Origin of the sequence: Actinotalea sp. C106, assembly GCF_023630195.1 — a bacterium.
Classification (GTDB): Bacteria; Actinomycetota; Actinomycetes; order Actinomycetales; family Cellulomonadaceae; genus Actinotalea.
Genome location: NZ_JALPKN010000002.1, coordinates 1 through 40,633, shown reverse-complemented (window position 1 = coordinate 40,633; position 40,633 = coordinate 1). Strand labels below are relative to the sequence as shown.

General features: G+C 71.8%; 41 protein-coding genes and 1 tRNA gene. 20 read left to right on the top strand and 22 right to left on the bottom strand.

All coding sequences use genetic code 11. The features are described 5' to 3' along the window. On the top strand, positions 1-830 hold an 830-nt coding region (locus tag L0B03_RS00375; protein WP_250442626.1), incomplete at its 5' end, for an FGGY-family carbohydrate kinase. Between the two features lie 71 nt (positions 831-901). On the opposite strand, the gene L0B03_RS00370 is transcribed toward L0B03_RS00375, so the two are convergent. Further along, a complete protein-coding gene (locus tag L0B03_RS00370) occupies positions 902-1,897 on the bottom strand; it encodes a pirin family protein (RefSeq protein WP_250442624.1) in 996 nt (331 codons plus the stop codon). A gap of 158 nt (positions 1,898-2,055) precedes the next feature. Here L0B03_RS00370 and L0B03_RS00365 point away from each other — a divergent pair, with 158 nt between their 5' ends. Next, the gene (locus L0B03_RS00365) at positions 2,056-2,949 is read left to right on the top strand and encodes an aldo/keto reductase (RefSeq protein WP_250442622.1); all 894 of its coding nucleotides are present in this window, start codon (positions 2,056-2,058) and stop codon (positions 2,947-2,949) included. Positions 2,950-3,083: 134 nt separating this feature from the next. Here L0B03_RS00365 and L0B03_RS00360 read toward each other — a convergent pair whose 3' ends face one another. Both L0B03_RS00360 and L0B03_RS00355 read right to left on the bottom strand, forming a co-directional pair. Then, positions 3,084-3,329 (bottom strand): PspC domain-containing protein, encoded by a 246-nt coding sequence (locus L0B03_RS00360; RefSeq protein ID WP_250442620.1) that lies wholly within the window; start codon positions 3,327-3,329, stop codon positions 3,084-3,086. Positions 3,330-3,550: 221 nt separating this feature from the next. Beyond that, positions 3,551-3,982 carry a transferase gene (locus tag L0B03_RS00355; protein ID WP_250442618.1) on the bottom strand — a complete coding sequence of 144 codons (432 nt, stop codon included), beginning with the start codon at positions 3,980-3,982 and terminating at the stop codon, positions 3,551-3,553. A gap of 143 nt (positions 3,983-4,125) precedes the next feature. On the opposite strand from L0B03_RS00355, the gene L0B03_RS00350 reads away from it, so the two are divergent. Further along, a complete protein-coding gene (locus L0B03_RS00350) occupies positions 4,126-5,256 on the top strand; it encodes a glycosyltransferase family 1 protein (RefSeq protein ID WP_250442615.1) in 1,131 nt (376 codons plus the stop codon). 46 nt (positions 5,257-5,302) lie between these two features. Here the strand turns inward: L0B03_RS00350 and L0B03_RS00345 are convergent, their stop codons facing one another. From L0B03_RS00345 to L0B03_RS00330, 4 genes are all read right to left on the bottom strand, one after another. Then, complete coding sequence (locus tag L0B03_RS00345) at positions 5,303-6,922, bottom strand: CYTH and CHAD domain-containing protein (RefSeq protein WP_250442613.1); 1,620 nt, start codon at positions 6,920-6,922, stop codon at positions 5,303-5,305. Positions 6,923-6,982: 60 nt separating this feature from the next. Continuing rightward, a complete protein-coding gene (locus tag L0B03_RS00340) occupies positions 6,983-8,434 on the bottom strand; it encodes a nitronate monooxygenase (protein ID WP_250442611.1) in 1,452 nt (483 codons plus the stop codon). 109 nt (positions 8,435-8,543) lie between these two features. Then, positions 8,544-9,311 carry an enoyl-ACP reductase FabI gene (gene fabI, locus L0B03_RS00335; protein ID WP_250442609.1) on the bottom strand — a complete coding sequence of 256 codons (768 nt, stop codon included), beginning with the start codon at positions 9,309-9,311 and terminating at the stop codon, positions 8,544-8,546. A 176-nt stretch (positions 9,312-9,487) separates the two neighbouring features. After that, the gene (locus tag L0B03_RS00330; protein WP_250442607.1) at positions 9,488-10,711 is read right to left on the bottom strand and encodes a Fic family protein; all 1,224 of its coding nucleotides are present in this window, start codon (positions 10,709-10,711) and stop codon (positions 9,488-9,490) included. Between the two features lie 126 nt (positions 10,712-10,837). Between L0B03_RS00330 and L0B03_RS00325 the strand changes: the two genes are divergently transcribed. Genes L0B03_RS00325 through L0B03_RS00315 form a run of 3 tightly spaced genes read left to right on the top strand, consistent with a single transcriptional unit; the run spans position 10,838 to position 13,050 of the window. After that, positions 10,838-11,725, top strand: coding sequence for a hypothetical protein (locus L0B03_RS00325; RefSeq protein ID WP_250442605.1), 888 nt, complete (start codon positions 10,838-10,840; stop codon positions 11,723-11,725). A 52-nt stretch (positions 11,726-11,777) separates the two neighbouring features. Next, positions 11,778-12,653 carry a class I SAM-dependent methyltransferase gene (locus tag L0B03_RS00320; RefSeq protein ID WP_250442602.1) on the top strand — a complete coding sequence of 292 codons (876 nt, stop codon included), beginning with the start codon at positions 11,778-11,780 and terminating at the stop codon, positions 12,651-12,653. Positions 12,654-12,693: 40 nt separating this feature from the next. Then, positions 12,694-13,050 (top strand): iron chaperone, encoded by a 357-nt coding sequence (locus L0B03_RS00315; RefSeq protein WP_250442600.1) that lies wholly within the window; start codon positions 12,694-12,696, stop codon positions 13,048-13,050. Positions 13,051-13,102: 52 nt separating this feature from the next. Here the strand turns inward: L0B03_RS00315 and L0B03_RS19460 are convergent, their stop codons facing one another. Together L0B03_RS19460 and L0B03_RS00305 are read right to left on the bottom strand one after the other, a co-directional pair. Next, on the bottom strand, positions 13,103-13,651 hold the full coding sequence (locus tag L0B03_RS19460) for an OmpA family protein (protein ID WP_250442598.1): 549 nt from the start codon (positions 13,649-13,651) through the stop codon (positions 13,103-13,105). A gap of 38 nt (positions 13,652-13,689) precedes the next feature. Next, positions 13,690-14,274: a hypothetical protein gene (locus L0B03_RS00305; protein ID WP_250442596.1), complete on the bottom strand. Its 585-nt coding sequence runs from the start codon at positions 14,272-14,274 to the stop codon at positions 13,690-13,692. 183 nt (positions 14,275-14,457) lie between these two features. On the opposite strand from L0B03_RS00305, the gene L0B03_RS00300 reads away from it, so the two are divergent. Further along, positions 14,458-15,621, top strand: a complete 1,164-nt coding sequence (locus L0B03_RS00300) for a carbohydrate-binding domain-containing protein (protein ID WP_250442594.1) — start codon at positions 14,458-14,460, stop codon at positions 15,619-15,621. Positions 15,622-15,664: 43 nt separating this feature from the next. Here L0B03_RS00300 and L0B03_RS00295 read toward each other — a convergent pair whose 3' ends face one another. Then, entirely contained in the window at positions 15,665-16,696 is a 1,032-nt protein-coding gene (locus L0B03_RS00295) for an aldo/keto reductase (RefSeq protein ID WP_250442592.1), read from the bottom strand. A gap of 272 nt (positions 16,697-16,968) precedes the next feature. Here L0B03_RS00295 and L0B03_RS00290 point away from each other — a divergent pair, with 272 nt between their 5' ends. After that, positions 16,969-18,048: an arabinan endo-1,5-alpha-L-arabinosidase gene (locus tag L0B03_RS00290; protein ID WP_250442590.1), complete on the top strand. Its 1,080-nt coding sequence runs from the start codon at positions 16,969-16,971 to the stop codon at positions 18,046-18,048. A gap of 34 nt (positions 18,049-18,082) precedes the next feature. Here the strand turns inward: L0B03_RS00290 and L0B03_RS00285 are convergent, their stop codons facing one another. The 6 genes from L0B03_RS00285 to L0B03_RS00260 all read right to left on the bottom strand — a co-directional run bounded on the left by L0B03_RS00285 (position 18,083) and on the right by L0B03_RS00260 (position 25,932). Beyond that, the gene (locus L0B03_RS00285) at positions 18,083-20,374 is read right to left on the bottom strand and encodes a glycoside hydrolase family 3 N-terminal domain-containing protein (protein ID WP_250442588.1); all 2,292 of its coding nucleotides are present in this window, start codon (positions 20,372-20,374) and stop codon (positions 18,083-18,085) included. Between the two features lie 43 nt (positions 20,375-20,417). After that, on the bottom strand, positions 20,418-21,467 hold the full coding sequence (locus L0B03_RS00280) for an ABC transporter permease (protein ID WP_374204845.1): 1,050 nt from the start codon (positions 21,465-21,467) through the stop codon (positions 20,418-20,420). 3 nt (positions 21,468-21,470) lie between these two features. Next, positions 21,471-22,559, bottom strand: coding sequence for an ABC transporter permease (locus tag L0B03_RS00275; RefSeq protein WP_250442586.1), 1,089 nt, complete (start codon positions 22,557-22,559; stop codon positions 21,471-21,473). Continuing rightward, positions 22,556-23,365, bottom strand: coding sequence for an ABC transporter ATP-binding protein (locus L0B03_RS00270; RefSeq protein ID WP_250442584.1), 810 nt, complete (start codon positions 23,363-23,365; stop codon positions 22,556-22,558). Before L0B03_RS00270 ends, L0B03_RS00275 begins: the two co-directional genes overlap by 4 nt. Continuing rightward, positions 23,362-24,186, bottom strand: coding sequence for an ABC transporter ATP-binding protein (locus L0B03_RS00265; RefSeq protein WP_250442582.1), 825 nt, complete (start codon positions 24,184-24,186; stop codon positions 23,362-23,364). Before L0B03_RS00265 ends, L0B03_RS00270 begins: the two co-directional genes overlap by 4 nt. 78 nt (positions 24,187-24,264) lie before the next feature. Further along, a complete protein-coding gene (locus L0B03_RS00260) occupies positions 24,265-25,932 on the bottom strand; it encodes an ABC transporter substrate-binding protein (RefSeq protein ID WP_250442580.1) in 1,668 nt (555 codons plus the stop codon). A gap of 248 nt (positions 25,933-26,180) precedes the next feature. On the opposite strand from L0B03_RS00260, the gene L0B03_RS00255 reads away from it, so the two are divergent. Both L0B03_RS00255 and L0B03_RS00250 read left to right on the top strand, forming a co-directional pair. Next, positions 26,181-26,846 (top strand): TetR/AcrR family transcriptional regulator, encoded by a 666-nt coding sequence (locus L0B03_RS00255; protein ID WP_250442578.1) that lies wholly within the window; start codon positions 26,181-26,183, stop codon positions 26,844-26,846. 89 nt (positions 26,847-26,935) lie between these two features. Next, positions 26,936-28,801, top strand: coding sequence for an EAL domain-containing protein (locus L0B03_RS00250; RefSeq protein WP_250442576.1), 1,866 nt, complete (start codon positions 26,936-26,938; stop codon positions 28,799-28,801). 48 nt (positions 28,802-28,849) lie between these two features. Here the strand turns inward: L0B03_RS00250 and L0B03_RS00245 are convergent, their stop codons facing one another. Beyond that, positions 28,850-29,392, bottom strand: coding sequence for a hypothetical protein (locus L0B03_RS00245; RefSeq protein ID WP_250442574.1), 543 nt, complete (start codon positions 29,390-29,392; stop codon positions 28,850-28,852). A 266-nt stretch (positions 29,393-29,658) separates the two neighbouring features. Here L0B03_RS00245 and L0B03_RS00240 point away from each other — a divergent pair, with 266 nt between their 5' ends. The 5 genes from L0B03_RS00240 (at position 29,659) to L0B03_RS00225 (ending at position 33,494) form a co-directional block, all read left to right on the top strand. Next, complete coding sequence (locus tag L0B03_RS00240; RefSeq protein ID WP_250442571.1) at positions 29,659-30,483, top strand: MEDS domain-containing protein; 825 nt, start codon at positions 29,659-29,661, stop codon at positions 30,481-30,483. Beyond that, on the top strand, positions 30,480-31,445 hold the full coding sequence (locus L0B03_RS00235) for a sensor histidine kinase (RefSeq protein ID WP_250442569.1): 966 nt from the start codon (positions 30,480-30,482) through the stop codon (positions 31,443-31,445). Before L0B03_RS00240 ends, L0B03_RS00235 begins: the two co-directional genes overlap by 4 nt. A 375-nt stretch (positions 31,446-31,820) precedes the next feature. Beyond that, positions 31,821-32,303 carry a hypothetical protein gene (locus L0B03_RS00230; RefSeq protein WP_250442567.1) on the top strand — a complete coding sequence of 161 codons (483 nt, stop codon included), beginning with the start codon at positions 31,821-31,823 and terminating at the stop codon, positions 32,301-32,303. A gap of 31 nt (positions 32,304-32,334) precedes the next feature. Then, positions 32,335-32,622, top strand: coding sequence for a transposase (locus L0B03_RS19660; RefSeq protein WP_374204844.1), 288 nt, complete (start codon positions 32,335-32,337; stop codon positions 32,620-32,622). Then, positions 32,619-33,494 (top strand): IS3 family transposase, encoded by an 876-nt coding sequence (locus tag L0B03_RS00225; protein WP_374204843.1) that lies wholly within the window; start codon positions 32,619-32,621, stop codon positions 33,492-33,494. Before L0B03_RS19660 ends, L0B03_RS00225 begins: the two co-directional genes overlap by 4 nt. A 150-nt stretch (positions 33,495-33,644) precedes the next feature. On the opposite strand, the gene L0B03_RS00220 is transcribed toward L0B03_RS00225, so the two are convergent. Continuing rightward, a tRNA-Arg gene (locus tag L0B03_RS00220) sits at positions 33,645-33,717 on the bottom strand. A 127-nt stretch (positions 33,718-33,844) separates the two neighbouring features. Beyond that, positions 33,845-34,303 (bottom strand): GatB/YqeY domain-containing protein, encoded by a 459-nt coding sequence (locus L0B03_RS00215; protein WP_250442564.1) that lies wholly within the window; start codon positions 34,301-34,303, stop codon positions 33,845-33,847. Positions 34,304-34,479: 176 nt separating this feature from the next. On the opposite strand from L0B03_RS00215, the gene L0B03_RS00210 reads away from it, so the two are divergent. Next, on the top strand, positions 34,480-35,238 hold the full coding sequence (locus L0B03_RS00210; RefSeq protein WP_250442562.1) for a hypothetical protein: 759 nt from the start codon (positions 34,480-34,482) through the stop codon (positions 35,236-35,238). 120 nt (positions 35,239-35,358) lie between these two features. Beyond that, positions 35,359-37,191, top strand: coding sequence for an ABC transporter ATP-binding protein (locus L0B03_RS00205; protein ID WP_250442560.1), 1,833 nt, complete (start codon positions 35,359-35,361; stop codon positions 37,189-37,191). A 22-nt stretch (positions 37,192-37,213) separates the two neighbouring features. Here the strand turns inward: L0B03_RS00205 and L0B03_RS00200 are convergent, their stop codons facing one another. Continuing rightward, on the bottom strand, positions 37,214-37,525 hold the full coding sequence (locus L0B03_RS00200; RefSeq protein ID WP_250442558.1) for a helix-turn-helix domain-containing protein: 312 nt from the start codon (positions 37,523-37,525) through the stop codon (positions 37,214-37,216). A gap of 67 nt (positions 37,526-37,592) precedes the next feature. Here L0B03_RS00200 and map point away from each other — a divergent pair, with 67 nt between their 5' ends. Together map and L0B03_RS00190 are read left to right on the top strand one after the other, a co-directional pair. Next, entirely contained in the window at positions 37,593-38,369 is a 777-nt protein-coding gene (gene map / locus L0B03_RS00195) for a type I methionyl aminopeptidase (protein ID WP_250442555.1), read from the top strand. Then, the gene (locus L0B03_RS00190) at positions 38,366-38,614 is read left to right on the top strand and encodes a hypothetical protein (protein ID WP_250442553.1); all 249 of its coding nucleotides are present in this window, start codon (positions 38,366-38,368) and stop codon (positions 38,612-38,614) included. Before map ends, L0B03_RS00190 begins: the two co-directional genes overlap by 4 nt. Before the next feature lie 76 nt (positions 38,615-38,690). Here L0B03_RS00190 and L0B03_RS00185 read toward each other — a convergent pair whose 3' ends face one another. Together L0B03_RS00185 and L0B03_RS00180 are read right to left on the bottom strand one after the other, a co-directional pair. Then, positions 38,691-39,125, bottom strand: coding sequence for a hypothetical protein (locus L0B03_RS00185; protein ID WP_250442551.1), 435 nt, complete (start codon positions 39,123-39,125; stop codon positions 38,691-38,693). A 42-nt stretch (positions 39,126-39,167) separates the two neighbouring features. Continuing rightward, positions 39,168-39,941, bottom strand: a complete 774-nt coding sequence (locus L0B03_RS00180) for an LLM class F420-dependent oxidoreductase (RefSeq protein ID WP_250442549.1) — start codon at positions 39,939-39,941, stop codon at positions 39,168-39,170. A 60-nt stretch (positions 39,942-40,001) separates the two neighbouring features. Here L0B03_RS00180 and L0B03_RS00175 point away from each other — a divergent pair. Continuing rightward, the coding region (locus L0B03_RS00175) for a CynX/NimT family MFS transporter (protein ID WP_250442548.1) at positions 40,002-40,633 on the top strand (632 nt) is incomplete at its 3' end.

Sequence of the window (40,633 nt, the reverse complement as noted above, 5' to 3'; positions counted from 1 at the left end):
CCGGCTTGTCGCCGCCCCCCGACCTGGCGGACACGGTGGGGCCGACGACGGCGCCGCGGAGGCCGGCCCTGGCCGAGGCCCGCTGGTTCCCGGTCATCACCGACGGGTTCGCGAGCAACGTCGGTGCCGGCGCGACCGACCCGACCACCATGGCTGCGGCCACCGCGACCAGCGGCGCGCTCCGGGTGCTGCTCCCCCGCGCCGCCGAGCCGCTGCCTCTGGGCCTGTGGAACTACCGGGTCGACGGCGACCGCACCCTCCTGGGCGGGGCGCTGAACGACGTCGGGAGGGCCTTCGCCTGGGCGACCAGCACCTTCCGGCTCGAGGAGGACATCGACCCGCTGCTGACCGCACCGCCGTCGGCCGCGACGCCGCTGGTGCTGCCGTACCTGACGGGCGAACGGGCACCCCACTGGGCCGGTGACGCCCAGGCCACGATCACCGGCATCACCGCCGCGACGGACAGCGCCGCCCTGCTCCGCGGCACGGTCGAGGGCATCGCGATCACCTACGCCCGGGTGGTCGCCGAGCTCGGTCCCGCGGCGCCCGAGGCGGTGCGGATGACGGCGTCGGGCAGGGTCAGCAACGACCACCCGGGCTGGCTGCAGATCCTCGCCGACGTGCTGGGCCGTCCCGTCACCCACGTGACCCTCAAGCGGTCCACCTTGCGCGGCACCGCCCTCCTGGCCCTGGACGTGCTCGCGCCGGACGTCCCCCGGGCCCCGCGGCCGACCGGCACCACCTACGAGCCCGAGAGCAACCGTGCCGAGCACTACGCGGACCGCCAGCACCGCTTCGACGAGATGTACGACGCCGTCGTCGGCCGCTGAACCCGCCGGGGGCGGCCCGACCTCGTCTCAGCGGCGGCCGGACTGCCCGGACGGGGCCGACGGCGTCCCCGCTACAGCCGACCGCGTGACTTGAGGCGCACGTGCGGCAGGGCCGGGGCGGGTAGCGGGTCGCCCTCGTACCCGAGCACCTGCCCGAACCGTGCGATGCCCTCCTCCTCCCCGCGGACGGCGGCCTGCCACTGCTCGCGGGCCTCGACGACCTCCTCGTGCTCGCGCCCGACGAAGTTCCACCACATGAGGATGTCCTCCTCGAAGGGCGCGCCGCCCATGAGGACGAGCCGCGCGCCCGCGTCACCCGCGACGAGCTCGATCTCCTCGCGGCCGGGGGGCAGGTAGGCCAGGGCCGACGGGGCCAGCGGGTGGCCGGCCACGTGCAGCTGCCCCGTGTCGAGCATGACGCCGTGCTCGAACCCCGGCTCGACCGGCAGCCGGACCCGAGCACCGGCCGGCAGGTCGACCTGCGCGGCGACGAGCGGGGTGTCGGCCCGCGCCGGGGAGGTCGCACCGCCGAGGGCCCCCATGAAGACCTGCACCCGCGCGCCGTCGATGGTGACCGTGGGGACCTCCTCGACGTGCTCGAAGGCCCGCTCACCGTGCCGCGTCGACTCCGGCAGGGCGGTCCACAACTGGATGCCGTGCAGGCTGCTCTGGTCGGGGAAGCGCCGGACGGTACCCTCCTCCGAGTGGCAGACCCCACGACCCGCCGTCATGAGGTTGAGCTGCCCGGGCCGGATCTCCTGCACCGAGCCCAGGGCGTCCTGGTGCAGCACCCGGCCCTCGAAGAGCCACGTGACGGTCTGCAGACCGGTGTGCGGGTGCGGGGCCACATCCATGCCGCCCGTCGCCTCGACGGCGTCCGGGCCGTAGTGGTCGGCGAAGCAGAACGCCCCGATGAGGGAGCGCTGGCGCGACGGCAGGGTCCGGCGCACCGTCATCGCCCGGGGGCCACCGAGGGGCACCTCGCGCGACTCGATGATCTCGACCCCCTGGTCGAGCGTGGCGACCGTCAGGTCGTGGTCCTGCGGGCGCCGCTCGGAGTTCGTCACACCACGAGGGTAGGACGCCCCCGGGACCTGGGAGACGCTCGACCGGCGCCGGACCTCACGTCGGGGGCCACGACCTGCCGCTCGCCCGCGGGGGTGCGATGCTGGGACGGACCGGCCCGTGGCCCGCGCCGGACCGTCCCGACCCGGAGGTTCCTCCCGTGCAGCAGCGCAAGCTCGGCCCGTACACCGTCTCCGCGATCGGCCTGGGCGCGATGCCGCTGTCGATGAACCAGAAGAAGGAGTACCCGGAGCCGGCGGACGCGATCGCCACCATCCACGCAGCGCTGGACGCGGGCGTCACCCTGATCGACACCGCGGACATCTACGCTCCGGCCTGGGACCAGGTCGGGCACAACGAGCGCCTGGTCGGTGAGGCGGTCCGGACCTGGCACGGCGACACCTCCGACGTCCTGGTCACCACCAAGGGCGGCATCACCCGCGGCGACGGCGAGACGTGGGGCCGCGACGGCTCGCTGGCCCACCTGCGCGCCGCGGTGGAGAGCTCGTTGCGCGCCCTGCAGGTCGAGGCGATCGACCTGTACCAGTACCACCGCCCCGACCGGACGATGGTCTACGCCGACGTCATGGAGAACCTGGCCGAGCTCAAGCGGTCAGGCAAGATCCGCGAGATCGGCATCTCCAACGCGAGCGTCGAGGAGATCGAGATCGCGCGCGAGGTGCTGGGCGAGGGAGCCCTGGTGAGCGTGCAGAACGAGTTCTCCCCGCGCCACCCGGGCAGCTACGACGAGCTCCGGTACTGCGAGGAGCACGGGATCGCCTTCCTGCCCTGGAGCCCCCTCGGCGGCACGGGCGGCGGGGCGCAGCAGGTCGGCGAGCGGTTCGCGGTGTTCGCCGAGATCGGCCAGCACCACGGGGTCAGCCCCCAGCAGGTGGTGCTGGCCTGGGAGCTGGCCCTCAGCGAGGCGCTCATCGCCATCCCCGGCTCCCGACGCGCGACCTCGATCACCGACTCCGCCGCCGCCGCGGACCTCACCCTGGACGCCGACGAGGTGGACCGCTGCTCGCAGGCCGTGTGCCTGCCGGTGGGCTGAGCTGCCCCGCCCACCTGCCCTACCCCCCGCTCAGGTCGCACATCTGCACCGAGAACGCACGATCACAGGTGCGACCTCGGTGCAGATGTGCGACCTCGGCGGGGGCTGGCGCGGGCAGCAGGGGCCGGCGCGGGCTACGGGTTCGGGGTCGGCGGCGCAGGCGCCCACACGCTGCGCTCGTCGGGCATGAAGATCCACAGGATCGGGTAGATGAGGATCGGGGAGCCCGGCACCACGAAGAGGATGAGGATGAAGAGCCACCGCACGCTCCACGGGGTCATCCCCCAGCGGCGGCCGAGCCCGGCGCACACGCCCCCGAGGATCCTGTCCTGGTGGGGCCGGTAGTAGCCCTCGGCGTACAAGCTGTCCTGGATGCCCACGTGACGTTCCCTTCTGACCCGCTGCTGGCGGGGGATGTCCGCTCGAGGTGGGGAGCGGCGCCCGCGTCCTGCGGGCATGACACCAGCGTGGTCCTCGCGGGGGTCTGACACATCGGGGAGGCACCTGAGGCGTCCCTGATCCCTGGTCGTCGGGGGCGGCGTGCGCCTCAGGGGCCGCTCAGGGGTCACCGTCGGGCGCCCCGGGCCATCTCGAGGCTGACCTACGCGGCGCGGCCCCGTCTGACCTTGGCGGGCACGGACGGGGTGGTCGGTGCCACGACCACGTCCTGGTCCTCGGGGACTCTGGTGTCCGGCTCGAGGGCGACCCCCGCCGCGAGATGGGCACGCGCGCCGATGTGGGTCCGGTCGCCGACCCACGCCCCGGCGCCGACGACGGCATCACGGCCGACGTGGACGTCGCGCCCGAGCCGGGCCTGCTCGCCCACGACGGCTCCCGCCTCGACCCAGCCGTGCGACCCGATGCGCGCACCGGCCACGACGCGCGCCCCAGGGTCGACCCACGTCTCGCGACCGAGCGTCGCGTCCTGCGCGACCTCGGCTCCGACGGCGACCACGCCCCCGGTGTCGCGGCGCCGGTACCGGACCCGGCGGCCGGCCGGGTCCTCGAACTCCTCGTATCGATTCAGTCTCATCGTGTCTTGTTCAACGAGTCCGGCAGCCGGGATGTTCCAGCGTGCGCGCCGACGTCGTCGTCCCGCCCAGGGTTCACGCGGACGTCCCCTGCCCGCCTCCGGCGGCACACCTGCGGTGAAGATCACCTTGGTGGGATTCGAGCGTGAAGATCGCCGTCGTGTCCGAGACGTTCCTTCCCTCGATCAACGGGGTCACCGGGTCCGTGCAGCAGGTGCTGCGCCACCTGAGCCGGACGAGCCACGACGCGCGGGTCTTCGCGCTGGGTGACCCGCCCCCGGAGTGCGAGGGCTTCGACGTGGTGAACCTGCCGTCCGTGGGCCTGCCCGGCCACCGCCACGTGCGCGTCCCGGTGCCGGTGCCCGCGGTGGCCTCGGGGTCGTTGCACCGCAGGCTCGCGGAGTTCCGCCCCGACGTCCTGCACCTCGCGTCCCCGTTCACCCTCGGCGGCCCCGTGATGCGCGTGGCCGGGTCGCTCGGCATCCCCGTCGTCGCCATCTACCAGACCGACGTCGCAGGGTTCTTCCGCCGGTACGGGCTCACCGCGGCCTCGACCTCGGCGTGGCGGCACATCCGGTCCGTCCACGGGCGGGCCCAGCTCACCCTCGCGCCGTCGCCGACCTCCGCCCAGGAGCTCCTCGACCACGACATCCCTCGCGTGGAGGTGTGGCCGCGCGGGGTCGACACCGCGGCCTTCTCCCCCACCCACCGCGACGCCGGCCTCCGGGCGCGGTTCACCCCGGGCGGTGACGTCGTCGTCGGCTTCGTCGGCAGGCTCGCCGCCGAGAAGCAGGTCGAGGACCTCGCCGTGCTGGCGGACCTGCCCGGGGTGCAGCTGGTCGTCATCGGCGACGGGCCGGAGCGCGAGCGGCTCGCGCGGCGCCTGCCCGGGGCGCACTTCACCGGGTCGCTGTCGGGCCTGGCCCTCTCGCGGGCCGTCGCGAGCCTCGACGTCATGGTGCACACCGGCCCCTACGAGACGTTCTGCCAGGCCGCCCAGGAGGCGATGGCGAGCGGCGTGCCCGTGGTGGCCGTCGGCGCGGGGGGCCTGCGCGACCTCGTCGACCACAGCCGGACCGGCTGGCTCTACCCCCAGGGCGACCTCGCTGCGTTGCGCACGCGGGTGGTCGACCTCGTGGGTGACCAGGCCAAGCGCGTCGCCATGGGGGTGGCCGCCCATCAGGCCGTGCGGGCACGGACGTGGCCGGTGGTGTGCGACCGGCTGCTGCGGCACTACGAGCACGCAGCGTCCGTGGCCGCCGTGCCGGGAGCCTGAGGGCAGGCGCTCCCGTCCCGCGGCACGGCGTGGGCGCCCTGCCGGCTCAGTCCAACCAGGTGCGGAGCTTCTTCTTGCGTGCCGCAGCCCAGGCATCGCCGACGAGCTCGCCCGACTGCTCCGCTCTCGCGTCCTCGAAGGCGTGGAGACGGCCGTAGGTGAACGCGGTGCTGGGCTGATCGGTCCGGGAGGCGAGCTCACGGAGCCGGTCGCGGGTGGCCAAGGAGTCCAGGTGGTCGCCGAGCGCCTGCTGGACCCCCTCCATGGCTGCGGCGAACCTCCGTGCGTCCTTGCCGAACACCGGCGCCACCGACTCGGCCGCGTAGCGCGCCTGCTTGGCGGCCTTGCGGGCACGGTGGAGCGCTGCCTCGCGCTTGGCCTCGTCGCGCGCCGTGCGGACGGCTCGCATGGCAGCACCGACCCTCGCGTCGCTCTTCGCGACGAGTCCCGGCAGGACCTTCTGCGCCGACCGTCCGGCACGCTCGGTGAGCGGCGGGTTCTCGACAAGGGCTCGGAGCGCGTCGAGCAGGGCCCGGTACCGGTCACTGCTCAGCTGGTTCACCACGTCCTCATGCGCTGCCCGGTAGGCGTTGTCGAGCTCGTCGTCCACGCTCTCGGCGACCGCGGCATCGAGACGCGCATCGGGACGCTCCTCGTCGACGGCCGCGCCGATGCGGGCCCGCATCACCTCGGCGTCGCGGGCCTCCCCCAGGACGCGGGCCAGCCACGTGAGCTCCGTGCCCAGCGGGTCGGTGACCTTCCGGTCGAGGAGGGGCGCGAACGTGGTGAGGGCGCTGCGCAGCCTCCTGGTGGCGACGCGCATCGCGTGCACGGAGCCCTCGACATCCAGGCGCACGGGCAGGTCCTGCCCGCGGATCTTGTCGACCTGCACACCGATGTGGGCGAGCGCGACCGCCCCCGCGCGGGGCTTCTTGCCCGAGGCGGCCTTCGTGGGCGCTGCGGCCTTCTTCGCCGAGGTCTTGCGTGCCTTGCTACCCGCCGGGCTGGCCAGTGACGTGCGGCCGAGCGCCCGGGCCAGCTTCGAGGCAGTCCTGGCCGGGACCAGGCCGCTCGCCCGCAGGGCGGGGTCGAGGGAGTCCAGCAGGCTGGCGGGGCCGTCGACGAGCTCGACCTCGATCTCTCGCCACGAGGTCGCGGGCGGGCTCTCTCCCGAGTCCGACGACGGCACGGGGCGGGAGGTGACCAGGTCGTCGGCGACCTCGACGGCGACCTGCCGGGCCTCGTCGACCAGGTGCCGCACGGTGCGGTCGGTCTCGATCTTCACGACGGGGACCAGGTCGCGCCCGTCGGTGGCCGCGTAGACCATCGCGACGAGGCGCGGCGGGACGGTGGTGGCGCCACGTCCGAGGGGGAGCCGGACCTCGGACCGCGACCGGTCAGCCATCGGGACCTTGAGGTGCCAGCCCGCGTCCGAACCACCGGTGCGCCGTCGCAGGGTCAGCCCGGCCGCAGCGAGGTCGAGCTCCGCGGTGTCGAAGTAGGTGGCGCGGAGGCGCTGCCGTTCCACGCTCTCCTCTGCCCAGGACGACTCCTCCGGGCTCGACGCCCCCTCGCGCACCGACCCGAACAGCTCGACCAGGTCCGGCAGCTGGAGCTCCGCGTCCGCCTCGTACTTCGTCTCGACCTCACGATGCACCTGTGTCATCACCGCACTCTACGGCGCGGGGTGATCATCGGCGTGGGCGTAGCGGCCCGCCCTGTCGACTCAGCCGAGCAGGTACGCGAGGACGTCGGCAGCACGCCAGCCGTCCGGGTGGCGCTCGAGCAGGGCGGCGGCGCCGCTCAGGTCGGTGCCCAGGGTCAGCAGGGGCGCCTCGCGGTACCCCTCGCGCCGCGTCTGGCCGAGGCCGACGGTGGCCAGCAGGGTGTTGCACAGGCAGGTTCGCCCCGCGGTGCCCTCGACCGTGCCGCCCTTCTCGACGTAGACGTCGACGGGTTCGCCGGGGCACCGGTAGCCCACGGTCCCCGTGCTGCGTTCGAAGGGCACGCGCAGGTGGGCGACGTCGCACAGCCGTGGCCGGGCCCGGTACACCTCGGCGTCGGACTGCGTGCCGGGCATGGTCACCACCTTGAACGGGAACCCGGTGGGTGAGGCGCGTGGGTCGGTCCGCACCTCGAGGGTCCCGGCGGCCAGGTCCGCGAGCATCGAGCGGCGCAGCTCGGGCTCGATCCCGGACTCGGCGGCCAGGGCGAACAGCGAGCCCACCTGCACCCCCGAGGCCCCGGCCTCCCGCGCCCGCCTCACCTGCTCGGGCGTCCCGTGCCCGCCGCCGAGCCAGAAGGGCACCCCGACCGTGGCGACGGCGGCCAGGTCGGCCTGGTCCCGGGGCCCGAACACCGCTTGGCCGTCCTCGTCGAGGGTGAGGCGCCCCCGGGGCGGGGCGTTGTGCCCACCGGCCGGTGGTGCCTCGACGACGAAGCCGTCCGGCGTGGTCGCCGGGTCGCGGGCCAGGTGCACGGCCAGGATGTGGGCCGAGATGATCGCGAGGAGCTGCGGCCGGTGCAGGGGCGCGAGCCCGCCGCCGGTCAGCCGGTCCGGGTCGAGGTCCACGGTGTAGGCGCGGGTCGCGTCGTCGACGCGGACGTCGAGCACGACGGGCTCGTGGTGGGCCAGGCGGTTCAGCATCGCGGCGAACTGGACGGGGATCCCCGCCCCCACCAGCACGACGTCGACCCCGGCGAGCATCGCCCCGTAGGCAGCGCTCGGGCTGGCCATCTGGATCTTCTCGAGGAGGTTGATCCCCACCGGCCCGGTGTGGCCCTCCTTGGCGAGCCAGACCTCGACGAACGCCCCGACGACGCCGAGCTCGAGCCCCCCGGTCGAGGGTCGCAGGCCGAGCTTGGGCACGGGCAGGTAGGGCTGACCGGCCGCGCGGCCCTTGGCCCGGAAGTACCTGTCGAGGACGCGCTGGGCCATCGCCGGGACGGGGAAGTGCGCCAGGGCGCGGCGCAGGTGCCCGCCGGGGTCGCCGTCCTGCAGGCGTCGGGCGAGCACCACGTCGAGCGCGGTCCCGGAGACGACGCCGAGCTGGCCCGCCGCCGAGACAGCCCTCGCCAGGGGCCAGGAGGAGACGGCGACCCCCATCCCGCCCTGGATGATCGGCGGGAGCTGGGTGCGGGGCGGGGCGAGGTCGGTCGGTGCCTGGTGCAACGCCATGACGGGGACCTCCAGACGAACCTACGGGACCGTAACTTCTGCCTCCGCGAGTGTGGGCGCCCCCCTCGCCGACTCCTGGGCCCAAGGTCCCTGGAACGGCCCGGCGGTGCTACAACCCCATCGCGTGCACGCCGCCGTCCACGTGGACGATCTCGCCCGTGGTGGCCGGGAACCAGTCGGAGAGCAGGGCGAGGACGGAGCGGGCGGTGGGGTCCGGGTCACGGACGTCCCAGCCGAGGGGCGCCTTGGCGTCCCAGCCGCCCTCGATGGCCTCGAACCCGGGGATCGAGGTCGCGGCCGTGGTCTTGACCGGGCCGGCGGAGACGAGGTTGACGCGGATCCCCTGCGGGCCGAGGTCCCGGGCCAGGTAGCGTGAGGTCGACTCGAAGGCCGCCTTGGCGACGCCCATCCAGTCGTACACGGGCCAGGCGTAGCTCGCGTCGAAGGTCAGCCCGACGATCGAGCCCCCGCGGCCCATGAGCGGCAGAGCGGCCACGGCCAGGGACTTGAGCGAGAAGGCCGAGACGTGGACGGCGGTCGCGACGTCCTCCCAGGCGGCCGTGAGGAACTTGTCGCCGAGCACCGACTGCGGGGCGAACCCGATCGAGTGCACCACCCCGTCCAGCCGGTCCACGTGCTCACCGACCGCGCCGGCCAGGCCCTCCAGGTGCTCGGGCGAGGTCACGTCGAGCTCGACCACCGGTGCCGGCACGGGCAGCCGCCGGGCGATGACCTCGGTGAGCCGCATCTGCCGCCCGAAGGACGTGAGTACGACCTCGGCCCCCTGCTCCTGCGCGAGGCGGGCGACGTGGAAGGCGATCGACCCCTCCGTCAGCACCCCGGTGACCAGGATCTTCTTGCCGGCGAGCAGGGTCATGGGAACCGTCCTAGCGATGTGGGGGTGCAGGAGGTGCGCCGGACATGGGTCCATGGCGCGCCTTCGGCGACGCTAGTGGAGCCCTTCGGGTGCGCGGGGGCGGCGTCGCACTCAGGATCCGCCCGACTGGTTGTCGGGTCCCGACAACGACAGCTCCCAGCGGGCTGTCGGTCGGGTCAGGCGCGGCGCCCAGCACGGGCGGCAAACGCATCCATGGCGGTCAGGACGTGCGGCGCTTGCCAGACCTTGTGCCGTCGCGCCGAGGTCGACGGATGAAGGACGCCGGCCTTCTCGAGGACCTCGATCGCGTTGCGGGCACCACGGTCGGAGATCGCGAGCGTCGCTGCGACGTACTCCGCGTTGACGACAGGCTGGGCGAAGAGGTCGTCGGCGAGGCGCCATGCCGCCGAGTCGGATCGGGCCTTGATCTGGTCCTGCCATCCAGCGCGGAGAGCCATGACGTCGTTCGCGAGCTGGCGGCCGTTGATGATGGCGGCCACTGCCGCGTAGGCAACCTGTTCGACGATGACATCGGCATCGCCTTCGCGGTAGCTGGTGAGTGCGCGGAAGTAGCGCTCGGGATCGCGCACGAGGCCGGCGGACACGGGCACGGTCGCGTGCCGGGTCACGGCCCGGCGGCGCAAGACCTGGTGCAGCAGCACACGGCCGGTGCGCCCGTTGCCGTCGACGAACGGGTGGATGGTCTCGAACTGAGCATGAACGAGCGCTGCGTGCGTGAGTGCGGGGATGTCGTCGCGCGCAGCGAACCCGACCATGTCAAGGATCGCGGTCTGCACACGTTCATGGTGCGGGGGGATGAAGTCGGCGCCGTGCGGACTGATCGCGGAGGCGCCGACCCACGCCTGTTCGTCGCGCCACTGTCCGGCGACCTCGGGGTCTGACGCGGCGAGCAAGGCGCGGTGAACAGCAAGGATCGTGTCGGGGGTGACGTGGTCGCCGATGGCGAGGGCTTCATTCATGGCGCGCACGTTCGCAGCCACGAGCTCGGCATTCTGCTTGGCTCCGACTCCGAGGCTCGCCATGGCGAGGTTGCGGGCGTCGGTGGTCAGATGCTCGATCTGAGAGCTGGACGCCGACTCGGTGCGGAGCAGGACCGCGGGCATGGGCACAGGCATCGTCGCGACTTCGCTGTCGAACCGTGCGACGTCCGAGGTCGCGTCGTTGACGAGGACTTGCACGGTGCTGCTGATGCGCGGGGTACGGGAGGCGATCAGCGGGAGGACTGACGCCTTGTAGGGGCGGGAGATTCGCTGGCGTTCCCAGATGCTGAGGCGCCCGTCATCGAGATGCGACGTCCAGTCGCGGGGCTCGGTGGTGAGCGCGGGCCACGCTGCGTCGTCGTGCGCATCGGGCTCGACGGCCGTCCGCTGGTCGCTCACTAGGCTTCAATAAGCCGCACCTGTGTTGAAGACTGCGTGACGCTCCACGCGGTGGGTTCGGGTGGGCGCGGTGCAGGTCCAGTGAACCGAGCCGACCGAAGCCGACGCGTCACTAGCGTCGTGATCATGCTCCATCTGGACCCGTCCCCGAGCGCGCCAGCTCCCGCTGCGGCAGCCGAGGGAACGGTGGCGCGCGCACCCCGGTGGCGCCGAGTACTTGGACGGTCCGCGCTGATCAGCTCCCTCGCCGCCGCCGTGACCGGGGGCGTCGCAGCGCTGACAGCATCAGAGCGCGTGCTGGTCTTCGGATCTACCGCGCTGAGTCGGCCGGCCCTCTTCCTCACCGTCGTCCTGGCCGCGGTTGCCATGGCGGGCGGTCACCTCGTGTCGCGGGCGCCGGGGCCCCTGCGGGACGCGGAGTGGGCGGTCGTCCGTGGGCTCGTGACCTCGCTCCTGGTGGTGTCACTCCTCCTCATCCCTCTCGTCGGATTCTTCGTCCTGATCGTGGGCTACGGACTCTGGGTCTTCTTGGCCGAGCCGGTCCCGATGGTTCTGAGCGTCGTCGGTGTCGTCGTCGGCGCGGGCGTCCTGAGGCATGGACAGCCGTGGACGAGTGGGCGCGCGCCAGGCGCCGGCGGGCCGCGTCACGGGTGGACGGCACGGAGCGGCGTGCGCCGGGTCGCCTCAGCCCTGCTCACGGCGGGGGTCGTGCTGCTCGCATCGAGGGCGCTCCTCTGGGGCCTGTTCACCGCCGACGACGACGTGGTGGTCGCTACCAGCCCGGAGGGGTGCACGGCGGTCGTGCGCCAGACGCAGATCATGTTCTCCGGCGAGGCCGCGCTGTACGTCGCGCCGCCCGGCTCGGCGATCGCGACGCGGCGCGCGGCCTACCCGCTCGAGGAGACCTTCCCCTTCCCGACCGACGACGTCGTTCTCGAGACGAGTGCCGAGGACGTCCGGATCGCTGTCGACAGCGGGGGCGGCCTCGTCGAGGAGCTGGCGCCCTGCCGTTGACGGGGTGTCCGTGTCACCCATCGGCGGCAACGGCGCTGCTAGCGTCCGGCAGGTGTCCACCGACGAGTACCTCGAGCTCAACCGCACCAACTGGGACGCCCGCGCATCGGTGCATGCCCAGGGCTACGGGATCGACCGGCTGCTGGCCGACCCGGACGCTCTCTCGGCCGTCGTCGCCTTCGACCGCCCACGGCTCGGGGACGTCGCAGGCCTCGACGTCGTCCACCTGCAGTGCCACCTCGGCACCGACACCCTGAGCCTTGCCCGGCTGGGCGCGCAGGTGACGGGCGTCGACCTCTCGGGCACCTCCCTCGACGAGGCGCGGAGCCTGGCGCAGCGCGCCGGCGCGGACATCGAGTACGTCCAGTCCGACGTCTACGCGGCACCGGAGGCGCTCGACGGCCGGCGCTTCGACCTCGTCTACACCGGCATCGGCGCGATCTGCTGGCTGCCGAACATCCGTCGCTGGGCGCAGACGGTCGCCGCCCTGCTGCGCCCGGGTGGTCGGCTGTTCATCCGCGACGGCCACCCCGTGCTGAACTCGGCCCTCGCGATGACGGTCGGTGCCGACCACGTCGATCGTGAACAGCAGCCGTGGATCACCGGTCCGGGGGCGACGACGCTCGCGCTCGAGCTCCCGTACTTCGAGCAGACCGAGCCGCTCGTCTGGAACGACGAGTACAGCTACGCGGGTGCGGACAAGGTCGCCCAGCCGCGCTCGATGGAGTGGAACCACGGCCTGGGCGAGATCGTCACCGCGGTGCTGGACGCGGGCCTGGAGCTGACCTCGCTGACCGAGCACGACAGCGCCCCGTGGGAGGCCCTCCCCGAGCTGATGGTCCTCGACGAAGGCGTCGACGAGTACCGCCTGCGCGACCGGCCCGAGCGACTCCCGGCGACCTTCACGCTGACCGCCCGGCGACGCTGACCCTGATGGTCAGCGGAGCACGTGGGCGAGGATGTCGAGCATGACGACGATCGCCGATCACGACGCGTACATCGCCGCGGCGCCCGAGCAGTTCCAGCCCGCGCTGGCACATCTGCGCGCGATCCTGGCCCGCGTCCTGCCGGAGGCCGACGAGATCGTGGCGTACAACATGCCAGGGTTCAGGATCGACGGCACGGTCGTCGCCAGCTACGCGGCGTTCAGCAAGCAGTGCGGGCTGTACCTCCTTCCGGGCGCGATCTCCGCACATGCCGAGGGGATCGCGGCGGCTGGCCTCAAGGCGACCAAGACCGGGATCACCTTCTCGCTGCGCACACCGATCCCGGACGACCTCGTCGAACGACTGGCACGGGCGTCGCGAGAGGACGCCCAGGCCTGAGCGGCGGTCACGATCGCGGCGCGCCTCCGCGGCAGCCCGGTGGTGGCCCCCGTCAGCTCGTGTAGCGCAGCTCCACGCGGCGGTTGAGGGCCCTGCCCTCCGGGTCGTCCTCCCCGCTGACCGTGTTCGGTGCCACCGGAGCGCTCGAGCCGAATCCCTGCACGGTGAGGACCAGGTCCGGTCGCGCGTCGCGCACCGCGGCTGCGACCGCCTCGGCGCGTGCGGTCGAGAGCGGCAGGTTGATCGCGTCCGTGCCCATGGCATCGGTGTGACCGCCGACGAGGACCGCGACGCCCTCGGGCAGGTCGGCCACGGTCGCCGCGACAGCCTCCGCGGTCGAGTCGGCGAGCTCCGCGCTGCCGAACTCGAACAGCAGGTCGGCGGTGAGGCTGACCACGGACTCGGCGCCGTCGGCCGCCTCGACGGCGAGGCCTCGAACCGTTCCCTCGGGGTTCCAGGTGTGGACCGTCCCGCGGGGGTCCCAGACCTGGACCGAGACCGCCAGCTGCTCGGTGGTGGGTTCGCCCAGGTCCTGCCACCCCTCGTCGGGGGCAGGGGCTGCGCCGGTGACCAGCACGGCAGCTGCGAGCGCGGCAGCCACGGCTCCCACCGTGCGGGGACGCTCGCGGCGGACTCTGCTCACCGGGTCACCGGGATGTCGGTGAACTCGGGCCAGGACTCATGCAGCCGCAGGTCGACGGCGTCGACGTCGTCCTCGGGTGCCGCGAACACCGCCCAGACGATCATCGGCTCGCCGTTGATCGCCTCGTTGTACACGGCGTCCGAGGCCCAGTACTGACCGGTGTCACTGAGGGCGGAGTAGACCTTGAGGTTCTCCATGTCGACGAGCGTGGGACGGAACGCATCGGTGCCCCAGACGGCGTACTGGTTGACGCTCTCCGCGGTGCTCACGCTCGAGAAGTTCGGGGTCACCACGAGTCGCAGCACCTGGACCGAGCCCTCGACGGTCAGGGAGAGCACCCCGACGGTCGCAGTGTCGCCCTCAGAGCCCGGCACGGTGACCTCTTGGCTGACCACCACGTCGGCGGGGTCGTAGGACGCGACACCGGCGCCGGACCCGTCCACGGCGCCGCCTGGACCGGGAGCGGTCTCCGAGCTGGCGGCTGACGGGACGGCTGGGTCGGTCTCAGGGCTCGCGGTGCATCCGGTGAGGATGAGGAGCCCGGCGGCGGAGACAGCCGCGAGGCGGTGGCGCATGGACATCTGGTCCTCTCCACGGGCGCGACGTGCGCACCGACGCATGAGGGTAGCGCTGCGCGGCAGACCATCCGTGGGTCCAATGCTCCCGCCGCCACAGTCCTCGCACGGGGAGCGCACAGGGAGCGCATAGCGGCACGCGATGAAGTGGGGCTCCGCCGACACCGGACCCCGACCCAAGGACTGATCATGAGACGACTCGCCTGCACCACCACCGCCTTCCTCACCTCTGCGCTGCTGCTCACCGGCTGCGGCGCCACCGCCTCGAGCTCGGGCACCGCGACCACCGCGTCCAGCACCGAGTCGACCGCGAGCGCGTCCAGCTCGACCGCCGCGGTCGACACGAGCTCCGCGAGCGGCGACATCGACTGGAGCGCCCTGCCGACCACGGAGGTGACGCTCACCGACGACGGCCTCACCATCACCGAGGCCGGCACCTACGTCCTCAGCGGCTCGACCACCGGACAGGTCCTCGTGGCCACCGACGGGTACGTGCGGATCATCCTGGACGGCGCCACGATCGAGAGCAGCGACGGCGCCGCCATCCAGGTCGACAGCGCCGAGACGACCGTGATCGAGCTGGCGGACGGCACCACCAACGCCGTCTCCGACGCCTCCGCACGCTCCGACGAGGAGGTCGACGGCGCGATCTACTCGGCGGACGACCTGATCATCACCGGCACCGGCACGCTGGACGTCACCGCCACGTTCGCCGACGCGATCGTCGGCAAGGACGACCTGTGGATCGAGGCCGGCACGATCACCGTGACGAGCGTCGACGACGGCATCCGCGGCACAGACTCCCTGATCATCAGCGGCGGCACGATCACGGTCGACGCAGCGGGCGACGGCATCAAGTCCAGCAACGACACCGACGCCGGCGCAGGGCAGCTCGTCGTCTCCGGAGGCGACATCACCATTACCACCGGCGACGACGCCGTCAAGGCCGAGCAGCAGGTGACCATCACGGGCGGCACCGTCGACATCCTCGAGTCCGTCGAGGGGATCGAAGCGCCGGTCATCGTGATCGACGACGGTGACATCACGGTCAACGCCTCGGACGACGGCATCAACGCTGCCGCCTCGGCGATCGTGACGACCGGCCTGAGCATCACGATCAACGGCGGCGACATCACGGTCGTGATGGGCCCGGGCGACACCGACGCGATCGACAGCAACGGCGACCTCACCATCACGGGCGGCACGATCGACATCACCGCGCAGTCGGCGACCGACGTCGACGGGACGGGGACGCTGTCCGGGGGCACCCTGATCGTCAACGGCGAGCAGGTCACCGAGCTGACGACCCAGCGGATGGGCGGAGGCGGCGGCTGGGGCGGCGGCCGGCCGTAGGCCCCGGTTCAGGATCCCGCCGCTGCTCCGCCCGGCGAGGCCCCTACCGGCCCCCGGTCAAGGACCGGTGGCGCTGCTGGATCCCCGCGGGGCCGTAGGGGTAGTCGTCGGCGCGGGGGGCGCTGGCCTCGCTCAGCCGCGCGATCTCCTCGGTGGAGAGGCGCAGGTCGGCCGCGTGGAGGTTGTCGTCGAGCTGCTCGACGGTCCGCGCGCCGATGATGACCGAGGTCACCGCGGGCTGCTCCCCGAGCCACGCCAGCGCCACCTGCGAGGGGGACACCCCGTGGCCGTCGGCGATCTCCTGGACCACGGCGAGCACCTGCCAGGTTCGCTCGTCGGCGTTGCGCGCCTCCCACGCCTCCATCCCCCGCTCGGGGTTCTCCCCGAGGCGGGTGGCGCCGGTGGGGCTGACGTCGCGGCGGTACTTGCCGCTCAGCCACCCGCCGGCCAGCGGGGACCACGGCAGCAGACCCATCCCGGCGTCGAGGGCTGCGGGGACCACCTCGTGCTCGATGTCGCGGACCAGGAGGTTGTACTGCGGCTGGAGGGTCACCGGCGGCGCCCAGCCGTGCGCACGCGCGACGTGCACGGCCTTGGTGAGCTGCCAGCCGAGGTAGTTGGAGAACCCGTAGCCGGAGATCTTCCCGGCCGAGACGGCGTCGTCCAGGAAGCGCAGGGTCTCCTCGATGGGGGTGAGGGCGTCCCACGCGTGCATCTGGTAGAGGTCGACGTGGTCCACCCCGAGCCGGCGCAGCGACGCGTCCAACGCCTCGCGCAGGTGCCGGCGGGACAGGCCGACGTCGTTGGCCCCCTCCCCCATGGGGAACCGACCCTTAGTCGCCAGGACCACCCCGCGGGCGTCGGTGGGGTGCTGCGCCAGCCAGCGGCCGATGATCTCCTCAGACACCCCGGCGCTGTAGACGTCGGCGGTGTCGACGAGCGTGCCGCCCGCCTCGACGAACCGGGTCATGATCTGGCCGGACGTCTCCTCGTCGGCCTCGGCGCCGAAGGTCATCGTGCCGAGCGTCTGCGTGGAGACGACGGTGCCGCTCGCACCGAGCATGCGGTAGTGCATGGGTCCTCCTGGGTGGTCGAGGGGTCGGGCCAGCCCGACTCGCTCACCACTATGGGCGCGAGGCCTGGGCCCTCGCCACCGGCCACGAACCGTTGACGAGAGGCGGAACCGGACGTAACATTTCCTCTACATCGTTGTAGAAATTCGGGCACCTTCGATCGACACCGCTGTCGACGGGCCCGGAAGCAGGCTCGACAGACGGAAGACAGACAGCAATGGGGCTGATCCGTCCGGATGATCACCCCCTTAGACGCAGAAGAGGGGACAAGCTCATGTCGACGACGACGCATGACCACACCCGCTGGACGCCGAGAGGCGCGTTCCTGCTGGTGCTCGCACTTGCTGCCAGCATGGCCGCCGGGATCTCGGGCGCTCAGGCCTCCGTCCACACGCAGGGGCCACCCCCGTCGGGCTGCCTCGCCCTGACCGGAGACACCGGCTCCACCACGCCGGTTGACGACCCGGTGCACGACCCCGCGATCTTCAAGGACCCGTCCACGCAGACGTACTACGTCGCCTCGACGGGCGTCCTGCAGTCGCCCGAGGACCCGGGCGGCATCTACCTGCGCCGTTCCGTGGGCTCCCTGGAGGGCCCCTGGGAGTCGCTGGGCGCGCTGCCGGTGCCTGAGTGGGCGCTCGAGTACGGCTCGGAGCACCTCTGGGCGCCGGACATCGTCCGCACCGGTGACACGTTCTGGCTGTACTACGCGGTCTCCCAGCTCGGTACCCAGAACTCGGCCATCGGCGTGATGTCGACGACGACGCCCGACGACCTGGACAGCTGGCAGGACCACGGCCCGGTGTTCACGTCGGAGCCCGGGGACCCCTACAACGCGATCGACCCGCAGGTGCTCAAGGACCGGGGCACCTGGTACCTCGCTTTCGGGTCGTGGTGGGAGGGCATCCACCTCGTCGAGCTGGGGGACATGACCTCGACCACCGGTGAGCCGGTGCAGCTGGCGGAGGTGACAGGGGCTCCGTCGCTCGAGGCGCCCACGATCGTCTTCCGGAAGGGCAACTACTACCTGTTCACCTCGCGCGGCTTCATCGTCAGCGACAGCTACCACGTCCAGGTGGGACGCTCTAGGAGCCTCACGGGCCCGTACGTCGACCGCGACGGCGTGCCGCTCCTCGAGGGCGGCGGGACCGTCGTGCTCGAGACCGAGGGTGGGGCTGGCGGCCAGGACGTCATCAAGGACCGGGGCCGCTACTACATGGTCAACCACGTCTACGAGTGGGAGCCGGACCTCCAGATCCGCATGCAGATCTGCGAGCTGCAGTGGGACGAGGGCTGGCCTGAGGTCCCCGACGACGACGGGTCGACCACACCTGGGCGGAAGGGACCGCGCTGACCCGGCACAGCACCCACCCCGGACGTGGCCCGGATCAGGGCACGACGACGAACCCCGCCCGCACCTGGTCCTCCGCACGGGAGGACCGACCGACCCGTAGCTCGAAGTCCCCGGGCTCGACCACACGGGCCCCGCCAGCGTCCACCAGGCTGCACGCGCTGACCGGGAGCTCGATCCGCACCCGGCGCTCCTCCCCCGGCGCCAGCTCGACCTGCAGGAACGTCTTGAGCTCCTGATCGGCCCAGCTCACCGAGGTGACGCTGTCGCTCACGTAGACCTGGATGGTCTCGCGGGCCGGGCGGGACCCGGTGTTGGCGACCGTCACCTCGGCCTCGAGCACGTCGGCCGAGTTCAGGGTGGGCTCGAGGACGCGCAGATCCCGGTACTCCACGGTCGTGTAGGACAGGCCCTGACCGAAGGCGAAGGCCGGACGCTGGGTCAGGTCGGCGTAGCGGTCGCCGTGCTGCCCACGCACCTGGTTGTAGTAGGTCGGCTGCTGACCGACGTGCCGCGCGAAGGACAACGGCAACCGCCCCGAGGGCTCGACGAGCCCGAGGACCACCTCGGCGATCGCCCGCCCGCCGGCCATCCCGGGGTTCGCCACCCACAGCAGGGCCGAGGCCTCAAGAGCAGCCTGGGGCAGCACCAGGGGCTTGGAGGCCAGCAGCACCACGATCATGGGCGTGCCCGTGGCCGCGAGTGCCTCGAGCAGCGCGACCTGGCCGCCGAGCAGCTCGAGGGTCGCCGTCGAGCGCCCCTCCCCCACGAGCTCGATCCGGTCCCCCACGACGGCGACCACGTAGTCGGCCTCGCGGGCGGCGTCGACGGCCCGGGCGATCGCGGCGTCGTCCACCGGGGCGGAGAGCACCACGGGCGGGCGCGGCTGCCCGTCGGGGAACCGCTCGCCCTCGGGGTGGGGCTCGAGGGTGAGGATCTCCGCGCCCTGCTCGTGCGTCACGGTCCAGTCCGCTGGCACGTGGTCGCGCAGGCCGTCGAGCACGGTCGTGATCATCGAGCGTGGGTGGCCGTCGGCGATCCACCCGGCCTGGCCCGAGCTGCCCGCCCAGTCCCCCAGCTGGGTCTGCGCGTCATCGGCGAGCGGCCCGACGACGGCGACCCGCGCGGGCCGGGATCCGGCCTCCGCCACCCCGCGCCCGCCGGTCCCCGCCGTGAACCCACCCGCGAGCGGCAGCACGCCGTCGTTCTCGAGCAGCACCACGGAGCGACGCGCGACCTCGAGGTTCAGGTCGCCGTGCGTGCCGAGCACCGCGTCGATGCGCTCGGCGGAGGGCCGGCGCGGGTCCTCGAACAGCCCGAGCTCGACCTTGAGGGTCAGGATGCGCCGCACGGCCTCGTCGAAGGCGTCCTCCTCCAGCAGACCGCGCTCGACGGCCTCGAGGGCGCCCTCGAAGAAGCCCGGCGTCGTCATGATCATGTCGTTGCCGGCGCGGACCGCTGCGGCTGCGGCGTGGGCGTAGTCGGGCTGCACGCGCTGCTCCCAGACCATGCGGCCCACGTTGTCCCAGTCGGTGATGAGGGTGCCGGTGTAGCCCCATTCGCCGCGCAGCACGTCGTTGAGCAGCCAGTCGTTGACGGTGATCGGAACCCCGTCGATCGACTGGTAGCCGAGCATGAACGTGCGGCACCCCTCGCGGGCGACGCGCTCGAACGGCGGCAGGAACCAGGACCGCAGCTTGCGGCGGCTCAGGTCAGCCTCGGACGCGTCGCGCCCGCCCTGGGTCTCGGAGTACCCCGCGAAGTGCTTGGCGCTCGCGAGGATCGCCGTCGGGTCGGCGAGCCCGTCGCCCTGGTAGCCGCGCACCATGGCTGAGGCGAGCTCGCCGATCAGGTGCGGGTCCTCGCCGAAGGTCTCGTTGACGCGGCCCCAGCGCAAGTCACGGGTGATGCAGAGCACGGGCGAGAAGGTCCAGTGGATGCCGGTCGCGGCGACCTCGACGGCGGTCGCCCGCGCGACCTGCTCGAGCAGCGCGGGGTCCCAGGTCGCGGCCATGCCCAGCTGGGTGGGGAAGATCGTGGCGCCCTCGAAGAACGAGTGGCCGTGGATGCAGTCCTCCGCGATGAGCAGCGGGATGCCCAGGCGCGTCTGGGCGGTGAGGTCGTGCGCGCGCAGCACCCGCTCGGGGGATGCGTGCAGCACCGAGCCGACGTGGCGTCGCAGCACGTGGTCGTCGAGGTCGTCCCGAGCGTCGAGCTGGAGCATCTGGCCGATCTTCTCGGCCACGGTCATCCGCCCCAGCAGGTCCTCGACCCGCTCGGCGACGCCGAGGGTCGGGTCCAGGTACGGGGCGGTCGTCGTGACGGTCATCGAGGTCCTTCAGTGGTCGAGGCAAAGGTGGAGGCGCTGAGGGTCATGCTCGCTCCTCAGCGGAGGTCGCGCTGCCCGGGCTCGTCGTCGGGCGCACCGCAGTTGGACGAACCGCGGTGACCGGGTCGTTGACGTCCAGGCCCCGCTTCCTCATCGCGCGGGCACGTTCCCCGGCGGACCGCAGGCGCGGGTTGACGTACTCGTCGATGCCGAAGTTGATCAGCGACAACGCCACGCCGATCGCGGCGATGCACAGCCCTGGGGGCAGGAACCACCACCACTGGTTCTGCCGGAACGCCCCCTGCGCGCCGGCCCAGTTGAGGATCGTCCCCCAGTTGTAGGTGTTGACCGGGATCACGCCGATGTAGGACAGCGTCGTCAGGCCGAGGATCGCGGCGGTCACCGTGCCGACAAAGCTCGCCGCGATGAGGGCCATGAGGTTGGGCAGCATCTCGTTGCCGATGATGCGGTGCAGCGGCTCGCCGTTGGCGCGGGCGGCCTGGACGAAGTCGCGGTTGCGCAGGGACATGGTCTGGGCGCGCAGCACCCGGGCGCCCCACGCCCAGCCGGTCAGCCCCAGCACGGCGGCGATCACCACGAGCGGCGGGTCGTCGAACATCGAGGCCACGATGATGATGAGCGGCAGCCCGGGGATGACGAGGAACACGTTGGTCAGCGCCGAGAGGCTCTCGCTGCGCCAGCCACGCAGGTACCCCGCGATCACCCCGACGAGGACGGCGATGATCGTCGCCATGATCGCGGCGAGGAACCCGACGACGATCACCCCACGGGTGCCGTAGATGACCTGGCTGAGCACGTCCTCCCCGAGGTGGGTGGTGCCGAGCCAGTGCGCGCCCGACGGCGGCTCGAGGCGCGCAGTGCTGTCCACCTGGGTGGGCGAGAACGGCGCGATGACGTCGGCGAGGATCGCGACGAGGACGAAGAACCCGAGGATCACCAGGCCGGTGATGGACTTGCGGTTGCGGAACATCGCGAAGGCCGAGCCCAGCCGGGCGCGGCCCGTCGCCCGGGGACGTGGCGCCGGTGCCGCGTGGAGGTCGGGTGCCGGCTCGGTGCGCAGGTCGGTGGTCATGGGTCAGGCCTCCGTCTGGCGGGTGCGCGGGTCGAGGAAGGCGTAGGCGACGTCGGCCAGGATGTTGGCGACAAGCACCGACAGCGTGATCACCAGGAACACGCCCTGCATGAGGGCGTAGTCCTTGGCGTTGGTGGCGTCGAGCAGCAGCTTCCCGACGCCGGGGTAGCTGAAGACCATCTCCATGACGATCGTGCCGCCGACGATGAACCCGATCGACAGCGCGAAGCTCTGGATCTGCGGGAGCACCGCGTTGCGTGCGGCGTAGCGCCACAGCACCCGCCGGTTCGGCATGCCCTTGGCCTGGGCGACCATGACGTAGTCCTCGTCGAGCACCGTGAGCATCATGTTCCGCATGCCCAGCATCCAGCCGCCCAGGGAGGCGATCACGATGGTCGCCGCGGGCAGTGTGCCGTGCTGGATCACCTGGCCGATGAACTCCGCCGACAGCTCGGGCGTGATGCCGACGCCGTAGGCCTTGCCGATGGGGAACCACCCGAGGTTCACCGAGAACACCGCGATGGCCAGCAGCCCCAGCCAGAAGTACGGGATGGTGCTGAGGAACGTGGTGAGGGGGATGAGCCCGTCGAGCCGGCTGCCGCGGCGCCACCCGACGATCGCGCCACCGATGGTGCCGATCGCGAAGGAGACGATCGTCGCGAACCCCACCAGGCCCACGGTCCACGGCAGCGCCTGACTGATCACCTCGGTGACGGGGCGCAGGCCGTGCAGCAGGGAGACGCCCAGGTCCCCCCGCAGCAGCAGGCCCCAGTAGTCGAGGTACTGCTCCAGCATGGACGCGTCGGTGTCCAGGCCCAGCAGCGCTCGGAGCGCGTCGGCGGCCTCGGGGCTGACGTTGCGGTTGCGGGACAGGTACTGGGTGACCGCGTCCCCCTTCATCATGCGAGGCAGGAAGAAGTTGATGGTGATCGCGGCCCAGAGGGTGAACAGGTAGAACGCGGCACGCCCGGCGAGGAACCGCCACGGGATGCGCGAGTGGCCCTGAACGGTGGTGGTCGCCGTGGTGCCGACCTCGAGGGCGTCCTGCTGGGGCTGGGCTTCGGGCTGGGGCTGGGGCTGGACGGCGGTCACCGGGTACCTCCCTGCGAGCCGGACAGCGAGGCGAAGTGCTTCTCGGGGTCGGGGGACGCGGCCCGCAGCTCGCGGGTGTAGGGGTGCTGGGGGCGCAGGATCACGTCGTCGGCCGTGCCTCTCTCGACCACCTGGCCCTGGTTGAGCACGAGGATCTCGTCGCTGAAGTGCCGGGCGGTCGCCAGGTCGTGGGTGATGTACAGGACGCCGAGGCCCTCGTCGCGCCCCAGGTCGGCGAGCAGGTTGAGCACGCCCAGGCGCAGGGAGACGTCGAGCATCGAGACCGGCTCGTCGGCCACGAGCAGGCTGGGCCGGGAGGCCAGCGCCCGGGCGATCGCGACGCGCTGCCGCTGACCGCCCGAGAGCTCGTGCGGGCGGCGGTCGATCACGGCGTCGGGTTCGAGGCGCACCCGGTGCAGCAGGCGCCGCACCTCGTCCTCGAGCTCGGCCTTGGGGACGACGGCGTCCAGGCGCAGGGGGCGCTCGAGGTGGTACCGGATGGAGTGGTACGGGTTGAGCGAGGCGAACGGGTCCTGGAACACCATGCGCAACGTCTGCCGGTAGGCGCGCAGCCCGGCGCCGCGGCGTGGGATCGGCTGCCCGTCGAGGCGCACCTGCCCGCTGGTCGGCGTCTCGAGCTGGGTGAGGATCTTAGCGATGGTCGACTTGCCGCTCCCGGACTGGCCGACCAGCCCGATGGTGCGGCCGGACTCCAGGGTGAAGCTGACGTCGTCGAGGGCCTTCATCTGCCCTGCGCCGCGCACCGAGTAGACCTTGGTGACGTGGTCGAACTCCAGGACCGTCATCGCACGACCACTCCTCGTTCTCCGGTGAGGCGGGGGAAGGACGACAGCAGGGTCTTGGTGTAGCCGTCCTGGGGGTTGGACCAGATGCGCTCGGCGGTGTCGAGCTCGACGATCTCGCCCTCGCGCATGATCGCGATGCGGTCGCTGATCTCGAGCAGCAGCGGCAGGTCGTGCGTGATGAAGACGACCGTGAAGCCGAACTCGTGGCGCAGCTGGGAGATCTGCCGCAGGATCTCGCGCTGCACCAGGACGTCCAGGGCGGTGGTGGGCTCGTCCATCACCATGAGCTGGGGGCGCAGGGCGAGGGCCATCGCGATCATCACGCGCTGACGCATGCCGCCCGAGAGCTCGTGCGGGAAAGAGCGTGCGCGCTGCCGGCCCACCTTGACGATCTCGAGGAGCTCGGCGACGGCCTCGCGTCGCTCGGCGCGGGACATCGAGGGGCGGTGCACCACGAAGACGTCCTCGAGCTGCGCGCCGATGGGGGCCACCGGGTTGAGCGCGTTCATCGCCCCCTGGAAGACCATCGAGACCTTGTCCCAGCGGAACCGGCGCATCTGCTCGGCGTCGAGGCGGTCGACCTCGACGTCCTCCCCCGAGGCGTCGTGGAACACCACCGATCCGCTCGTGATGAGGGCGGGGGCCTTGAGGAGGCGCTGGACGCCGTAGGCGAGGGTGGTCTTGCCGCAGCCGCTCTCCCCGGCGAGCCCGAGGATCTCCCCGCGGCGCAGCTCGAGGGTGACGTTCTTCACCGCCTCGACGGGCGGGTCGACGTCGTAGGTGACCGAGAAGTCGTGGACGGACAGCAACGCATCACGCATCGGTGCGGGCTCGCTCTCTGGGGGTCGTCGGCCGCGACGGGGCGGGGGCACGCAGCACCCGCCCCGTCGCGGACCGGATCACTCGACGGGCTCGAGGTTCACCAGGACCTGGACGATCCCCGGCTGCGTCGGGTCCGCGGAGGCGTAGGCGTCCTCCTCCGAGGGCCAGCCCATGTAGTTGCGCGTGTTGAACTCGCCGAGCAGCGGGTGCGCACCGAGCGGGATGGCGGGCACCTGCTCGACGAACGCCTCCTGCAGCACGGCCGAGGCAGCGGTGCGGTCCTCGTCGGTGGAGGCGGTGGCGTAGGTGTTGAGCGCCTCGGTGACGGCGGCGTCCTCGAAGCGGCCGAAGTTGTACTGCGCGCGGTCCTCGACGATCCAGCGCGGGTCCATGGTCGAGGTGTAGAGGCCGTAGGAGTTCCCGGTGTCCTCGAGCCAGTGGATGATCGCCTGGAAGGTGCCCTCCTGGCGGGCGGCGTCCCAGCCGCCCCAGTCGGGCTGGTCCACGGTGACCTCGATGCCCAGGGCCTCGTCGAGCTCCTCGGCGATCAGGGCCTGCTCGGTGTTCCAGTCGCTCCAGCCGGCGGGCACGGAGATCGAGAAGGTGACGCGCTCGCCGTCGGGGTCGATCAGGGCGTCGTCGGTCCAGGTGTAGCCGGCGTCGGTGAGGATCTCGCGGGCCTTGGCGACGTCGACCGCGTAGTCCTGGCCCTGGTACTCGGGGATGATCTCGTCCTCCAGCACGCTGCTGAGGCCGGTCATGTTCCAGACGGGCTCGCTCGCGCCCTCGCGGGCGATGTCGACGTAGGCCTGGCGGTCGATCGTCCAGGCGAGGGCCTCGCGCAGGGCGACGTCGTTGAAGGGCTTGGTCTGCAGGTTCATGAACAGGGTGCCGGCGCCCGCGGTGGGCGAGACGAGGAAGTGGTTGTCCTCGTCGGCGGCCAGGTAGCTGTCCTGGATCTGCGGGATGAAGGCCTGCGCCCAGTCGGCCTCACCGGAGACCAGAGCGGTGGTGAGGGCGGCGTTGTCGCCGTAGGAGACGTAGTGCAGCTGCGGCACGGACAGCTCGCCGCCCCAGTAGTCGGGGTTCGCGGCGAGGGTCACCGACTCGGTGGACCAGGAGTCGAGCACGTACGGGCCGGTGCCGACGGCGAGGCCGTCCTCGGTGAGGGGGTCGGTGTTGGGGTCCTCGATGCCCTCCCAGAGGTGCTTCGGGACGATCGGGGTGTGCAGCACGCGGGCCTGGGCGGTGAACTTGGACTCGGCGAAGGCCAGGGTGATCGCGTCGCCGTCGACGGTCGCCCCCTCGTAGCCGAGGCCTGCGGTGTCGGTGAGCCGGCCGTCGAGGTACTGGTCGAAGGTGTAGACGATGTCCTCACCGGTGAACTCGGTGCCGTCGCTCCAGGTCACGCCGCTGCGCGGGACGACCGTGAGCTCGGTGTAGTCGTCGTTCCACTCGACCGACTCGGCGAGCCACGGGGTGGTGAGGAGGTCGCCCGTGGGGTTCACGAGGGCGAGGGGCTCGAAGATCACCTTGGCGTAGCCGTACTTCGACGCTGAGGAGTCGCCCAGGTAGGGGTTGTGGGACTCGGTGGTGATCGCGCCGTCGGGCTTGGCGATGGTCAGGGCGGCGCCTGGTTCGGCGGACGCGTCCGGGTCGGATGCGCCGGGCTCGCCCGTTCCGCATCCGGCGAGGGCGAGCGCCGTGACGACGCTCAGGGTGACGAGGGAGGTCCGTAGCCTCATTGCTTCTCCTTCGATGTGCGGGGATGCGGTGCACCCGCCAGCCCCTGGCCGCCCTCCGCGATGAGGGAGCGCCACGTAACTTACAGACCAGTCAGTAAGTTGTAAATAGTGGCCTGCCCCGAAAGCCGACGGCGTGGCCGAGCGCGCCTCGGCGGTGGTGCGAGCGGCCTAGACTCGACCGCGCACACCGTGCTCGCCGTCTACCTGCCGAGCCGTGGCGCGGACACCCGAGGGAGAGCGAGGACGTGATGGCGGAACGACGCGCCCCGCGCGCCCGCGCCGGGACCCTCGTCAAGCGCACCGAGATCCTGCGCGCCGCGATGACCACCTTCGGGGCCAAGGGCTTCAACAACGGGCCGCTCACCGAGATCGCCGACCAGGTCGGCATGACGCACGCCGGGATCCTGCACCACTTCGGCTCGAAGGATCAGCTGCTCGTCGAGGTGCTGAGGTTCCGGGACGCCGAGGACGTCGCCGACCTCGAGGGCGCGCACATCCCCGAGGGCATGGAGCTCTTCCGCCACCTGGTCCGCACGGCCTTCGCCAACGAGGCCCGCCCCGGCATCGTCCAGGCCTACGCCGTGCTCTCCGCAGAGTCCGTGACGGACGACCACCCGGGGCGTGCCTACTTCGAGGAGCGCTACCAGACGCTGCGCGGGGAGATCGTCGAGGCGTTCACCGCCGTCTGCGCGGAGCGGGGGGTGACGGCGCCCAGCACGGTGGGGTTGGCGGCCGCGAGCATCCTCGCGGTGATGGACGGGCTGCAGGTCCAGTGGCTGCTGTCGCCGGACGACGTGCGGCTGGCGGAGGCTAGTGCGTTTGCCATCGAGGCCATTGCGGCACAGGTGGTGGGGGCGGAGGGGGTGCCGCTCGACCTGCACTCGGCCAGGGCCGCCGACGCACCCGGGGCCTGACCCGGCAGACGGACTCGTCAACACCAGCCCTTTTCGGCCGATAGCAGGGCGTGGAGATCCGGAGGCACTTCGAGCCTCGCGATGCGGCCGTGGCGGGTCCGACCGCCGGCGTGCTCCTCGTCGCGGCTGCGGTGGTGACCGCGGGAGCAGCCGTCGTCGACCCGCCCGAGGGTCCGTCGGCACGGCCCCTCGTCCTGGTCGTGCCCGTCCTGCTCGTCCTGATCGGCGTCTTCCTGCGCTCCCCGCGTGGGCGTCGGCCGTCACCGGTGCTGTCGCTCATCCCGCTGGGAGCGCTCGTCGCGATCGCTGTGCTGGACATCGCGACGAAGGACGCCGGCATCTCCGGGCACATCTTCTTCTGCGTCCCGGTGCTCTACGCCGCCTCGCAGCTCCGCACGGGTGCGGCGGTGGTCATCACCGCCGCGGCGATCGCCCTCGACGCCCTGGTGGCCTTCACGCTCGTGCCACCGGCCCAGGCCCTCACCGACGTGCTGTACATGGCCACGACCATGACGGCGATCGCCGTCGTGCTGATCCGCAAGGGTCGCAGCCAGGACGCGGTGGTCCGGCAGCTGCAGGAGGGCAAGGACGCGCTCCTGCGGCAGGCCACCCACGACGCCCTGACCGGCCTGCCGAACCGGGTGCTCTTCCACCAGCAGGTGCACGAGGCCCTGCTCGCACAGCCGCGGTCCCCGTCGGAGGGTCCCGGGGACTCCGACCGTCGTCGGCGAGACGCCCCCGACGACGTCGCCGTGCTCTTCTGCGACCTGGACGACTTCAAGGCGGTCAACGACAGCCTCGGGCACCGCGCGGGCGATGAGCTCCTCGTCACCATCGCCGGCAGGCTGCGTTCGCGCCTGCGGGCGCAGGACGTGGTCGCCCGCCTCGGTGGCGACGAGTTCGCGGTGCTCCTGCACGGCGTCGACCCCGAGGCAGCGCGCGTCATGGCCGGGAACCTGCTCGAGGCCGTCGCCACGCCCGTACCGGTCGCCGGGCACCACGTGCACGTCGCGGCCAGCATCGGCATCACGCTCACCCAGGCGGGAGCCGACAAGGACGTCCACACCCTGGTCCGCGAGGCCGACATCGCGATGTACGCGGCCAAGGCAGCCGGCCGCGGCAGGTGTGTGGAGTTCACCGAGCAGATGCTGACGGCGCAGGTCGAGCAGGCGTCCCTCGTCCAGGACCTGCACGGCGCAGTCTCACGCGGCGAGTTCTCGGTGCACTACCAACCCGTCGTCGACCTACGATCCCGGCTGGTCGACGGCCTCGAGGCCCTGGCCCGCTGGACGCACCCGGTCCGTGGGCCTGTCTCCCCCGAGACCTTCATCCCGCTCGCCGAGCAGGCCGGTCTGATCGACGAGATCGGAGCGTTCGTGCTCGCCGAGGTGACCGCGCACAGCCGACCGTTGTCCGCCGCGGCAGGCAAGCAGCTCAGCATCGGGATCAACATGTCAGCGGCGCAGCTCGTCAGCACGCGCATCCTCGACATGATCCCCAGCGGCCAGACCGAGACGATGCAGCTGATCATCGAGGTCACCGAGAGCACGCTGATCCGCGCGGATGTGGTCCCGGTGCTCGAGGAGCTGCGACGGCGGGGGATCCTCATCGCGATGGACGACTTCGGAGTCGGGCAGTCGTCGATCGCCGCGCTGCGCCTCATGCCGGTCGACATCATCAAGCTCGACCGTGCCTTCACCGTGGAGGTCTCCAGCGACCGCCGGGCCGCTGCCATCGTACGCTCGATGGCGGCGATGGCCGGTGACCTGGGCCTGCCGCTGGTCGCGGAGGGTATCGAGACCACCGAGCAGCTCGAGGCGCTCACGGGCATCGGGTGCAACTACGGGCAGGGGTATCTGCTAGCGCGGCCCGTGGCGCTGGCGGCCATGGTCGCGTTCCTCGACGGGCAGCGGGTGCCGGCCGGGGCCGGTAGCGGAGATGCCTCTCGGGGCTAGCCTTGCCGCCCTCGCCCAAGGGTGTTCGAGTCACCTGCACGCGGTCGCTCAGCCGCAGGCGGTCGCGGCCTCGAGGCGGACGAGCACCGACGACCCGTCGATCGGGATGAAGTCGGCCGTGAGTCGGCTGCCCCGGGCGTCGCCGCTGTCGCTGTACCAGCCGACCTGACGGGCCACGGGCTCGTCGGTCGGGGTGCTCTCCCACGCCCGGTCGAGGTGGTCGGGGCCCAGGGGGTTCTGCGCAACGGCGCCACGGACCGCCTGGGCGGCGACGTCGAGCTGCGTGTCGGTGGCGGCCGCGCCCGCCTCGGGGTTGGGGTTGGGCAGGCGCCCGACGGCGAGCCACCGGTAATGCTCGCCGCCCTCAGCGCAGGGCACGGTCACGGACGCGTCGTCCACGACGTCGACGTCGGTCAGGGCGTCGAGGTACTCGAGCGAGCCGCGGACGTGCTCGGCGAGGGTCACGGCATCCTCACGCTGGGCGCTGATGTCCGGGGCGTTCGAGCAGCCCGACAGGACGAGGGCGGCCACCAGGGCCGTCGAGGCGAGGGCGCCGTGGCGCAGGGCAGGGCGTCGAGTGGCGGTGCGCACGGGGACATCTTGCAGCACGGGTCGCGCGGGGGTGGAGGAGCCTTCCCGAGCGAGCGATCAGGCGGTGCCTCAGCTCCATGACGAGGCGCCGACGGCGACGCTCGCCTGATGCAGGTGGTCACGAGCGCCAGGCGCCCTTGTGGCGGACCACCTCGTCGAGGGGAGGACCATCCACGACCTGTGGCACACACCGGGCAGCTGACGAGGCACTGTGGAAAAATCCTGGAACAGCGGCCTTGAGGGGGCAGAGCGCGGAGAGGTGTCATGTGCAGCGTTTCCTGACGACGGCGACCGGACGCTCCCCCGGGGACCACGTGTGCTGGTGGTTCCGCGGACTTGAGGAGTATGCGCAGACAGCGCGGGAGTACATCAGGGAGGGTCTGGACAGCCGCCAGCTGGTGGCCTTCACCAAGGTCACGCCCACCGGGCTCGAGCACACGATCGTGTCCGACGTCGCCCAGGTGGGCCGCCCTGCCGACCACGGACGGTTGGTGCTGAACGACTCGCAGGTTCCGGCCCGGAGGATGTCACCCACGAGCGCACCGTCGGAGTTCGACCGGATGACCCGCGCCGCGGTCGCGGACGGCTACACGGGGCTGCGGGTGTTGACCGACGTCAACGACCTCGTCCGCACGCCGGACGGGTTGCGTCAGTGGATCCGGACCGAGCACCTCATCGACCGGTACGCCGTGGACCACCCGCTCACCATCCTGTGCGGCTATGACGTCGACGACGTCGGAGAGCAGACCGTCGCCGAGGCGGCCCGGGTCCATCCGCTGACCCGTGGCGCCCTGTCCCCGTTCCTCGTGCGCGCAGCCGACACGAGAGGCGGACTCGCCCTGGTCGGTGAGGTCGACAGGGCGTCGGCCGCCAACCTCTGGGGCGCTCTGATGGCGATCGGTCCGGAGATCCCCTCCCGCGTCACGTTGGACATGTCCGAGGTCGAGTTCATCGATCACTCGAGTCTCATGGCGGTCGATCGAGCCGCCCACTCACTGGACGTCACGGTGACGCTGGTGGGAGCGAAAGGGCTGACCGAGTGGCTCGTCCATACCCTCGGCCTGCGCCACGTCAGGACGGATCCAGCATGACTACCACCACGCGCCCTGAAGAGCGTTTCCGCCACGAGCTCGTCCTGCACACCGGCACCGACGCGCTGGTCGACCTGATGACGCCGTTCGTGCAGGACGGCGCCGCCGCAGGGGATGAGATCCTCGTGGTCGGCGAACCGGAGTTCGTCGACCACCTGCTGGCCGCGGTGCCCGGCGTCGACGGGATCCAGGCGATTCCCGAGCGGAGCCGTGAGCGCTTCCCTGGCCGGGACCTGCACAGGTTCCAGCAGTCCCTTGCACGGTTGGACGCGACCGCGTCCTCCGTCCGGGTGGTCAACCAGATGCCCACCATGACCGAGCACCAGTGGCACGAGTGGCGCCGGTACGAAGCCGCCGCCAACTACGTCCTGGCTCCGTACCGGGTGTGGGGCACGTGCGCGTACGACACCGATGTGCTCGACGAGACGATGCTCGAGGACCTCAGCGCGAGCCACGCACAGCTGCACACCCCCGCCGGCACACGCTCCAGCGAACGGTTCGCGGATCTGGACGACCACATCGCCGGCTACCTCGACCTCCCTCCACACCCCATCGAGGCGACCACCCCGCACCTGTCGCTGCACGAACCCTCGGTCCACGCAGCGCGCCGCGCGGTCCAGGCCCTCGCCGCGGCGCTCGGGCTCACTGACGAGGCGATCCAGGCCGCCATGCTGGCCGTCACCGAGACGGTCACCAACGGCACCCGCCACGGTCGCGGTCCCGTGGAGGTGAAGGCGTGGACCGAAGGCGGACAGCTCACCGTCTCGGTCACCGACGCGGGCTCAGGACCTCACCCGCTCGTGGGCCTCCGACCGGTGCCGCTCGACAGCCCATCCGGTCGCGGCATGTGGATCCTGCACCAGCTGCTGAGCGACCTGAACCACCGCAGGCACCGGGACGGCTACACCGTCCGGTTCAGCGTCGGCGGGGCCGCGCCCGTCATCCCACGACCTGTCCGATGACGGAGTCTTCGGGCCCGGCGAGTCGTCTTTGTCAGTGCTGTCGCTCGACCGCTGCCAACGTCGACGCTGACGTCGAGCACGGAGAGAATGGCCACGTGGATCGCCGAGACGGGTGGCGTTCGGGCCGCTGGGGCGCGTGGCGGCCTTGTGCGCTTGGGCAGACTCGAACTGCTGGCACCCGCTGCAGGAGTTCGATCTTGGTCGGCGCGCAGTGCGCTGACCTGCGGAAATACACGCAGGCAGTTCGTGTGTGGAGCCCGCTCCGAGGCCAGCGCTGACCACGCGCTGACCACGAGATGGCTTCCATGGGGTCCTACGTCGGTCGAGCCGGGGCTGCCGCTGAACCAGCCAAAGCGAAGCTGCCTACAAGAGCGCATGGCGATGTCTGACCTCCATGTCGTCGTGTCGGTGTCGCCTGGGACGCTACCGCTCGTGGAGACACTGACTTTGGGTGGGGGCTGGACCAGCGCCATCGTTGCGGCCGTGGCGAGCCTTGTGGGGGCGCTGGGTGCTGGGTACATCGGCGCTCGGAGCGCACTCACGCGGGATATCGCGCTGAAGCGCAGGAGCGCGGCAGCAAGCGCTGCCGACGAGATCGTCGAGGGTCTGCATGCTGTTCGAGAAGTTGTGAGGCGCTCGGGGTTCGGTCACGTCCAGCCCGCCGACGTGTCAGCCGCCCTGGCCGTGTTCCAGAGTGCATGGGATCGTCAGTCACATCGGCTTCCGCAGAACTGGCCCCACTTCGGGCGCGAGCTGATGTACGCACTGGGTGAGCACTTTGGCGGGGTCGGTTGGTCGCACGTCTTCCTCGACAAGGCGGAAGGGAGCCTGACCCGCTTCTCCGGACACCTGATCTGAGGCGATGATCGTCTCGGAAGGGAGTTCGAGGATGCCTGCAGCCAAGCCGCCGGAGTTTCGGCGTCGAGCAGTGGACCTGGCCCGTTCGGGTCAGCAGCCGGTGGCGAAGATCGCGTCGGATCTGGGGATCAGCGAGTCGTGCCTGCGCCGTTGGATGGCCCAGGACGACGTCGAGGCCGGCCGCCGGGAGGGCCTGACCAGCGACGAGCGCAAAGAGCTCGTCGAGCTGCGCCGCCGGACCCGGGTGCTGGAGATGGAGAACGAGATCCTCAAACGCGCCAGCGCCTACTTCGCCCGGGAGAACGTCCTCCCAAAATGAGTGCCCGGCTGGTCCAGGAGCTGGCGGCCGACGGGGTGCCCGTCGCGCTGACCTGCCGGGTGCTCGGCATCTCCCGCTCAGGGCTCTATGACGCGGCCCGACGACAGCCGAGCGCGCGAGAGGTTGCCGACGAGGCCCTGACCGCGACGATCACCGCGATCCACCACGGGTCGCGGGCGACCTATGGCGCCCCGCGGGTCCATGCCGAGCTGCGCCTGGGCCTGGGGGTCCCCTGCGGTCGTAAACGCGTCGCGAGGTTGATGCGCGCCGCGGGGTTGGTCGGGGTGTGTCACCGGCGCAAACGCCGTGGCCAGCGCCCGCTGCCGGCCCCGCACGAGGACCTGGTCCGGCGGGACTTCACCGCCGACGGCCCGGACCGGCTGTGGTGCACCGACATCACCGAGCACCCCACGAGCACCGGAAAGGTCTACTGCGCCGCGGTCCTCGACGTCTTCACCCGCAAGGTCGTGGGCTGGTCGATCGCGGATCACATGCGCGCCGAGCTGGTCGTCGACGCCCTGCAGATGGCGATCTGGCGTCGTCAGCCGCGTCCGGGGGCGATCGTCCACGCGGACCGCGGAGCCCAGTACACGTCCTGGATCTTCGGCCACCGGCTGCGCCAGGCCGGCCTGCTCGGGTCGATGGGCCGCGTCGCCTCGAGCGTGGACAACACCATGATGGAGTCGTTCTGGTCGACCATGCAGCGCGAGCTCCTCGACCGCCGCATCTGGACCAGTCGCGAGGAGCTGGCCTCGGCGATCTTCGAGTGGATCGAAGGCTTCTACAACCCCGTCCGGCGCCACTCCGGCCTCGGCTACCGGTCCCCGAACGAGTTCGAGGACCTTCACACCGCGGTGGTCACCGCGGCATGATCACCTAACCGCAACTGTCCGGGAAACCGGGTCAGGCTCCGAGAGCGTCAACCATCAGCCGAAGTACCTGTCAACCATCAGCCGAAACACCGTCAAGGCTCAACCGAAGCCAAAACGTCCAGCATCAGGCGAAGTACTACAAACACCCTGTGCGCCTGGGCAGATTCGAACTGCCGACACCCGCTTTAGGAGAGCGGTGCTCTATCCCCTGAGCTACAGGCGCGAGGCCGTCGGCACCTGCGCCGGCAGTCATCCACCGGCCCAGAACGACGGTCCCGTCGACGCCGACCAGACCACGAGCCCGGTCGACGCGCGCACCAGCCTACCGGCGCCCGCGCCGAGGCTCCGCATCAGCCCGCGAGCGCCGCCCGCACCCGCCCCGACAGCTCCTTGCCGTCCACGCGCCCCACCTCAGCGGCCCGCGCGTTCGCTGCCTTCATGACTGCGCCCATGTCCTTCATGCCCGTGGCCCCCGTCTCGGCGATGGCCTCGGCCACCACCTGGTCGAGCTGCTCGGAGGTGAGGGCCTTCGGCAGGTAGGTCTCGATGAGGTCGGCCTCAGCGGTCTCGTTCTCGGCGCGGTCGGTGGCCCCGGCGCCGGTGTAGATCTCGGCGCTCTCGCGGCGCTTCTTCACCTCGCCGGCCAGCACGGCCTGGACCTGCTCGTCGGTGAGCTCGCGCGCGACCTTGCCGGACTTCTCCGCCGCCCGCACCGCGCCGATCATCTGGCGCAGGGTGTTGGTGCGGAACGCGTCCCGCGCCTTCATGGAGGTGGTCAGGTCTGCGGTCAGCTGCTCAAGGGTGCTCATGGGTCCATGGTGAGGGATGAGGGGCTCCGCGTCGCTCATATACTCCCCTCTGCAGTCGGCGAGGAGCCGGCGCAGCAGGGGGGAACGATGGATGACACGGCCCGGCGGATCGCCCTGCCCGCCCGCGCCACGAGAGCCCACCCGAGGTGACCGCCCGGCGCGTCATCCGTCCACCCGTGTCCGTCCCTGGTCCTCCGGTCCGGCTCCGCACAGGGCACCTCGTCCGCCTGATCAGCTCGGTCGGCACCCTCGTCCTCCTCGGTGGCGTGGGGGCCGTGGCAATGCTGCTCTCCGGAGTCCCGGTCGTCGCAGCCATCGGCGCGACCCTCCTCACGGCGCTCACCCTCGGGAGCATGGCGTTGTGGGCGCTGTTCCTCCGGCCCCGACGTGGACGACTCGAGGTGCTCCCGGGCTCTGGCGAGCTGCGACTACCCGCCGTGGCCGGGGTCCGACCGATCGTCGTCGCATGGCCGTGGCTCGGGCTCGTCCTCGCCGCGCTCTTGGTGCTCGCCGGGGTCGTCGGGATCGACATGGGTCCCCGTATCGCCGGACCGGGCGCGGGCCTGGTGCTCGCCGTGATCATCATTGGTGCGCTGAGCCGTCGGGACACGGGGTCGCACGCCCTGCCGTACGTCGCCCTCAGTCCGCGAGGCCTGGTCCACCAGAAGAGCAAGCGGCGGATCCTCGTCCCCTGGGACGAGATCGACACCGTGCGTATCGAGACCAAGCCCGGGGTGCTGCTCCGGGTCCGCTGGGCCCCCGAGCTCGGACAGGATGAGTTCGTCAGCTTCCCCCTGGGTCTCCATGCCAGCGACCCGCGCCTCGTCCTGGCCCTCGTCGAGCACTACCGCCGACACCCCGAGCACCGCGAGGAGCTCGCCGACCGTAGCGCGGTGAGCCGCATCGAGCGCGGGGCCTTCCTCGACGAGCGCTGACAGCCGCGACGGGCATCACTGCCGATCAGCGCCGTACGGGTGTCGAGCAGCCGCCGTCGCGTTGTCCGCGCCCCGCAGAATCGCTCGACCTGCACCACCCCCCGGTGGTCCACTCAGTCCATGGCCACCGACGCCGCCGAGGCTGCCGCTTCGCCCACCACCCCCGACGCCCCGCCGCCCGTCCCGCTGCGCTGGCAGAACATCGCGGTGCTGTGGGGGTTCGTCCGCCCGCACCTGCGCACCGTCGTCTTCGGCACCGTGCTCGGCCTGGGCACCACCGCGACCGCCCTCGCGATGCCGCTGGCCACCAAGTACGTGCTCGACACCCTGGGCACCGGCGTCTCCCTGGCAGGCCCAGCGATGCTGCTGGTCGGCCTGCTGATCCTCGGGTCCATCACCGGGCTCATCCAGTGGATCGTCCTGGGCCGCCTGGCCGAGCACATCGTGCTGGACGCCCGGCAGTCCCTCGTCCAGCGCATGCTGCGCGGGCGCCTGGGCGACGTGCAGCAGCGCACCCCGGGCGAGCTCGTCACCCGCGTCACCTCGGACACCGTGCTGCTCCGCGAGGCCGCCTCCTCGAGCATCGTGCAGCTGGTCAACGGGCTGGTCTCCCTGGTGGGCACCGTGATCCTCATGGCGGTGCTCGACGTGCCGCTGCTGCTCAGCACGCTGACGGCGATCGTCGTCGTCGCCGTCCTCATGGGGGCCCTGCTGCCCCAGATCGGCAAGGCGCAGCGTCAGGCCCAGGAGTCCCTCGGCCACGTGGGTTCGACCCTCGAGGGCGCCCTGCGAGCGCTGCGCACCGTCAAGGCCAGCGGCGCCGAGGAGCGCCAGGCCGGGCAGGTCGCCAGCCAGGCCGAGGAGTCCGCCGGGCACGCCATCCGCGCCGTCCGGGTCACCGCCGTGGCGTGGACCATCGCGGGCGGCGGCATCCAGCTCGCGATCATCGTCATCCTCGGCGTGGGGGCCTGGCGGGTCGGCGAGGGCACCCTCGAGGTCTCGACCCTGGTGGCCTTCCTGCTCTACGCCTTCAACATCGTCGACCCCATCACCACCCTCACCCAGACCTTCACCCAGCTGCAGTCCGGCGTGGCAGCCGCGGCCCGCATCCGCGAGACCGAGTCCATCCACATCGAGGACCTCCACTCCGGCCGCACCCACCCCGAGACCCTCACCCACGACCCCGCCGACGACGGCACCCCACCCGTCCTGTCCCTCGAGGGCGTGCGGCTCACCTACCCCGGGGCCACCGGACCCGCCGTCGACGGCGTGGACCTGGCCGTGCCGCGCCGTGGGCACACCGCCCTGGTCGGCCCCTCGGGCGCGGGCAAGACCAGCCTGCTCTCCCTGCTGCTGCGCTTCATCGAGCCCGACGACGGCGTGCTGCGGCTGGACGGGGTGCCCTACGGCGAGCTGAGCATCGCCACGGTCCGGTCCCGGTTCGCCTACGTCGAGCAGGAGACGCCGCTGCTCTCCGGCACGGTGCGGGACAACCTGCTGTTCCGCTACCCCGACGCCACCGAGGAGGAGGTCTGGGAGGCCCTGCGCGCCGTGCGGCTCGAGGCCACCGTCCGCGCCCTGCCCGAGGGCCTCGACACCCACGTCAACGCCACCGACCTCTCCGGGGGCGAGCGTCAGCGCGTGGCCCTCGCCCGCGCCGTCGTCCAGCGCCCCGCGGTGCTGCTGCTCGACGAGGCCACCGCCCAGCTCGACGGCCTCACCGAGGTCACCGTCCAGGAGGTCATCCACCGCACCGCGCGCGAGGGCGCCGTGCTGACCATCGCCCACCGGCTGTCGACCGTGGTGGACGCCGACCAGATCGTCGTCCTCGAGGGCGGTCAGGTGCGCGCGCGGGGCACCCATGCGGAGCTGCTCGCCGGGGACGAGCTGTACCGCGAGCTGGTCGCGGCGCTGCGGATCGCGGAGAGCGAGCCGGCCGCGACAGCGCCGTAGCTCGACGCCGGTCTGGCTCGGGCTACGAGGCCAGCCGGGGACGCGCCTCGTCGCGAGCCTGGTCCACCTCGCCCGGCCCGACCACGCCGTCGGGCCGGTGGATCTCGGCCCACACCTCGTCCAGCGACAGCCCGAGCACGCCCGCGATCGCCGCGACGGTCGTGAAGGCCGGGGTCGCGACGCGGCCGGTCTCGATCTTGCGGAGGGTCTCGGGCGAGAGGCCGGCGTCGAGGGCGGTGTCGAGCATGGGCCGGTCACCGCGAGCGCGGCGCAGCAGAGCGCCGAGGCGTCGCCCGCGTTCGAGCTCGGCGGGGGTGAGCGGCAACCTGACCATGGGCCGATACTAGTACCGGGATAGCATTGCCGGGATAGTTGTTGGAACACTGAGGAGAAGCCACCGCATGATCGAGATCCTGAACCCCGCCCAGCTGCCCCGAGCGCGGGAGGCGGGCGCCCTGGTCGGCACGATCCTGCACACCCTCCGCGACCGCGTCACGGTCGGCACCAACCTGCTGGACATCGACCGCTGGACCAAGGCCATGATCCTCGAGGCCGGGGCGACGTCCTGCTACGTGGACTACGCACCGTCCTTCGGCAGCGGGCCCTTCGGCCACTACATCTGCACCTCGGTCAACGACGCCGTCCTGCACGGCCTGCCCCGCGACTACCGGCTGGCCGACGGCGACCTGCTGAGCCTCGACCTCGCGGTCTCCCTGGGCGGGAAGGTCGCGGACTCGGCGATCAGCTTCGTCGTCGGGGAGACCCAGGCCCCCGAGGACCTCGCGATGATCGACGCGACCGAACGCGCCCTGCAGGCGGGGATCGCCGCCGCGAGGCCCGGGGCGCGCATCGGCGACCTCTCCCACGCGATCGGCACGGTGCTCAGCGAGGCGGGGTACCTGATCAACGTCGAGTTCGGTGGTCACGGCGTCGGGTCGACCATGCACCAGGACCCGCACATCACGAACACCGGCCGCCCCGGCCGCGGCTACAAGCTCCGCCCTGGCCTGCTCCTGGCCCTCGAGCCGTGGGTCATGGCCGACACCGCCGAGCTCGTCACCGACCCCGACGGCTGGACCCTGCGCAGCGCCACCGGCTGCCGCACCGCCCACAGCGAGCACACCATCGCCATCACCGAGGACGGGGCGGAGATCCTCACCGCGCGGAGGGTGGCGTGAGCGACAACAGCAAGCCCCGCGACCGGGCTTCCCTTCTGCTTCTCGCGCTGGCGGGTACCGCGGCGGTCGCGACGCTGGGCACGCTCGTGTGGTCGGGATATCTGGCCGACGAGGCCGCAGGAGCCCCCGTCGGGGCGGACGTCCCCGGGACGACCGTTGCTGGCGTGCTCCTCTGGTCGCTCGCTGCCCTGACGGTGGTCCTGGCGGTGGCAGCGATCGCCGCGCTCAGCAAGAGGCGCCGGTAGGGATGGTCGACGGTCCGGGCACCACGCACGGCGCCCGGACCGTCGACCGAGCTGCGGTCGGCTCAGACGTCGCCCCTCAGCGCAGCACCCCTCGCGCCGCCATCCACCGGCAGTAGGCCCACAGCCCGACCGTCAGGACCGCGATCCCGATGTCGAACCCGGCGATCCCCGCGCCCAGCGCGGCCCACCGGTCCATGAACGCGAACGTCACCACCAGCAGCACCACCTGGGCGCCGGCCGCGACCGCCGCGGTCGGCGTGGCCCACCGGGACCGGAGCATCAGCAGCACCGGGGCCAGCAGGCCAGCCACCACGTTCAGCGTCCACAGGATGCGCGGGGCCACGGGGTAGTCCGTGAAGTAGGCGACCCCGCCGTCGTCGTAGCCCTGCGCGGCGAAGTAGTCGGCGTCGAGGGCTGCGCTGAGCAGGTAGTCCCGCGCGCCCATGACGTAGAGCGCTAGGGCGAGGAACCCGACCAGCCACAGGTGCCAGGGCCGGCGCGCCTCGTCCATCACGGTGTCCCCCTCCGTCAGCCCTCGTCCTCCGTCAGTCCCTCAGCCCTGCGCGTCGCGCCACTGCACCCACTTCTTCACCAGGTCCATGTCGTAGTCCGGCCCGCCGATCCCCACGGTGAACAGGGTGACGCCCGCGGCGACCATCGCGTCGGCGACCTCCTCGGGGGCCTCGGTGACCCCGGCCGAGCGCTCGATCTGCGTGGCGTCGCGGCCGACGGCGGTGCCGTGCTCGTCGAGGATGCCGCTCTTGCGGGTGATGGTCTCGGCGTCGCCGAAGCCGTGCCAGATGTTCGCGTGCTCGGCGACGATGCGCAGGGTCTTCTTCTCGCCCCCGCCGCCGATCATGATCGGGATCTCGCGGGTGGGGGCCGGGTTGCCCGCAGCGAGGCGGTGGCGGATACGCGGCATGGCCTCGGCGAGGTCGGCGATGCGCTTGCCGGCGGTGCCGAACTCGTAGCCGAACTGGTCGTAGTCCTTCTCGAACCAGCCGGCCCCGATGCCGAGGATCAGCCGCCCGCCGCTCATGTGGTCCACGGTCCGCGCCATGTCCGCCAGCAGGTCCGGGTTGCGGTAGGAGTTGCAGGTGACCAGGGCACCGATCTCGATGCGGCTGGTCTGCTCGGCCCACGCACCGAGCATCGTCCAGCACTCGAAGTGCTTGCCGTCCGGGTCGCCGTACAGCGGGTAGAAGTGGTCCCAGTTGAAGGCGACGTCGACGCCGATCTCCTCCGCGCGCTTCACAGCGTCACGGATCTGGGCGTACTCGGCGTGCTGGGGCTGGATCTGCACCGCGATGCGGATGGGGTAGGTCATGGGATGAGCGTAGGGCGGTCACGGGCTCCGGCGGGAGGGCTGGGCTCCTAGGATCGTGCGATGCCCTCCGCGTCGCGCCCAGCACGCGACGCGCGTCTTCCCTGGTGGGTGGTCGGCGGCGTCGTGCTCGCGGCGTTGTCCCTGCGCGGGCCGATGGTCGCCCCGGCCCCGGTCATCGGGGAGATCTCCCGCGACACGGGCTTCTCGACGGCGGCCGCGGGGCTGCTGACCACCATCCCGGTGCTGTGCTTCGCCCTGGGCATCCCGCTCGCCACCCGGGTGATCCGGCGCGCGGGGCCCGAGGTCGCCGTCCTGCTCTGCCTGCTCGGGGTGCTCGCGGGGACGCTGCTGCGCTCGGTCGGGCCCTCCTGGGCGCTGCTGTCCGGGACGGTGGTGATCGGCATCTCGATCGCCCTGGGCAACGTGGTGCTGCCCGTGGTGATCCGCCGCGACGTGGAACCGGCCCGGCGCGGGACCGTGACGGGCATCTACACCGCGGCTCTCAACGTCGGCTCGATGTTCACCTCGCTGGGCACCGCGCCGCTGGCTGCGGTGATCGGGTGGCAGTGGGCGCTCACGTCGTGGGGGCTGATCACCGTGGCGGGCGCCGCCTGGTGGGCCGCGCTGCTGCGGCAGCACCGGCGTCGGGTCGCGGCCGAGGGGCTGCTGCCCCCCGCGGACCTGCCCGCGCA

Excerpts from the sequence above, each read along its gene's own strand:
- L0B03_RS00325 (WP_250442605.1), top strand. The coding sequence starts at position 10,838 with ATGCTCCATCTGGACCCGTCCCCGAGCGCGCCAGCTCCCGCTGCGGCA.
- L0B03_RS00345 (WP_250442613.1), bottom strand. The coding sequence starts at position 6,922 with ATGACACAGGTGCATCGTGAGGTCGAGACGAAGTACGAGGCGGACGCG.
- L0B03_RS00300 (WP_250442594.1), top strand. The coding sequence starts at position 14,458 with ATGAGACGACTCGCCTGCACCACCACCGCCTTCCTCACCTCTGCGCTG.
- L0B03_RS00235 (WP_250442569.1), top strand. The coding sequence starts at position 30,480 with ATGACTACCACCACGCGCCCTGAAGAGCGTTTCCGCCACGAGCTCGTC.
- L0B03_RS00265 (WP_250442582.1), bottom strand. The coding sequence starts at position 24,186 with ATGCGTGATGCGTTGCTGTCCGTCCACGACTTCTCGGTCACCTACGAC.
- L0B03_RS00285 (WP_250442588.1), bottom strand. The coding sequence starts at position 20,374 with ATGACCGTCACGACGACCGCCCCGTACCTGGACCCGACCCTCGGCGTC.
- map (WP_250442555.1), top strand. The coding sequence starts at position 37,593 with ATGATCGAGATCCTGAACCCCGCCCAGCTGCCCCGAGCGCGGGAGGCG.
- L0B03_RS00180 (WP_250442549.1), bottom strand. The coding sequence starts at position 39,941 with ATGACCTACCCCATCCGCATCGCGGTGCAGATCCAGCCCCAGCACGCC.
- L0B03_RS00200 (WP_250442558.1), bottom strand. The coding sequence starts at position 37,525 with ATGGTCAGGTTGCCGCTCACCCCCGCCGAGCTCGAACGCGGGCGACGC.
- L0B03_RS00230 (WP_250442567.1), top strand. The coding sequence starts at position 31,821 with ATGGCGATGTCTGACCTCCATGTCGTCGTGTCGGTGTCGCCTGGGACG.
- L0B03_RS00185 (WP_250442551.1), bottom strand. The coding sequence starts at position 39,125 with ATGGACGAGGCGCGCCGGCCCTGGCACCTGTGGCTGGTCGGGTTCCTC.
- L0B03_RS00295 (WP_250442592.1), bottom strand. The coding sequence starts at position 16,696 with ATGCACTACCGCATGCTCGGTGCGAGCGGCACCGTCGTCTCCACGCAG.
- L0B03_RS00315 (WP_250442600.1), top strand. The coding sequence starts at position 12,694 with ATGACGACGATCGCCGATCACGACGCGTACATCGCCGCGGCGCCCGAG.
- L0B03_RS19660 (WP_374204844.1), top strand. The coding sequence starts at position 32,335 with ATGCCTGCAGCCAAGCCGCCGGAGTTTCGGCGTCGAGCAGTGGACCTG.
- L0B03_RS00260 (WP_250442580.1), bottom strand. The coding sequence starts at position 25,932 with ATGAGGCTACGGACCTCCCTCGTCACCCTGAGCGTCGTCACGGCGCTC.
- L0B03_RS00305 (WP_250442596.1), bottom strand. The coding sequence starts at position 14,274 with ATGTCCATGCGCCACCGCCTCGCGGCTGTCTCCGCCGCCGGGCTCCTC.
- L0B03_RS00270 (WP_250442584.1), bottom strand. The coding sequence starts at position 23,365 with ATGACGGTCCTGGAGTTCGACCACGTCACCAAGGTCTACTCGGTGCGC.
- L0B03_RS00215 (WP_250442564.1), bottom strand. The coding sequence starts at position 34,303 with ATGAGCACCCTTGAGCAGCTGACCGCAGACCTGACCACCTCCATGAAG.
- L0B03_RS00355 (WP_250442618.1), bottom strand. The coding sequence starts at position 3,982 with ATGAGACTGAATCGATACGAGGAGTTCGAGGACCCGGCCGGCCGCCGG.
- L0B03_RS00205 (WP_250442560.1), top strand. The coding sequence starts at position 35,359 with ATGGCCACCGACGCCGCCGAGGCTGCCGCTTCGCCCACCACCCCCGAC.
- L0B03_RS00340 (WP_250442611.1), bottom strand. The coding sequence starts at position 8,434 with ATGGCGTTGCACCAGGCACCGACCGACCTCGCCCCGCCCCGCACCCAG.
- L0B03_RS00225 (WP_374204843.1), top strand. The coding sequence starts at position 32,619 with ATGAGTGCCCGGCTGGTCCAGGAGCTGGCGGCCGACGGGGTGCCCGTC.
- L0B03_RS00290 (WP_250442590.1), top strand. The coding sequence starts at position 16,969 with ATGTCGACGACGACGCATGACCACACCCGCTGGACGCCGAGAGGCGCG.
- L0B03_RS00255 (WP_250442578.1), top strand. The coding sequence starts at position 26,181 with ATGGCGGAACGACGCGCCCCGCGCGCCCGCGCCGGGACCCTCGTCAAG.
- L0B03_RS00280 (WP_374204845.1), bottom strand. The coding sequence starts at position 21,467 with ATGACCACCGACCTGCGCACCGAGCCGGCACCCGACCTCCACGCGGCA.
- fabI (WP_250442609.1), bottom strand. The coding sequence starts at position 9,311 with ATGACCCTGCTCGCCGGCAAGAAGATCCTGGTCACCGGGGTGCTGACG.